Origin of the sequence: Cohnella sp. GCM10020058, assembly GCF_042683485.1 — a bacterium.
Taxonomy (GTDB): Bacteria; Bacillota; Bacilli; order Paenibacillales; family Paenibacillaceae; genus Cohnella.
This window is the reverse complement of sequence record NZ_JBHUJV010000014.1, coordinates 57,672-115,342: the sequence shown is the minus strand read 5'-3', so window position 1 is coordinate 115,342 and position 57,671 is coordinate 57,672. Positions and strand designations below refer to the sequence as shown.

Genomic DNA, 57,671 nt, shown 5'->3' with positions numbered 1-57,671 from the left:
TGATCATGTCCGTCTGTACGGTCTCAAGCTCCGCCGGATCGAAATCGACGATATAACGTGGTATCATGGCCCTCTGCGACTCCCCGCCTGAAGTTATTGGTCTCTCTCGATTACTTGACGAGCAGCATGCGCTCGAGCGACAGGCGCGCCTTGTCGGCGACGTCTTGCGGCACGTGGATCTGCGGCTGCATCGTTTCGAGCGCTTTGACGACTTTCTTCAGGTTGTTGACCTTCATATTCGGACAGACGAGGAACTTGCTCGCAAAATGGAATGTCTTGTCCGGGCTGTCCACCCGCAGCTGGTACCCCGTACCGTCCTCGGTGCCGACGATAAACTCCTTGTGGCTCGATTCGCGGCAATACTTCAGGATGCCTGTCGTGCTGCCGACGAAGTCGGCCAGCTCGACGACTTCGGGGCGGCATTCCGGGTGTACGACGAACTGTGCGTTCGGATACTTCGCCCGCATCTCGTATACGTCTTTGACCGTCAGCATGTCGTGCGTGTTGCAGTAGCCTTCCCAGATGATCATCTTCTTGTCCGTGTGCTGCTGCACGTAGTGGCCCAGGTTTTTGTCCGGGCACCAGATGACCTCGTCGCCTTCGACCGAATTGACGACATTGACCGCGTTCGCCGACGTGCAGCAGATGTCTGTCTCGGCCTTCACGTCCGCGGACGAGTTGATATAGGTCACGACCGTGGCGTTGGGGTGCTTGGCCTTCAGCTCTCGCAGGCCGATCGGATTGACCATATCCGCCATCGGGCAGCCCGCGCGTTCGTCGGGGACGAGCACGGTCTTGTGCGGCGCGAGAATCTTCGCGCTTTCGCCCATAAAGTGCACGCCGCAAAACACGATGACGTCCGCGTCGGTCTGCGCAGCCTTCTGGGCGAGCAGGAACGAGTCTCCGCGGAAGTCGGCCACCTCTTGAATCTCGTCGCGCTGGTAATAGTGCGCCAGAATAATGGCATTGCGTTCCTTTTTCAACTGCGCCAGGCGCTCGCGCAGCTCGCGGTTCTGCTCCGCTTTGCGTTCAAGGGCTAAAGCTTCCATGGTGAGTCTCCTCCTGCGGCGTTCACGCCTGGGTATGATGAATTGTGAAAATAAGCACAAATTAGGCCGCTTAACAAAAACGGGTTGCCAAATTTCGCAACCGACGTCAGTGAGTCAACAATAAATTTACACTTGCCAGGGGGCACTGTCAATGAATGTTCACAGATTTCCGCAAGAAGTTTTCCGCGTAATTATCGGCTTTCCCGGGCGCGGGAAACAAGCGGGAACACGCGTTCCTCCGTGCCTTCCAGCGATCGGTCGCAAATCATCCGACGCCCTACGCAGCATTTGCTATGCAACCGCATTCATTTATCGATGCGCACAATTGGATTCCTTTTTTTGTCTGGAACGGAACCTATTGGCCCGTCACGGTGTCTAATCGATGGAGGTGTTGCGAACTTGGAAGAAACCCACTGGTCCTATGCTGAGAATATGGATTCCGGCGGGCTTCGCGAGCTGATGCGGTTATACGGTTCAGAGGTTTGGAACCTGGCCTTCGTTCTGACCAAGCGCAGGGATCTGGCAGACGATGTATCCCAGGACGTATTCTTCGCCGCCTACCGGAAGATCGATACGTTCCGCGGCGCTTCCTCCGTTCGCACCTGGCTGCTGTCAATCACGCGAAACACGGCGCTCAACCGCCTGCGCTCGGCCTTTTTGCGTCGAGTTACGCTCATGGATCGCGTGCACGACCGTGCGCATGAATCCGGTCCGTCTGCTGAATCCGAAGCCTGCGGCGATCATTATCCAATGAAATATGGGAAGAAGTCATGCAGCTTCCTCTTAAACTTCGCGAAGTGCTAGTGCTTCAGGCGCGATATGAGCTCCCCGTCAGGGAAATAGCGCTGCTTCTGAACTTATCTGAGGGTACCGTCAAATCCAGGCTGTCGCGTGCAAGGCTACGCATGATTCGTCGTAGAGAGGAGGCTTCCGATCATGAATGAGGATCGCCTGCCGTCGTGGTACGAGAAATTAAAGGTAGATGCGTCTCGTGCGCCAGGCTTTACGGAAAACCATATGTCTGCAATCGAGCGGATGGCGCTCAGCGGCAAGCGTGAAGACCATCTTTTACAGTCGCACCGAAGCCGCCGCCCCCTTTTCGCAGCAACAATAGTCGGTCTATCCGTAGCGACGGTCGCTGGAGCCATTTTGTTAGGCCCTAAAGGAGGCGAGCTCGTCCGGGACCTGCGCCCGGTAACCTTTACTTCACCTTTAACGGCTCCCGCACAGAATGCAGCTCCACAGCCCATTCGGATTCAGCGCTTGTCGGGCTTGCTGAGTGATCAGCTGCCGTTTAAACTGCAGGACGTGACCGGTATTCGCGTGGAAGACAGCGAACATCGACTGCAGCCCTTCGAGGTGCCGACAGATCGGCTATTCGTTATTTTGCAAAATCTGAACGCTCTGGATATTGCCGCTGCATCGATCAGTCCGGAGCCGGAGATTTCTTGGGTACGCAATGCCTTTACAATGACATTCGAAACAGCTGAAGGCGCCTTTATCATGGCTTACGATCCGAGCAGCAATACGTACGGGACCTCGGATACGCTCTTGTTGGCTGACGATCAGGTGTGGATGCTCATGCAGAGGTATATCAATCCAGGCGGCGAATGGGCAGCGTACGACAGGCTTAGCGGACAAGCAAGTACTGAGCAAGCGATTGTGCAAGCGGATCAGATCACGGATCGGATATACGAGAAAAGCCGCTTTACCATCGACGGTCTTGACTATCTCGGCTGGGTGCGGAAATTTCTCTTCCTGTCCTCCGGTACGCTTTTCTATGACGGCGTTCTTGGAACGAAAGGATTCCTACAGTCTTTGTCACCACAGTCTTTAACAGGGTCCGGTTACCAGTACGCATATCCGAATGTAATAAAGCTATCCGCTGCGATTCTGTTTACAACGGACGATCGAGCTTACGTTACACCCGATGGAGTTAAAGTGGGTCTGTCGCAAGACGAAGTCATCGCCAATCTCGGTCTGCCCAACGCCCGCACAAATACGGCCTGGAGTTATCGAATTAGCGATGGCCCTTATTTTCACCTGCTGTTCGAAGACGGCAAGGTACGCTTCATCTCGCTGACCAAGCCTGACTAGAGACCTTTATGGTGAGCGCGGGCAGTCCGCCCTACGCAAAAGCAAAAACCCGCGATCCAGCTGCATGGGCAGCGAAATCGCGGGTTTTATTCGTATGACAGTTACTTCGGCTCGTTGTCCTCGTCATTCCGTTGATCCGGATTCGGAGGCGTCTGATTGGCATTTGTCTCTTCGTCGCGCGGGGTGATGCGGACGCGGACATTGCCGCCGAGCGTGTCGATGGTCGGCTCAACGCCGGTCGGCTCGCTGCCCGAATCGCCGCCGTCGCCATCGTTCGCGGCGTTGATGTCGCCCTTCTCGATGAGCGCTTTGATCTGCTCCAACTCGAGCGTCTCTTGCGAGAGCAGCGTATTGGCAAGCAGGTGAACCTCTGCGCTCTTCTCGGTGAGCAGCTTCTTGGCGCGGTCGTAGCAAGACTGGATGATCGTCTGCATCTCTTGGTCGATCTCGTACGCAATTGCATCCGAGTAGTTCTGCTCGTGACCGATATCCCGGCCAAGGAACACTTGGCCCTGGGTCGCGCCGAACTGCATCGGCCCGAGCTTGTCGCTCATGCCGTATTCCATGATCATGCTGCGCACGATGCCCGTCGCTTGCTTGAAGTCACTGTAAGCGCCGGTGCCAATCTCGCCGATGAACAATTCTTCGGCGACGCGGCCCGCGAGCAAGCCGGTGACCTTATCCAGCAGCTCTTGCTTGGTGACCAGCATGCGGTCTTCCTTCGGCAGCATGATGACGTAGCCGCCCGCACGTCCGCGCGGAATGATCGTCACCTTGTGCACCATGTCGGCGTGCTCCAGGAAGAAGCCGACAATCGTGTGACCGGACTCGTGATAAGCGACGATGCGCTTCTCGCGCTCGCTGATGACACGGCTCTTTTTCTCCGTGCCGACGATAACGCGGTCGATCGCTTCGTCGACTTCTTGCATCGCGATGTCCTTCTTGTTCTTGCGCGCCGCGAGCAGCGCCGCTTCGTTGAGCAGATTCTCCAGGTCGGCGCCGGTGAAGCCGGTCGTCCGCTTGGCGATCGTGCCCAGCCTTACGTCCTTGTTCAGCGGCTTGTTGCGCGCGTGAACCTTGAGTACCGCCTCGCGGCCCTTGACGTCCGGACGGTCGACCGTAATCTGACGGTCGAAGCGGCCCGGGCGCAGCAGCGCGGGGTCGAGAATGTCGGGTCGGTTGGTCGCTGCGACGATGATGATGCCTTCGTTCGCGCCGAAGCCGTCCATTTCCACGAGCAACTGGTTAAGGGTCTGCTCGCGCTCGTCGTGTCCGCCGCCGAGGCCTGCGCCACGCTGACGGCCGACGGCGTCGATCTCGTCGATAAAGATGATACAAGGCGCGTTTTTCTTCGCATTTTCGAACAGGTCGCGGACGCGGGATGCGCCGACGCCGACGAACATTTCGACGAAGTCCGAGCCCGAGATGCTGAAGAATGGCACGCCGGCTTCGCCTGCTACAGCGCGAGCCAGCAACGTCTTACCGGTACCCGGAGGGCCGACGAGCAGTACGCCCTTCGGAATTCGAGCGCCAAGCGCCGCGAACTTGCGGGGATCCTTCAGGAATTCGACGACCTCGACGAGCTCCTGCTTCTCTTCGTCCGCACCCGCTACGTCCTCGAACGTCACGCGCTTTTTCTCTTCATTATAGAGACGGGCCTTGCTCTTGCCGAAATTCATCACCTTGCCGCCGCCGCCCTGCGCCTGATTAATCAGGAAGAAGAACAGGATGAACATAATGACGAACGGTATGATGGAGGTGAGGAACGTCAGCCAGAAGCTCTCGCCCTGCATCGCCTTGTTCTTGAGATCGAAGCCCTGCTCCACAGCAGCGTCGCTAATCGCATTGGCGTCTCGCTCGGTCTGAATCCGGGTCGAGAATGCATCGCTCTTGTGGCCTTCAGGCGCCATGTCCTTCTTGAAATGGCCGGTCAGCAGATAGGTACCGCGGTTGACCTGCATCTCGAGGTCCTGAATGGTCTTCGACTGGATCGCAGTCATGAGCTGGTTGTAGGTGAGCGGCTCGGTCGTCGTATTCTTGCCTATAAAGAACTGAACGATGCCGACGGTCACCAAAAATATAAGCAAATAAAATCCCGTATTCCGGATAAACCGATTCATCCCTGACCTCCTCCCGACACGCTTTCATCATTTTACCATAGCCTGTCTTGGTATCTCAATAAAACGCGCGGCTGCGCGGAAAAACCATCGGAAGGCTGCAGTACTCAGCGGTTCGAGTAAATTTCTTCTTTTAGAATACCTACGTATGGGAGATTACGGTAATGCTCGGCATAGTCAAGACCGTAACCGACGACAAAAGCATCGGGAATGCTGAATCCGGTATAATCGGCGTTCAGGTCGACGGTGCGGCGGCCTGGCTTGTCGAAAAGCGCGACGACACGGACTGACTTGGCATTGCGCCGCTCGAGCACGTCGATCAGATAGCTGAGCGTGAGGCCGCTGTCGATGATGTCCTCGACGATCAGGATATCGCGTCCTTCGACCGAATTGTCCAGATCCTTGACGATGCGGACTTCACCGCTGGAGCGCGTCGAGTTGCCGTAGCTCGATACGGCCATGAAGTCCAGCTCGATCGGAATCGTAATGTTCTTCGACAGATCGGCCATAAAAATAAAGGCGCCCTTCAACACGCAGATTACCAGTGGGTTGCGCCCCTCGTAATCGCGGCTGACGGCGGCTCCCAGTTCCCGTACCTTCGATTGGATCTGCTCTTCCGAGTAAAGTACTTCTTGAATGTCATTCTGCAACGATGGGACCTCCCGGGCCGATGTTAAACGGTATGATGGCTTGACTCCGAACATGTCACGCGGATGGCCGCTCCTGCTCCCGAGTTCGGTACGGCGTGTCGCGAGCGCCTGAGACCAGGCATCCAAAGGATACGGCCGGCGCCGTCGACGAGCAGCGGCTTCAGGTGACGCAGGCTGCGGGGAACCTTGGCGTCGACGAGTATATCTTGCACCTTCTTGGAGCCGTTTAGTCCCAATGGCTCCATCCGGTCTCCCGGCCTCCGGCTGCGCATCGCAAGCGGCATTGCAAGCTCCGCCTCGTCAAAAAAGGCCTCCCAGCGGGAGCCCGGCGAAGGGTCGCAGATCCCGGCTTCCCGGCTTATCCGGAATACAAGGCCGCACTCGGGCACCGCTACCTCGAGCCGTTCGGAACGCGCGGGGAGCTCCGCGACGGTATAGGCATAACCGGCTTGCTCATCCGGCATGGGTCCTATGTACGCATAGCCATACTCCCGAAGCAGCACAAGTCCGCCCCCGATGGCGAAGCGGGCGACGTCCGGCCGCTCGGCCGTCAGTATCGCCACGATCTCTTCCACCTGCTCGAATCGAGCCTGGGCATGCGGTCCTGCAAGACCATTTAATATTAGTTTAATCATTCTGCGTTGTAAAGCAAGGTGAAGCCCCCGAACAAAGCCTGCGTCGAGCCGCCATCCCCCGTCCGATCGTCTGGCCCCCGCGGCCATCGCGCGTCGGACTTCGGCTTCCATATATTCGTCGTCCGCCGATGCAAGCTCGGCGAGACGAGCCAACCCGGCGCGCAGGTCCGGATTGTACTGTTCGAGATAGGGAAGCGCTTCGAGCCTAATTGCGTTCCGGACATATTGCGTCTTGCCGTTGCTGCTGTCCGTCGCAAACGGCACGCCGTGCCGCTCGTTGTACGCAAGCAGCTCGCTTTTGGTTATACGCAGCAGGGGGCGTATGAGTTCCAACTCTTGCTCGGGACGCCGGGTGGGAATTCCCGCCAGCCCGGTCACGCCGCTCCCCCGCAGCATTCGCATGAGTACCGTCTCCGCCTGGTCGTCCGCGTGATGGGCGACGGCGATCGTCCTGGCGCCATGCCGGCGCGCGGCGTCGCGTAAGAACGCATACCGCCGCTCCCGGGAGGCGGCCTGCGAATTCATGCCCGTCTCTTCGATATAAGCGGGCATATCGATCTCGGCAATCTCGAACGGAATCCCCCAAGCGGCAGCGGTCTCGCGCACGAGGGCGGCCTCGGCATCGGATTCCGTCCCGCGGAACCCATGATTGACATGCGCCGCGACGACGAACCAGCCGTCCCGGACAGCCGAGGTTTGCAGCAAATGGAGCATCGCCATCGAGTCCGGTCCGCCGGAGACGCCCGCGAGGACGCGGGCGCCGGGGCCGATGCCGAACGTATCTCTCAGCAACCGCGCGATCCGTAGGGCTAACTCGTCTTGCGCCTCCACTCGTACTTCCCCCAATTCCCGTTCTATTGAAGCAGCCAGAATGCGGCGGCGGATACGCAGAGCAGCAAAGAGGCGGCAAACAACCCCGCCATCCATCCCGGCACCTTGCCGCGACTCATACGGACGGCCTCTTCCGCTGCGGCGCGCATGCGATTCCGCCAATGCTCGGATGCCTCGCGGGCATCCTTGAACTTGCCGTACAGCGCCAATTCCATCCAGCTCTCCATTTTCTTGAGCTCGGCATGGCTGCGGACCAGCGCCATCAGCTCGCGCGGATGCCGATTCTGCGGCAGCAGCATCTTGGTCATATGCAGCAGGCGCTTGCCGTCGAGTGCATGTATCCATAGCACGGCCACGGAAAAGACGTCATAGGACGGATCCGCCGTCCGGCTGCCCGCCGACCAATAGCCCCGGTCGTAGACTTCCGTGAATTGGCGTACCGAACGTCCCATCGCGGTCATGCCGCCGTAATCGACGAGCGACACCCGCCCGTAATCGGTAACGAGGATATTGTCGCTTTTCACATCGCCGAACGCCCAGCCCGCCGCGTGCAGCTCCGAGAGCCGGTTCAGCAGACGGTAACCGACGACGCCGTACCAGGCGCCGCCATGCTCGGCCAGGTAGGTCTTCACGGGCACGCCCGGCACGTATTGCATGACATAAAACGGCAGGACTCGGCCCTGCCACTCCGCATCGTCCACGTCCAGCAGAAAAGGCGGACGCTTCCGCTCCCGCTGGTCCAGCGAGGCGAGCACGTTCGCTTCTGCTTGGAGGTCCTCGAGCTGCATGCCAATCTTCAGCGCGTAAGTCCGCAGTCCGCTAATTGCCATATAAACTTGCCCGTTCGCTCCGATCCCGAGCATGCGCTCCAGCCGGTATGAACGTCCGTTCCACTTCCCGCGCAGTACCGTTCCGGCCGGTACGCGCGCGTCAGACGACGTAGTCACTCCGCATCCCGTCCGTATCGTCGCGCCTCGCAGGCGCGGTGTGCTGCGGTTCTGTTTCCAGTTTACCACAAGTTTCCCGGAAAAACTCCACAACGCGCAAAAGCGCGGGACCCGTCGGCGTCGTCCCTTTCATGCTGATGCGCCCGAAAATTTGGCCGATGCGGTCGGCGCGATCCGTCCAATCCAAGTCCAGCAGGCAAGCCTCATGCGAGCGCTCTCCGGGAAAATGGAACACCGCGACCGCGCTCTCGCCGCGTCTGGCCTGCAGGCTCAGCGCCAGATCCCGCACGGCTTCCTCGACAGCCCTCATTTTCGGCTTCATGCTCGCGCTGGCGTCGATCAGGAGCGCGACGCGCAGCTCCGCCGTTTCGCCCAGATCCTCCATGACGCGCACGATGTCCGCCCGCTTGTCGGGGGGCAGCTCCGCCGCGGACTCGACGCCGAAGATCTGCCGCAGCTCCCGGTTGACCTCGCCGCGAATCGTGCCTTGCACCGTCTGCCGCGTCATCATCTGCACCGTGCGGGACAGCAGCGCCGGCGACACGATTCGGCTCATGCCGCCTCCCGCGCGCGCAATCTCCGCAATCTCGAGCGCCCCCTGCTCGCCGATGCCTCCCTCGTCCACGATGCCGACGACATTAACGGAGATGCCCTCCGCCTGCGCGACCGACGCCGCGATGGCCGGGCTGTCCCCGACATTCGAGCAGCCGTCCGTGATCAGCAGGATTTGTCTCATGCGCCTCACTCCTTCTCTCGCTATCATTCTAGCTACAGTGTCGCCAGATAACACGAGATTTAACCCAGGTGCAGTACTTGCTGCCTTACCTGCCGGAGGTACTTGGGTACGCTCGGCCTTAAGGAACCTTTGCGCCGCTATTGCTAACACGTGCTAATGGAATAGCGATGCGGCAAATCCTTATGTCGTCGCAAATCGGTTATTGCGATGATATAAAGATGCGACAGATTCTTATTTGGCCTGAAATATTTCCATTGAGCGAAATAACGATACGACACATTTCTATTTGACCCGTAATCGGCTGCTTCGGCCGAATAGCGACCTGCCACGTTCTTATTGTCAAAGCAATTCCAAAAGCTATGCATAATCGCGAACAAAAAAGAGAGACCCTTAAAAGGATCTCTCTCTGTAAAAATCGCGGCCAGCCCCGCAAAACTCCCGCCTGCCGAATCCCAAGGGTCTCGTCCCTAACTTAAAAGCCCTGCTCTGCCGCGTACTTGCCCCAATGCGGGCGACGGCCGTCCACATCTACGATGCCGTACTCGTCGGACAAGCCCCAGGACGTAAAGACCCCGCCGGTCTTGGCGTGCATCTGCGGATCCCCAACCAGCGCCGCAATGCCTCGCGCCGCGTAGTAAGGCGTCTCCGATTGCAGGAAATGCGGCTCCTGCGCCGCGCCGTCGCGCCAGTTAGCCTCCGTGACGCCAAAGTGATCGAGCATTTCCTCCGAGCGGAGGAAGCCGGGCGTGACCGCCAGCGCCGTGACGCCGTGGGGCTTGAGGTCGACGGCCATTCCCTGCGCAAGATGGATGGCGGAGATCTTGGTCAGGCTGTAATAAAGGCTGCCGCGGTACCGGTAATCCCAGCCGTCGGTAATCTCCATCATGACGCCCCGCTTCCCTGCGACTAGCAGCGGAGCGGCGTAGCGCGCGGTGATCAGATGCGACCAGACCGCTCTTTTTTGCATGGCCAATCCCTTCTCCAGATCGTGCTCCCAGAAAGGGACGCCCCACTGCGTGAGCGACTCCCCGCCCCAGATGTCGTTGACCGCGATATCGAGCCTGCCGCCCTGCTCGTCCGCGATTCGCTCGAAGAGCGCGCGAACCTGCGTCTCCTCCGTATGATCGGCCTGTACCGCGATACCGCGGCCACCGGCACCGCTCACCATTTCCGCCGTCTCGTCGACGGTCTCCTTCCGCCCGATGTCGGACAAGCTGCCGCGTACGCTGCGCCCCGTGCATTAGACGGTCGCTCCCTCCGCGCCCAGCGTTACCGCAATGGCTCTCCCCAATCCACGCGTCGCGCCCGCCACCACTGCGATCTGTCCTTCCAGCCTCTTCTCGTTCATCCGGATCAGCCTCCTATTCGCTCACGTTCGCTTACATTGTAGCGGGGAATTCAAGACATCCTTTGTCATATATAACTGTTAAAATGACAAAGAACCCTCTCGCGAAGGAGAAGATGACGATGAGAGCCGACCGGCTGCTTTATATTCTGCAATGCCTTCAGACGCAGCGTCTCGTGAGCGCGCGCGAGCTGGCTGCGAAGCTTGAGATATCCGAACGCACCGTCCATCGGGATATGGAGGCGCTCGCCCAGGCGGGATTTCCCGTCTATGCGGAGCGCGGGCCGCGCGGGGGCTGGATGCTGCCGGAAGGCTACCGGACGCGGTTGACGGGCCTGACGACGGACGAGATCGCGGGGCTGACGGTGCTTCAATCGTCGAGCGCGGTCAGCGACTTGAACCTGTCGGCGCCGACGGAAAACGCAATCGCGAAACTGGCCGCGGCGCTGGCCGGGCCGGCGCGCGACGAGGCGGCGTATGTACGCAAGCATCTGCACGTGGACGGCGCGGGGTGGCATGACGCCAGAGAACCCGCGCCTTATCTGGGACTCGTGCAGCAGGCGGTGTGGGAGAGACGCAAAATGCGCATTCGTTATCCGTCCGGGGAACAAGCGGACGGCGCCGTAAGCGTGGTGATGCCGTGGGGGCTCGTCGCCAAACGGCATACCTGGTACTTCGCGGCGGTCAAAGATCGTCGTGAGCCGGAGGGGAAACCGGCTGCGGGGAGGGATGCTGCAATAAGTGACGTTTTAAAAAACGATGTTGCGGCAGCCGAAGCTGCCGACACCGATACGACAGGGACGGACGCAGTGAACGAAGTTATGCACCGCCACCCTGACGATCGCGCAGCGTCTGCGCTGCCCGAGCTCCGTACTTACCGCGTCTCCAGGCTCGCTGCAGTCGAGCTGCTGGAGGAGCGGTTCGAAGTGCCGGACGGGTTCGATCTGGCGCTATGGTGGGAGCGGTCGATGGCGCAGTTTCGCCGCGAGCTGCCCGTCTATCCTGTGCGTTTACGCGTCCGCGAGGAGGCCTGGGCCCGATTCTCGCGGGAAATCTATGTGCGTGTCAAAACATGCGCCGATGCCGCGGACGGGTGGAAAACGGCCGATGCCGATTTTCACACGCTCGACTCCGCCCTCGGCATTCTCCTCGGGTACGGTGCTTCGATCCGGGTGCTGTCGCCCCGGGCGCTCGCCCGCTCGGTCTTCTCCGAAGCAAAAGCTCTCCTGGCGCTGTACGAAGGGCCGGACTCGGCTCCCCAGGACCAGGGCCATATATAAGTCATCTGACGCGGCGCAAGGCCGCTGCTGTTCATCATCACCGATTGCTTGTTCTTGTTATCGTAGAGCCAGAAAACTTGACTCACCTCCGTGCGCTAACGCCGGCATGGCATGCGCTGATTCGTATATTTATAGGAACCCCCAGCGGGGACAAGGTAAAATGCGCAGCGGGCGATGATCGGTTGTACTGCCCGCGGATGATTGCTGCATCGTCACGTCAGATGGCTCGCCGTCTCAATGATTCCTGCCTCTGGCGGTCCCGTCGTGCTAACTTCCGCCTCCTGCCGATCCACGTCCCTGCAGCGGCGGTCCGAAAGTAGTCGTCCCTGCGTGGCTGCCGCCTTCAATCGCGCGAGCTGGCGGGTATCCGGCATTTTGCGCAGGCGGAGATCCTTCATGCGGTGATTATCCATCGGATAGGAGAGATCTCGCTTCGCCTTCCTGGGCTCGACCCGCGCCTGATCGTCTTCCGCAACGTTCGGCGTTTCCGCCCCTCGATCCGCCGCCTGCCCGGTCGTCTCCTGGGTCGGCCTGACCAGATGCAGGCCTGCCCGCTGCTGGCGGTCGACCAGGCTGCGCTTGGGCTGCATCGGCAGCGCTTGTCCGGCTATCGAAGGAGATAGACCCGGCGATGGCCGCACCGCCGCGGCCTCCAGCCGCCGCACGGCCAGATAGACTTGCTCCGCGATCGCCTCGATCCGTTCGTCTGTCAGCGAGCGGGTATCTCTGCCGAGCATCGTCCCGTCTCCGAGCCTCACCTTATTACCCCCGCCAAGCTTGCTCTGAATCCGCAGCACCATTCGAATCGCTCCCTCTTTTATTTTTGAAAGTATCATCGCCTTAGCTCACCGTCCTTGGCCGCTCGAACCTGGATGCGCCCGTCCAGCGGAAGGACGCCCACTCGGGCTGATGCTTGCTGATGCGGGTGACGACGACCGTCATATCATCCTTCACGCCGCCGCCCGGATGCTGCCTGAGAGCGATGTCGAGCAGCTCGTCGGCGATCTCCTGCGGATCCTCCGTCTCGATCTCCTGGAGCACCCGCTTCATCCATAACTCCTTGTTCATCGCATGCACGGCGTGCCCCGGCGAATCGAGGATGCCGTCCGTCATCATGACCAGCGTGTCGCCCGGCTGCAGCTGGACCCGCAGCACGTCGATCTCGATGTCCTGCAAGATCCCGATCGGCAGATTGCCCGCGGCGATGGGGATGACCTCCCGGCCGCGCTTGATGAAGCTCGGCGTGGAGCCGATCTTCAGCATCGTCGCGCCGGCGCTGTACAGATCGATGAGGGCCAGGTCCACGGTCGCGAACGACTCGTCGGGCGAACGCAGCATGAGCACCGAGTTGACGGACTTGATCGCAAGCCGCTCGTCGATCCCCGACTGAAGCAGCTGCTCGAGCATCGACAGCGCCGTGCTGCTCTCCATGCGTGCCCTTGCGCCATTGCCCATGCCGTCGCTCAGCGCGACGGCATACTTGCCGCTGCCAAGCTCAATTGCGCTGAAGCTGTCGCCCGAGAGCACGTCGCCGTCCTTGGCCGCGCCAGCCATGGCCGTCTCCACCTCATAAGCCTTCGCCGAGGCGAAGCACACGGTCGTGAGCCGGTCCGGTCGGTCGGAGGTCCGCTCGTTACGGACGGACACGGTCTCTCCGAGGATGTCCGACAGGAGCGGGGCGATCACCTTGCGGCCCTCGTCGAAGCCGGGCTTGAACGCATGCACGATCTCAATCTCGATCTGCCCTTCCTCGAGGCTCACGATATCGATGTGCTGGATCGCGAGGCCGAGCTTGTCCAGCTCTTCGCGGATCTGCTCCTCCTGATGGCTCTGCTCCCTCGCCTCTCGCCGGATTTCCCTCACCAGGTCGTCCATGACCTGGGAGACGCCAGACAGCTGCTCGGCGACGAGCATTCGGCTGTCCTGCAGCTGCGTCCGCCAATGCAGGTCGTGACGGTACAGCTCATATTGACGCTTGAGCACGTCGAGGACTTGCGGAACTTTGACGCACTGCTTGTGCAGCGGCTTCGGAATGTCGGCCGGCGAGAGATGGGGCCGTTCCTCTACCGCGGACATGAGATCGGTCATGAGCTTGTAGGTCTGGAAAAATTGCTCGTCCCAGCAAGCGCCGCGCTTGTGGCAGGTCGCGCAGTTGTGCTCGTGGACAGCGTTGATGAAATGTTCGAAGTCCTGGTTCTGCCTGGCCGTCTCACCCGCCTGCGTCATCTGCGTGAAGCTGCGGGACAGCTGGCGGAACACCTCGGAGAAGCGCTCGACCCGTGCGGCCGTGAGGTCGCGAACTTTTTGCGCGTATTCTTGCTGATTGCGTGCATAATTCGAGGTGCCGGGCACATATTGTGCTATAGAGTCCGTCCAAGACTTTGGCGTGAAGGCGATCAGGACGGAAGCCGCCAGCGAAGCCCAGATCGAGGCCATCGTTTCGGCGGAGCCGCCGGTGTAGAGCGCGAGCACCGTCGTGCCGAGCAGGAGACCGAACACGGCCGCCGCCTTGCCGCCTTCGCGGAGAAGGCCGGCCAGCAAGCCGCCGAAGGCGAGCAGGCTGATCTGCGGCACGGATGCGAGGTCGGACAGGCTGAGGATGATGCCCGCGACGACGCCGGCGGACGTTCCGAGCGCCGGGCCCGCCGACAGCGCGAACAGCAGGACAATATATCGCGTGAACACGGCGCACAAAGCGACGCCGTAGATCGTCCAGCCCGTGAGTCCCGTCATGACCGAGGCAAGCAGGATCATGAGGCCGATCCACTCTTCGTGCCGCAATCTGGCCGCCTTCGAGGTTTTGGCCAGCAGCGGCATGGCATGCACGAAGAGCAGCGTGAGCACGAGGGACAATCCGGCCTCTACGCCCGTCAGCAGGTACGGCAGCCAGCCTCTGTCGTCTTGCATGACGGTGCCGAACAGTCCGACCAGCAGGCAGGAAGCGAGGACGACGATCGGCGCGTGGGACAGGTCGGCGCGTTCATACGCCTCCAAGCCGCGATACAATAGATAGATAACGCCGATCTGCGCAGCGATGGCAGCCGGCTCCGGGGCCTGCGCCCAGAAGCTCCCCGCGATCAGCCCAATCGCAGCCCACCAGGCATGCTCCCTGCGCATATAGAGCGTGACGCCGTAGTAAGCCGCCGCAAAAGGCGCAATCCCTTCCAGCATAGAGGCGCGGCCGAGCAGAAATCCGAGAAGGGCGACCGCCAGCAGCCATAAGCCCTTTTTCCTTTCCAGCGACGTACCCCATATCCTTCGCTCCTTCACGGCGCCCGAGTGGCCGACCGCGGCCAATGCGCCTCCTCCCGTCATTGCCGGTCCTTCCTTTCTGCCGAACCACTGCTTGCCTTTGCTCTTCCCGCTTGCCTTGCGCTTGTTCGATGCCGCCGCGCCCGTGTCTTGCCCGGACCGGGGAACGAACGGAATGACGGATGGCTTGTCCATGTCTGGCACCTGCTTTCCTATGTTCGATCGCGTGAATGTTTTTAATTATAGAAGGGCGCAATCAGGAAGTTTGTCAGACCGCGTTGGCGAACGAAAAGTTTTTTCCGACAGATCCCACGTCCGAAAAAGGCGCTTGGCGCGGTTCCGATTTATGGCGGTGCGATGCGGTTTATGCTGTCTTTCTCCGCTCCGGGTCTTCTGCAAAACGTTTAAAACCGCCGCTATCCGACGGCATATAGGAGCCGCAATGCTGACGGCATTCGAGGACGGTTTGACGTACGAACGCGAATCGCGGACGACCTGCGGCGACATGGAATTACTTTCGGGCGATATGCTATGATACGGGGGTGAAAACAGGACAAGGGGGCTTATGAAGAATGAATACGAATAGAATGCGAGCCGTCGGCGTACTGCTGCTGCTCGCTGTCGTGCTGCTGCTCATTGCGGGCTGCGGGAAACGCAATAATCAGAACGAATCGGGGGGCGCACCCGCATCCGAATCGGCGGCGCCTTCATTCGATCCATCCTCGGACAACGACCCGGTCGTCACGATCGAAATGGACAGCGGAGACAAGATCGTCATCGAGCTGTATCCCAAAGTCGCACCGAATACCGTCAACAGCTTCATCTCTTTGGTCAAAAAAGGCTACTACGACGGCACCGTCTTCCATCGCGTCATCCCCGGCTTCATGATTCAGGGCGGCGACCCGGAAGGCACGGGCTCGGGCGGACCCGGCTATACCATTAAAGGCGAGTTCTCGGCAAACAACGTAGACAACCAGCTGCTGCATACGCGCGGCGTTCTCTCCATGGCGCGCAGAAGCGACAGCAACGACAGCGCGGGCTCGCAGTTCTTTATTATGGCGGCCGATTACCCGTCCCTGGACGGTCAATACGCCGCTTTCGGCAAGGTCTTAACCGGCCTGGATACGGTGGACAAGATCGTCGCGCTGCCGACCGGGGAGCAAGACCGCCCCGTCGAGCCGCCCGTCATGAAGAAAGTCACGGTCGATACGAAGGGCGTAGATTATCCGGAGCCGGAGAAGATGGCTGAATAACGGCGTGCAGGCCAGACGCAAGAAGACCGTCGGGAGAAATCTCCCGACGGTCTTCTTGTTTGCTTTCGCCCCTCAAGCTAAGCTCCGGGGTTTCGTTTGACGCTATTTGACGATGCTAACGAGAAACAAGACGGCGCCGATCCCTCCAATTCGCTTGCGAATAGGATGTCCTCCGTCGGCCAATGACGTCCAACCTGGTCATAAGAAACAAATAAGCCGGACTCGCGAGTCCGGCTGCATATCTATATCGCGCAACACGATCCAATTCCCAGAGGGGCTCCGATCAGGAACGACGGCCGCCTCTTCCGCCACGCTTGGATTCTGTGCTCTTCTTCAGGTTGGAGATGCGTTCTTCGCTATCCTTCAGGAAGCGGGATACTTTGTCCTCGAAAGTGGCGCGGACCGGTCCTCCGGGTCTGAAGTTCCTGCCTCCGCGATCGCCTCCGCCGCCGCGAGGTCCGCGCGGGGGGTATTGCTGCTGTTGTTGCTGCTGCTGTTCGGGCGGTTTGTCGACCGCTTGCCGGATGGACAGCCCGATCTTCCCGTCTTTGTCCACGTTGATGACTTTGACGGTGACGGCATCGCCGACCTTTAGATGGTCCTTGACGTCCTTAACGTAGCTGTCTGCAATCTCGGAGATGTGCACGAGGCCCGTAACGCCGCCGGACAAGTCCACAAACGCTCCGAAATGCGTGATACCGGTAACTTTACCCTCTAATTTGGAGCCCACTTCGATGGCCATAAAAACCGAATTTCCTCCCTGACGAAAGTGTGCCGAGATCCTAGCGGCTTCAAACGATAAGTCCGGCTGTGCTGATTATAACCGATCTAGAAAAGTAAGGTCAACCGACGTCCGCCCTTGCGGGGCTTGGCCTCGCAGATTTCTCAAGGGGTCTTCGGCTTAACGATGATAGATTGCTGACCTGGACGGGTCATTCCCTGCTGTATGGCGATCTGACCAATATACTCATCGTCATGCAGTCGGACGATCTCCTTCTTCAATGTCTCGTTCTTCAGCTGGACCTCGGATAGCTTGGTCTTCACGTCGTGCAATTGCGAGGAACGCACGGACGTATGCTGCTGCTGTACGACCAAGGTGTAGATCGCCCAGCTCATGAACAGAATGACGAAAAGAAGCAAAAGTTTGAGACGTCTCTTGAGTCCGACCGAAGCCGGGGTGTTCGCTGTAGTGCTGGTTGGCATTCGGTCGCTCCTCCTAGCAGTCCCTTGCGCTATAAATGGTGTACTAATTATAGCATAATCCCGAGAATTCGAAATATCCTTCTATCGTCATGCTTTACGGACGGATTGTGTCGATTAATCGTCGGGATCCGGCTTATCCGAAGGATCGTCCGGCCCTTTCAAAACGCGCCATACTTCCTTTACCCGCGCCCCCATCCGCTGAAACACCTGCTTCGCGCGGTTGAATTGGTTTCGAACCGGCAGCAGCCTGTCCCACAGCCAACGGCCCGGCGGACCGAGCGGGCGTAGCAGCAGTTTGACCAACCAGAGCAGCAGCGCCGCCGTCACGACGAAGATCGCGTCAAGCAGGCTTGCAAGCATACGCACGATCCACATCAAAGGGACGACAAGCAAAATCCGTACGGTGCGCCAGAGCAGCAGCCCGAGCTTGCGCAGCGTCTCGAAGATCCAGCCTGCGGCCCGCAGCACATGCGAGCTGAACAAACCGAAATACGCGCAAACACCGATGCCGATGCCTAAAAACACGTAGAGACGCACTTCGCCGTAATTGACGCCGAGCAGGATGCGGAACACGATCAGCGTAGCGGCGACCCAGTACAGAAGATCTAGCAGCGGGAGCAGCCAGCGGCGGAAATGAAGACGAGCGGCGGCGGCCCGATAGATATCGAATACGGTGCCCATGCCGAGCCCGCACAATATCATCGCGCCGATCGTCGACCAGTGGACGGCCGCGTTCACCGGAAGAGCTTTCCGAGCAGGCCCTTCGACTTGGAGGCGGCTTTGCCGTCCAGGTAGACGAACGCGTCGATCGTGCCCTCGATGGTCACGAGTCCCTGCTCCAGGCTTAAGTTTTTCATATGAAGGTTATGTCCGCGAACCGCGAGCGGCCCGCAGGACGTGTCCAGCAGAAACTCCTCGCTGTCGAAGCTCTCGACCTGGCTCACGCCCGTGATATCCATCAATTTGCGGTTCTGCAGACGAACATCCTGCACCTTGCCGCTCTTTCCCTGGTCCATGGCGCGTCCCTCCTTTGGATGAGACTAGCATATGGGCCTGTACAGAGAATTAGAACGGACACGCCGGAGAATGCGCGCGGGCATAAAAAAATCCCTTATCTCCGGGCTGGAGATAAAGGATCTTCAGAGAAAAAATTCGTCGCTCTCGCGCTTGCGCACTTCTTCTTTGACGATCGAATAGAGGCCTTCCGCATCTTCCTTTTTGGTCGATTCGAGCAGCTTCTCCACGCGGATCGTCAGAATGCGCTGGCCATACTGGATCTCAAGCTCGTCGCCGATCTTCACGTCGGCGCTCGGCTTGGCCTCGCGCCCATTGAGAAGGACGCGTCCCTGGTCGGACACGTCCTTCGCGACGGTGCGCCGCTTGATCAGCCGCGACACCTTCAAAAATTTATCGAGGCGCATCGATTACTTGACTGCGTCCTTCAGCTTGTTGCCGGCTTTGAAGGCAGGAACCTTGGAAGCGGCGATCTCGATCGTCTTGCCCGTTTGCGGGTTGCGGCCTACGCGGCCGGAGCGGCTGCGGGTCTCGAACGTGCCGAAGCCGATCAGTTGAACCTTGTCGCCGGACGCCAGTGCGTCGGATACTTCGCCCAGGAAGCTGTTCAGTACGTTTTCTACGTCTTTCTTCGTCAGGCCGCTTTTTTCGGAGATGTTGTTGATCAGGTCCGTCTTGTTCATGGTTAATATTCCTCCCGTAATTGGAAATCTTAAATTGGGTTGGCGCCGTCCGCCATAGAATCTTGTTGTTGACGCAAAAGCACGAAGGTTACTATTCTTCGCCTGCCGATAAAATCCTGCAAATTCCGCGAAAAATAATTCGAAAAAAAGCGGAAAAGCGCGGTCTTGAGCGAAAAATAGAGCCTTCGAACTAGTCGGCGGCGTGCTTGGCTTCTTGCCACCAACCTTCCATCTCTAGTAAATCAGTTTCGTCAAACTTGCGGCCGCTTATACTTAGCCGCTCTTCGATATAACGAAACCGCGCGGCGAACTTGCGATTCGTGCCCGCAAGCGCCTCCTCCGGATCCGCATGGATGAAGCGGGACGCGTTCACGACCGCGAACAGGAGATCTCCGAATTCCTCTTGCTGGCGCTCTTGCGATTCGTCCCGCACCGCCGCCTTGAGCTCGCCCAGCTCCTCGGCGATCTTGTCCCACACGCCTTCGAGATCCGGCCAGTCGAAGCCGACGCCGGACGCCTTCTTCTGAATCTTGTGCGCGCGCGGCAGCGCCGGCAGGTCCTTGGGAATGCCGTCGAGCAGCGACACGCGCTCCGGGCGTCCCTTCAGCCGCTTCTCCTCGGCCTTCATGGCTTCCCAGTTCCGCAGCGCCTCCTCGGCGTCGCCCGCGTTCTCCGTGCCGAATACGTGCGGATGGCGGAAGATCAGCTTGTAGTTCAACTCCGCGAGCACATCGAACACGTCGAACGCGCCGGTCTCCTCTTCCATCTGACTATGCAGCAGAATCTGCAGCAGCACGTCGCCGAACTCTTCCTTCATGCCGTCGGGATCGTCGAGATCGAGCGCTTCGATCGCCTCGTACGTCTCTTCGATAAAATTGCGGCGGATCGACTGATGCGTCTGCTCGCGATCCCAAGGGCAGCCCTCGGGACTGCGCAATATCGCTACGATCTCGTGCAGCCGCTCGAACGAACGCCGCTGCAGCCTGGCATCGTCGCTTGCGGGAACGTAAACCAGCGTCAAATTGCCGTAGCTCTCCTGGCGGTCCAGATCGTGGAGCGGAATGCGTGCGATGCGCTCCTCTCCCGCGATACCGAGCGCCTGCCCGAGCACGATCTCCTGATCGTCCGGGTAGACGCCCATCAACGTGAGCTTGACGTCCGAAGCGGTGTAAGCGTCATACACCTGGCCGACAACGGTATGCAGCGACGGACGAAGATGCTCGCGCTTCAGGCTTGAGGCGTCCAGCAGCTGGAAGCCCTCGATCGGATCGAAGCCCAGCCGTACGAATGCCTGGTCGAGAAAGCTCTCTCCGCCCAGGATGCGAAGCGAGATGCCGCGCGCTTCCGATTGCTGGCGCAACAGCTGGACGGTGCGCTCCGCGACCATCGGATGGCCGGGCACGGCGTAAACGACCGTCTGCTCCGGATTCGAGGCCGCCTGGATAAGCAGCGTCTCAGCGATATCTTCGTACACCTGCTCGAAGCTGTCGCTGCGCTCGTACAAAGCGTCAAACGGCTCCAGCGCGATGCCGCGCTTCGCGAGATCCGCCACGGCCGGGTGGTCCGCGGTGCGGCAGTAGCGGATGCCGGCGGACTCCAGCGACTTCAGAATGCCGAGCGTCAATTGGTCCTCCCCGCCGGAGCCAAGCCCGACGACGATGATGGATGGGGGCATACGGTACTCATCCTTTCCGGTGCTCGAAGGTCGATAAGCCAGTATAGGTTTAAAATGGGGGCGAAGTCAAAAATGCGGACTGCCAGTTGGCGAGGAAAAGCGTGGTAGTGGCGGAAACGTGGCGCATGGAGCGAGAGGGTTCTGCTTGTGAATTTGGCTGAAAATTGCGGGTAGATATGGCGGTGCGGAGTTGACGGTTCTTTATGTTTGATTCGTTTTAATGATATCCCTTTGGATCAGGAAGGTCGGGAAACAGGGCGATGGGCTCCGTCGCCTGCTATAGGGAAGACGATGGCCTGGTTCGCGAGTCGGCGGACTCCATCGCCTGCTATAGGGAAGGCGATGGCCTGGTTCGCGGGTCGGAAGGCTCCATCGCCTGCTCTAGGGAAGGCGATGGCCTGGTTCGCGGGTCGGTGGGCTCCATCGCCTGCTCTAGAGAAGGCGATGGCCTGGTTCGCGAGTCGGTGGGCTCCATCGACTGCTATAGGGAAGGCGATGGCCTGGTTCGCGGGTGGGTGTGCTCCATCGACTGCTATAGGGAAGGCGATGGCCTGGTTCGCGGGTCGGAAGGCTCCATCGACTGCTATAGGGAAGGCGATGGCACGGTTCGTGGTCGGCGGGCTACATCGACTGCTATAGGGAAGGCGATGGCCTGGTTCGCGAGTCGGTGGGCTCCATCGACTGCTATAGGGAAGGCGATGGCCTGGTTCGCGGGTCGGAAGGCTCCATCGACTGCTATAGGGAAGGCGATGGCCTGGTTCGCGGGTCGGAAGGCTCCATCGACTGCTATAGGGAAGGCGATGGCACGGTTCGCGGTCGGCGTGCTACATCGCCTGCTCTAGGGAAGGCTATTTTCCGCCAAGGATGGCAGAGCAAACCTGAATGAAGGGGATATCGTTAAAACGCCGTGCAGAACGATTCGTAGCGGGAGCATGATTGTTAAAACGTGAGAAGCTCGGGACGTGTCGGTGTATATGCAGTCCGTGTTAGAGCACGTGTATCGATCGTACTGGTGCGGTCAGCGAGCCATATTCCTGCGTTACGGCGTTACGGCGCGGGTGGCGTGCTACCGGGGTCGGCTGCAGTCTCGCGCGACTGGCGCGAAGCGGGCTGCAGCCGGTGCAGCCAATGCTCGGCTCGCGAGCCTGCGACGCCAGGAAGCGCGCGCCATTCGCGCGGGCCGAGCGCGCCGGTGGCGGCTAGCGCTGCCGCGAAGGCGAATGCGCCGAGCGCAATGCACGGCAGCGCCGTGAGCAGCGCCCCGACGCGCGGGTCGAGCCCGCGCGTGAGCGCGGACAGCGCGAGCGAACCGCCGCCGGCGGACGCGGCCAGCACCGCCAGCGCAAGCGCGGAGCGGCCTGCTGCGGCGAAACGCGGGACTGGCAGCGCGCCCAGGCGATGCAGCGCGCCCAGGTTGAGGGCCGCCGCGGCGCCATATGCGCAGGCGGCGGCTGCCGCAGCGCCCGTGATGCCGAAAGCCGGCACGAGCGCTGCGTTAAGCGCCGCCTTGATGAGGGCGGCAAAGGCCAAATGGAAGGCCGGCGCACGAAGGTCGCCGAGCCCCTGAAGCACGGCGGCGCTGACGGCCTGCAGCGCTGCGCCGAGGGCGGCGGCGCCCAGCACGGCCATTGCGGCGGTACCGTGCGCGTCTGCGAACAACGCAATGTTAATAGGCCGCGCAAGGATGGCCAAACCGATGGCGGCAGCGCCGCCGAACCACCAGGCAAGACGCATGGCGAAAGCCGCCTGCGCGCTGCTCTCGGCATCGATGCCTGGGCCGGAACGTGCCATCGTCAAGCTCGGCACGAGGGCGGCGGCAGCGCCACCGGTGGCCATGGACACCAGCTGCAGCAACGCGACGCCGCGGTTGTACTCGCCGAAAGCGGACATAGCGCCCGCAGCGGTATCGCCAGCGCTCTGAAGGAACCGCGGCAGCGTAAATGCGTCGATCAACCCAAACAACGGTGCGACGACCGATCCGGCGGCGACAGGCAGCGCTACCCGGACGATCCTGCGGAGCAGGATGCGGCCAGGTTCTTTTGGCGCGAGCGTGATCGCAGCTGCAGCGGATGCTTGGTGCTCGGCGCGATCGCGGGCCTGGCTGCGCCGGCCGACGATCAGCATCACGGCCAGGCCGGCAGCAGCGCCGGCCGCCAGCCCGCCATGGACGGCGGCGGCCGTCGAGGCCGCCGACCAATCCCGCCGGAGCGCCCAACCGAGGGCGCACAGCATGAAGGCAACGCGTGCGCACTGCTCCGCAAGCTGCGACAGCGCAGGGCGGCCCATCTCGAGCCGCCCCTGGGAATAGCCGCGCAGCGCGGCCGTGATCGGCGCGGCGAGCAGCGCCAGCGAGGAGGCGCGGATCGCGGCCGTCGCCTCGGGCGCACCCATCCAGGCGGCCAGCGTATCCGCCGCATACCAGAGCAGGACGAACGCGGCCAGGCCGCTCGCCGAGAGCAGGGCGGCGGCATAGCGAAGCAGCCGCCGCGCCCCGCGCTCGTCGCCGGCGGCGATTCGCTCGGCGACGAGCGCCGATACCGCGACGGGGATGCCTGCCGCCGCCAGCGTCATCCACATGACCGCCAACGCGTAGACAGCGCTATAAAGGCCGAAGACGCGGTCTCCAGCCAGGTTCTGCAGCGGGATCTTTTGCAGCGTGCCGATGAGCTTGGACAGCAGCGCGGCGCCCCCGAGCAGGGCGGCGCCGCGCATGAGTTGCGATGGTTGGCTTTTCAAGACGCTTGGCCGGCCGCGACATGCCGCGATCGACGCTCCTCCGTTCGTGCGATTAAAGTGAGACCATTATAGCACAAGCGGAGGGAAGGCTAAGTTGGCTGTCGTTTACAGCTAGAAGAGCGCCGCTCCGTCCGCCTCGCGGGCAGCGCGACACGTCTCTGACAACCAGCCGCACGCACGCTTTTCCGTCGCCGCTCGTAGTACCCTCTATTCTCCGCCTTCCACTTTTCGCAAGACAAACAGTCCCGACTGCTCCTCCGCGTAATCCGCGAACAACAAGCCCGCGGCCATCAGCTCCACGCCGGTCAACCGCCTGACAGGCCCGCCGTCCAGGTCTTCCAGCTCGTATGTCGCATCCCCCTCCAGCGCCCGCAGCATGATGTGCCGCCGCGTCTCGTCGCCGTCCAGGCGGAAGACGAACAGCAAGTGCTCGCCGCCCCCTTCCAGCGCATACTGGAATGCAGCCCATCGCGAGCCTCTGCCTTCGCGCAGCGGCTGCTCGGTCAGCCGGTACAGATCTCCGCTCCGTACGAAACGGCGGACGGTCGTCCGGTACTGTTCCGCATGTCGGGCCAGCCGCTCGCTCAAGGCCGCAGGCAAGTCAGGCAAACGCTGGGAGACGCCGAACGCGCCAAGCATCCCGATTCGCGTGTAGTAATCAAACTGCGCGAGCGTGAGCGTGGGGCTGTGCGGGTCGAAGCGCTGGCGCGGATGCTCGCAGATCCAATCGGAGTAGCTCCAGTGCAGCGCCCGGTCGGCCGCGAGGAACGTGGATACGCCCCAGAAAATCTGCAGGCTGTGCTCGGGCCAGTCGGGATCGCTGAGAAAGGAAGCGTGCGAATGGCGCGCCATGCCCAGATCGAGCCGCAGGCCGCCGGAGGAACAATTCTCTAGCAGCACGTCCGGATGCGCCTCGCGCAGCCGATCCAATACGTCGTACAAGCCCCGGATATGCTCGTACAGACCGTCACCGGGGCCGTGTCCGTGATCGCAGCGGTCGCAGCCGCCTTTGGGATCCACGTTAAAGTCCAGCTTGATCCACTCGCAGCGGTAGGCCCGGATCAGCCGGTCCAGCTCTGCGTACGCCCACTCCCGCGCCTCCGGGTTGCCCAGGCACACGTAACCGAGCGGCTCGCCTTCGCGGATCGCGGGAAAAGAAGGACTGCGTTTGGCCAGCGATGCTTGCGGACCCAAGCCCTCGATCTCGCACCAAAACCCGAAACGCATGCCAAGGCCGCGCACATATTTCGATATCTCTCCGATGCCGCTGGGAAAGCGGGCGGCGTTTACCTTGTCCCAGTCACCCCGAATGTCGTGCCAATGCAAGCTGCCTTCGGCATCGCCAAACCACCCTGCGTCCAAGGTGCAGGCCTCGAAACCAAGCTTCGCCGCCTCGGCAGCGTTGGCCCTGAACGTATCCTCATCGATCAGTTGGTCTTCGTAGCTGAACCAATGGTTCCATTCGACCGGCAGCTCGTCGGACACCGCGCTCCGGGGATACCAGTGCCGCCTGCCGATGCGCGCAAGCGGAATCGACACGGTGTGCAGGTCTCCCTTGCTGCCCAGCGCCACCGCAACGTGGGGGCTTTCCATCGTCTCGCCCGGCGCCAGCTCCTTGAAGAACGCCCAGTCATTGAGCCCTGCTGCGACCGCTACACCGCCATCCTCCCGGCGCTCGCAGCGAACCTTCCAGTTGCCGGACCACATCGGGCTGACATGGAGCAGCGCCCCGTCGTCCCGTACGAGCGAGACCCAGGGATGCATGCCTTTGGAGGATCGGCCCCATCGCGTTTCGGCGACAAAGGACTCGCCAAGCGACGCCTCCTCCGGCTCAAACTCGGCTCCCCAATCGCTGCGGTAGGACAGCACCCGCCAATCGCCCTCGGAGAGCTCGAGCTGGAGCGGATTGATCCGTTCCACGTGGAACGAAGCTTCGCCCGCATTGCGGACCGTTATCCAACGCTCGAAGACCGGCTCTTCTTCGTAGATGATCGTGTGACTGTCAACTTCGAAGAAGAGCTTGTCGCAGCGCAGCCTGACAGTATGATGCCGTATGCCGGGCGCTGGCGAGGAAACGGTTGCTTCAATACGCCTGAGACTGGCGGAGCGGCCTCCGAATCGCACGCCTCCGAGCTGCAAGACGAAATCGCTGCCGGCTCTGATGTTATGGCTAAGCGTCGGCCCGTCGGGAAGGCCGAGGCGGCTTAGTCCCGCACTCACCTCGCTAGCCTGCACATACTGCATCCTAGCGGTCGACCAGTCTGCATCAGCCGGGACTTGACGGTCCCCGCTTTGGCTCCATCCCTTGAGCGGTTCTAGTCCATCCAGTCGTTCTGGTCTTTCCGATGCTCCCGGTTCCTTGGGCCCTGCATTTGATTCAAGTCCGCCGTTACGTCGCTCGTCCGTCATCGTCTCCCCCCTTCCACGGTTATTATGGCTGTTTCCAAATGTGCCCGACTCTCTTTTAACCATTGGTAAGATCTTAGCGCTATGGGGCGTCATGTACGTCTAAAGAGCCTGACGCATTGGGTACGCGTATCTGGCACGCATCTGGTACGCGCATTTGGTACATCTCGGCACACCTTCGCCGCCGCCTGCACGATTACCGTTCCACCCGCACCTCGAACATGCCGTTACCCGCAATCTCGAAACGCGCCTCGCCGTCCGGACCATCCTCCCGGCTCTCGACCAGGCTGCCGTTCACGTAGATGCGCGCGCCTTCGGCTTTCGGCAGATCCAGGCGAATCGTCCACCCTTCTCCGCCGAGCTTCACCTTGTACACGTCAGCGCCTTCGCCAAGCGCGATCTCAAGGTCTAGTGAGGCCGCGCATGCGCCTTCACCGATCGCGACCCGCCGGATCGCCGCTTCTCGCCATGCGGACGGCAGCCGCGGTCGCAGCGTCAGCGTCTTTCGATGCGCCTTAGGCGCGATGCCAAACATGAACCGCACGATCGGCCAGTGAATTCCGTAGTTCGTCCAAGCCTGGACAAAGCAGCCGTAATCCGGCGACATCTCGCTGATCGAGCCCGGCAGACGCCTGCCGAAGGTGGAGGCGATCAGCTTCACCAGGCGCAGCGACTCGTTCATCCGGTCGTAACGCGCTTCCGCTACCGCCTGCACGCCCGTCGAGATCGTCATCATCTGCGTCCGGTACATGCCGGACAAATACGTGCCGGCATCGCCCGTAAATTCCTCCGTGCCCATACGCGCGAGCGCCCGCACTGCCTTGTCGCGCGGCGCCAGTCCCGTTTCCATCGGCGTATTGATGACCCAATTCTTGAACAGCCAGGGACGCTCCTCGTCCGACGGCAGGTCCGCGATCTCCGCTTGCATGGCCTGCATCTCCCGAACTGCGCGATCCGCGCCCATTCCTTCGGCTCGCTCGATATATACCGGCATCCGCTGGCGTACGGCCTCGACGCGCGCCATGGCGTCCGCGTACAAGCCTTCTTTTTCCAGCCACAGATCCTTGTTAATCTTGTCCGCCAGCCGTCCCGCCGTCTCGCGCCAGCCTTCGGCAGCTTCCGCGTCCCCGAGCAGCTCCGCCATCTCCGCCCCTGCGAGTAAAGCCGACCACGTATAGACGGCCGTATCGATCAGTTCGACGTTCAGCCCTTCAATCTCCGTGATACCGTAGCCTTCGGGAAGCAGGTCGCCGTCCGGATCCATCTCGCCGAGCAGCCACGCCAGTCCCTGGCGCACGGTCGGATAAGCTCGCTTCAGGTAATCCAAATCGCCCGTCCAGTCGAAAATCTCGCGCACGCTCTGAATATAGTGCGGCGTCTCCTGCGTGTTGCCCGGATTTGCGACGAGCCCCCAGGTCGTCAACTCGTGAATAATGCGGCCGTTGCCGTTGGTCCGCTCCGACGTCTCGCGGATCAGGTCGGACGTCTCCACGGCAAGCGCCTGCCGGCCGACGGCGAGCAGACCAAGCAGGGCGTAGCTGTTGTCGCATCCGAACCACCAGGGGTACTCGGGAATGCCGGCCGTCAAGCCTCTGCCGACGCCGGGCACATCCAGAACCAGCCACTCGCTGTGAATCTTCACCCAATCGAATACGCGGGCGAGATCTTCATCCGGAATCTCCAGCTCTGTCCGGGCCAACAGCGATTCATAGCGCAGGCGCTTGGCTCTGCGCATGTCGGCGTGACCGTCGCGGATGCGGGTGTACGTCCCTATCGCTTCGGCTTCCGACTGGACGGAGCCGGCGATGAAAAATCGCAGCTCCGCAGTACCGTTGGCAGGCAGCGAGATTCGCATGCGCAGGCTGCCCGTCACGCCGTTGCCCGCGGTAGGGGCGCGTGAAGGTGTCGTCGACTCACTGTCGACGTACGACTCGCACCCCGGCGCGTCGCTGCCGAAGACGACAAACCAGGGATGATCCCGGTCCTTCGCGACGATCGCGGATAGCTCGGCATCCGCGCGCGCTTCGTCCGGCGCGTCCTGAATGCCGGCCTCTTCGGAGAACCATACCGGGCGCAGCTCGGTCCGCCCCTGGAAAACAGCCGTCAGCTCGCGGCTCCTGCCGCTCGTATCGCGCAAACGGTATTCGACGACGAAGCCGGGATGCTCGTCCGGACAGAACTGGCTGCGAACAGCTTGCAGGCTCAGAGCCGGGACCCCGTAGTCGTGTTCGTTGTAAAACGCGAAGTTGTGAAAGGTTTCCGCCTTTTCCAGCCACGCGCCCTCCGAAGAATCTACCGCCTCGGCCAAGTGCAGCCAAAAGCCGTCCATGAGCTTGATCGGATGCGTCCACAAACCGCCCATCTCATCCGGAATATGATGGCCGAAGTCCGGAAATCCGCCGTCCTGTCCCCCAATCATCGAACTGCGGTGTCCCGCGCAGACGAACAAATCCATCTCGTCCGTCTTTTGCGTCTCCCGTCCCGCCGTCATATTGGCAAGGCGAATGGCCGCCTCCATTTGCGAACGGTTGTCTCCCCATTGTTGGGCCATGGTGCAATTCTCTCCTTCCGAGATGTCGAATTCGTAGATATGAGCCGAGCCGCATCTAATGGTCTGCGTAAAGACGAAATGCAGCTATTTACAAGGAAATAGCTGCATAAATGAAATAAATGCAATTAAACTCCTCCGCTACGCGTTGCTCAGGCGCTGCCGCTCCTCGTCGGCGGCCGCATGCTGCCGGAGTGCAGACATCGCCGCGACCAGCGCGTAGCAGACGATCGCCGCCGCAAGCGCCCAGCGCAGTCCCGCAGCCAGCGCGAGAGCCGCGCCGAGCCAGGAGCCCCATACGCCCGCGATGCCGTTCACCGCGAACAGCAAAGGCGAGCTGCCCCGCTGTCCGCGCTCCGCGGCTTCCATGCGAAGCGGCAGCGGGACGCCCATGAGCAGCCCCAGCGCGGCGGCTGCAATACCCAGCACGGCCAGCCGCGCGCCCAGCGCCAGCTCGTACAAGCCGCCGCCCCACAGCGCTTCGGCCGCGGCCAGCAGCACGATCAGCAGCGCGGCGCCGCCTGCGCCTGCAGCTTCGGACAGCCGGCGACGGCCGGCAAGCCGGCTGCCGAGGCTTCCGCCGACCAGCATAGCCAGCAGCACGATGGCTGTCGCGGCGGCCGGACTGCCGGCGTATTTCATCGCCTTCTGGATGAAGGCCGCTTGCAGGCACATGTAGCCGACGCCTACGAACAGGCTGACGAGCAAGGCCTTGCCGCCCGGACCGGTACGCTGCAGGCCGGACGCCTGCTTCGGCGGCGCGACTTCGCGCCACCACACCCAGGCCGCGAACAGCGCCGTCAGGCCGGCGATAACGCCCAGCCAGGTCTTCAGCGATCCCGGCATGCCGGGCGTGAGCTTGTAGAAAAACGGCTTGTCGTCGGTCGTGGGGTAGACGCTGAAGTCGCTATCCCTTACAAACGCGTTAAACGACTGCTTGCCTTCGATCAGCGGCTGCAGAAACTGCTCGTTGGTCTCCGGCAGGAACAACGTCTGCAAAGCTAGCGCATTCGCGCCGGCACGCAGCATGTCGAGCTGGGACGCAGCGAGCGGGGTTCGCTGGATGACGGTCAAAGTGAGACCCGGCCCCGCCGATTGGTCGGAAGCCATGAGCAAGGCGGCATGCTTCACTGCCGTCTCTGGCTTCGCTCCCGTCACGTCCATAAGCGCCCCAAGGCCGGTGTAGAAGGCACGCACGCCCTCAATCCCTTGGTGCGAGATCACAATGAGACGCCCGCCGTCGTTCAACCGATCCAGGTATGCGCGGAACGCCTCCTGGGTAAAAGCATAGTTCTCCGTCAGCGCATGCCCGTTGACGCCCCCGACCTGCGAGTAAACAAGGTCGAGCGCGATCAGGTCGTAGCGCTCGCTGCTGCGCTCGAGCACCGTGCGGCCGTCGCCGACGACCGCCTTCACGCCGGAGCGGTCGAGCAGCCCGCCGTTGTAGGAAGCGTCCTCGCGCATGGCTCGCACGATGCCGTCGCTGAGCTCGACGGCGGTCACGTTCTTCGCGCCGGCGAGCAGCGCGTACAAAATGTCCCGGCCGCCGCCGGCGCCGACGATCGCCGTCTTGTCGGCCGGACCGGCCGCGAACGGCAGAAACTCGATGTCCTTGGCCAGCCCCGACACCGAGGCCAGGTCGCCGTTGAACTTGTACATGTAGCTGCCCGCGCCGCCGTCGATGAACACGGTCTTGCGCGCGGGATCGCTGCCGGAGACGACGTCAGCCCGGGCGAACGCGTCCCATTCCGTTCGCTCCAGCGCCGCGCCGGGCTGACGCAGCGCGTTTACGATCGTCTTGTCGGGCGCAGCGCCGCGCATGCCGGCGTAGTCGATATTCCACCAGCCGGCGCCGGATGCCAGACTGGCGACGACGGCAGCAAGCGGCAGCAGCGGCGCGAAGCGCAGCCAGCCGCGTCCCGCCGGGCCCGCCGTCGTCGGAGAAGGCAACAATAGCAGCACGGCGGCTGCAAATGCGGGGATGGACAGCGCGAACATCGCCTGCAGCCCGCCCCAGATCTGAATCAAGCCGTAGGCCGCGGCCACGCCGAGTCCCGCGCCGAGCAGGTCTGCGGCGTAAAGCGAGCGCGTGCGGACGCCGCTCGCCAGCGCGAGTCCCATGCACCAGCCGAACAGAACGAACGGCAGCGCGCCGAGCAGCGCGTATACCGCCAACTGGTCGACATAAGGGAATTGGGCGAGGAAAAGGCTGAGCAAGGCGATGAACAAGCCGAGCCCCAGGGCCGCGAGACCCGCGGACCGGCTGGAGGATGCCCGGGAGGCGCCCGGCTCGCCCGGCTCGCTTGCCGAAGCCGAAGCCGTCATCGAGCGCCCCGCCGTGCCCGCTTGCCTGCGCGCCGCGTAGCTGCCCGCGCCGATGCCGAATACGGCCAGCGACACGACGAGCGACACGTAGTGATACTGCAGCAGCACCCCGAATACGTTGGTCAGCGCCATCTCGAGGCCGAGCGCGGACGCCGACAGGCAGCCCAGGCCCAGCATCCAGCGGAGCGCGCCGCTTTTTCCACCCGCTACAGCCATCCGTCCGTCACCCCTTCATGCCGGTCAGTGTGATGCTCTCGACGAAATATTTTTGACCGATAAAGTAAAACAGCAGCGAAGGCAGCATCGTCACCATGGAGGCCGCCATCAGGTAGTTCCACTGCACGTTGTTCTGGCTCTTGAAAAAGTTGATGCCGAGCGTCAGCGTGTACAGCTCCGGCTTGCTCAGATACAGAATCGGCTGCATGAAATCTTTCCAGCTGTCGTTGAACTGGAAAATCGTGATCGTCACGATCGCCGGTACGGTCAGCGGGAGGATGACCCGCATCAGAATGCCGAAAGTGGAGGCGCCGTCGATTTTGGCCGCTTCCTCGAGATCGGCCGGGATGGACATGAAAAACTGCCTGAGCAGGAAGATGAAGTAGGCTTTCCCGAAGAACAGCGGCACGATAAGCGGATAAAAGGTGTTAATCCAGCCGAACTTCGTAAACATGTAGAACTTCGGAATCATGGTCACGGTATCCGGCAGCATCATGGTGGCTAGCGTCAGAATAAACAGGAACGACCGGCCTCTCGCTTTAAACCGGGCAAAGCCGTAGGACACGATGACGCAAGATACCACCGCGCCGATGATGGAGAGAACCGTGATGATGATCGTGTTGTTAAACCATTGCCCGAAGGGCAGGCTGGTAAAGGCGGTTTTGTAGTTGCTCCACTTAATGGGGTCGGGGACCCACTTGGGCGGCCAGGTGAATACCTGGTACGATTCCTTGAGAGACGTGGACAGCATCCAGGCGAAGGGCACGAGCATGACGAGGGAGCCGATCGCCAGCAGGACGTAGATAAGCGAATTTTTGAGCAGCAGTCTGCCGCGGTTCGTAGTGGTCATGTGGCCTCAGTTCCTTTCCCCTTCGTAGTAGACCCAAGCCGCCGAAGACTTGACGACGAGCGCCGTGAGCGCCAGGATCAGGATGAAGAGCACCCAGGCCAGCGCGGAGGCGTAGCCCATTCTGAAGTTCTGGAAGGCATGATCGAACAGGTAGAAGTTGAAAAACAGCGTGGAGTTCATCGGTCCGCCCTTGGTCATGACATAGGCTTCGCCGAACGTCTGCATCGCGCCGATCACGCCCATGACGAGGTTGAAAAAGATCGTCGGGGTCAGCATCGGGATCGTGACGTTCTTGAACTTCTGCCAGCCGCCGGCGCCGTCCAGCTCTGCGGCCTCGTAAAGCGAAGGCGGAATGCCCTTGAGTCCGGCGAGCCAGATGATGACGCTGCCGCCGACCGTCGACCAGAGGCTCATGATGACCATGGAGGGCAGCGCCCAATGCGGATCGAAGATCCAGCCGGGGCCGGCGATGCCGAAGTAGCCCAGAATCGTGTTGAGCAGGCCGATCTGCGGGTTGAAGATCCACATCCACAGCACCATGACGGACACGCCGCTGACGACGGCCGGCAGGTAGAAGATGGTGCGGAACAGCCGCATGCCCCGGACCGCCTGGTTAAGCAGCAGGGACAGAAGCAGCGACGCGATGAGGCCGAGCGGCACGGAAAATATGGCGTACAGCGCCGTTACCTTAAGCGACTGCCAGAACAGCGGATCGTGATTGATCGCCGTATTGTAGTTTTTCAGGCCGACGAACTTCGCAGGGGTTAGCATATCCCATTGATTCAGGCTGATCCAGAGAGAGGCGACCATCGGTACCGCGAAAAATAGGAGCAGTCCGATCAGCCACGGCCCGGTCAGCAAGTAGAAAGTACGCTCCTCCTTGCGTTCCGCTTTGGACAGGCGGCGTTTCGTCTTGACGGGCGTGTATTCGGATGCGGTCGCTGCCTTTTCCATGATCAAACACCTCTTTCTTTTTTGAAAATGCCGCAAAGGCGGCGGATAGCTGCAAAAATGCAGTTAAGTCTGGTCAAAAATCGAGGGTCTCATTCGTTTGCTGAGCCGTTTTTGAGCCGCTAGGATGAGCCGTTGGGATGAATTAAGTGCATTTTTACAGCTATCGAATTCGATTGTCCGTTTGCAATTGCACGATGAACGGCGAGTCAGCGGTTCGCTCCGTCATACCGGCTCAGACGCCGGAGAAGCCGGCGGGAAGCGAGCTCCCCGCCGACGTTCCGACTGTCTTGCGCATGCCGTGAATAAGTCGTTTCTTTTACTGGTTTTTAGCCGATGCGAGGTCCGTCGTCGCTTGCTTGGCCGCGGCGTCGAGCTCTTTTTTCACGTCGATCGGCTTGCCCAGCATCATCTTGTCTAGCACGGTTTGCATCGCCTTGGCGCCGGAAGCGCCGAAGAACTCGCTCGTCTTTTCAGGGAACTCCTTGATGTTCGGAATGTCGTCGAGGAACGGCTTCAGATGCTCATCCGTTGCTTGACCCAGCTTCTCCGTCGTGGACTTGACCGCCGTAAAGGCGTATTGCGCCATGATCTCTTGGCCTTGCGGGCCGGTCAGGTACTTCAGATAATCCCAAGCTGCGTCCTTGTTGGCGGACTTGGAGTAGAGGCCGTAGCCGGAGTAGCAGATTGTGTTGGCCGCGCCGCTCGGGCCGACCGGCATTTGGGCGACGCCGAAGCTGAGGTCCGGGTTCTTCTCGTAATCGGCGACCGGCCAGCGGCCCGTCATGGACATTGCGACCTTGCCTGCCGCGAACAGATCGACGCCCTGGAGCGCTGCGGAATCCGCGCTGGACGGGCTGATCTTATCCTTGAGATACATGTCTTGGTACAGTTCGAGCGCCTTGACGGTGCCGTCGCTATTCATGTAACCGTCAAAAGATTGGCCGTCAGGGCTGATAACGCTGCCGCCGTAGCTGTTGATGAGCGGCAGAATGGCGCGCAGCCAGCCGCCCGGCAGGTTGACGCCCCATTGCGTCGTCTTGCCGCCCTTTTGCACGGTCAATTTCTTGGCCGTTTCGTAGAATTGATCCCACGTCCATCCCGTCTGCGGATAAGCGACGCCCGCGTCGTCGAATAGCTTCTTGTTGTAGTAGACCCCGATGTCGGAGTAGTCCTTGGGCAGCGTGTAGTACTTGTCGTCCAGCTTGCCGACGTCCAGAACGCTCGTATAGTAGTCGTTCAGGTCGATGCCGGAGGCGCCCTGGATATATGGAGTCAGATCTTCAAGCGCGCCCTTCTGCATGAACATCTTGACGTCGCCGTCGCCGATCTGGAAGATGTCCGGCGCTTGGCCCGCCGCCACTTGCGTAAGCAGCTTCGTGCCGTATTGGTCCGGCACCGACTCGATGTTGATTTTAACGTTCGGGTGTTCCTTGGTGTAATTGTCCGCGATCTGCTGCTGCTGCTTCAGGCCGTCTCCGCCGTCCCATGTTCCGACGCGCAGCGTGACGTTCTTCGCTTCCGCGGAAGCGGAAGGACTGGCCGAGCTGGAAGCGCTTGCGGATTGCGTCGCGTCATTCGTCGCCGCAGCCGAGGAAGAGGCCGCGTTATTATTGTTGTTTCCTCCGCATGCCGTCACCGCCATTGCAGAAGCCAAACCGAGTGCAAGTAATGCCGTTCCCCTTTGTCTCATGCACGAACACTCCTTTGGTTAGGTGTTGAAAATATGTTTAAGGGAATCCGCCGCCGCGCCGGGCGCGCGGCGGAGCCTCAAAAACCGATATTAGACGTTTACTCCGGCCGGCTATCTAAGCGTTCGCTCCGGCCGGCCGCCGTTCGTCGACTTGAGCGGCAAACCCGCTCGTATTGCCGACGACGCTGACTCGATAGCCGCCATCGCGATCCCGTTCTACGTCGACATCGAGCGTACCGGCGCCAAGCTTGATCCGTCGCGCCTGAAGCCTGTTTATGCTTGGCGGCAGCGCGGGCGCGACGCGGACGATACCGCTTGCGCCGTCGATGGCCAAGCCGAGCATGGCCGTCAGCATGACGAGCGGCGTGCCGGCTGCCCAGGCTTGCGGCGAGCAGGCCACCGGATAGCGGACCGGTCGTCCGCGCTCCTTGGCATAACCGCAATACAGCTCGGGCAGCCGGGCGTTCTCGAAGTGCGCGGCGGCGGCCAGCAAGCCTTCGATGACGGTGCCGCTTTGCTCCGAGAAGCCGCCGGCCGCAAGTCCTATCAGGCACATCGAATTGTCGTGAGGCCAGACGCTGCCGTCGTGGTAGCTCATCGGGTTGTAGCCCGTCTGGCCCTCGGCCATCGTGCGGATGCCGTAGCCGCCGAACAGATCCGGCGCCGTCAGACGCTTCGCCACGGCAGCCGCCCGCTCCGGCGCGAACAGCCCGGAGGCTAGCGCGTGTCCCGGATTGGAGGTGACCGACCGGACCTGGCGGCCGTCGCGGTCCAACGCGATGGCGTAGTAGCCTTCGTCCGCCATCCAGAACGCCGCTTCAAACCGTTCCCGGAGCGCCTCCGCCTCCTCGGCAAGCCGAGCGGCCAATTCGCGCCAGTCGCGGCCCGGCTCCTCCGGCAAGCGTGGAAGCTGCTCGGACAGCAGCCGTTTCGCCTGGTACACATAGCCTTGCACCTCGACCAGCGCGATCGGCGTCCGTGCGTATTCGCCGTCCCGGTGCACGATGGAGTCGGCCGAGTCCTTCCACCCTTGGTTCGCGATGCCTTTGGCCGACTCGCTGTGATAGGTGACGAACCCGCCGGCAGCTTCGGCGTTGCGGTCGATCCAGCCGAGCGCAGCCTCGGCGTTCGGCAGCAGCTCGCGCAGGGCGGACAGGTCGCCGGTCCACTTGACGTACTCGGCCAGCAGGACCAGGAAGAGCGGCGTCGCGTCGACCGTGCCGTAGTAAGGCGTGAACGGCACCTGGTTCGTGTTGGCCAGCTCCCCGCGGCGCATCTCGTGCATGATCTTGCCGGGCTGTTCGTCTCGCCAGGCGTCGTCGCACTCGCCTTGATAACGCGCCATCGTGCGGAGCGTGGCGAGCGCGACCTCCGGCCTGACGGGCAGCATCTGCAGCGCGGTGATCAGGCTGTCACGGCCGAAGAGCACCGCGTACCAAGGGAGTCCCGCGACGGGGAAGCGCCCGTGCCCTTCGTCGTTCAGCAGCACGCGCAGATCCAACAAGCCTCGCGCGTACAGAGCGTCGAGCTGCGGATCGTCCGTCTCAAGCGATGCGGACGTCGATACCCATCGTTCATAGTCGGCTTCGAGATGCGCGAGCGCCTCTTCCCTTGGCGCAGCAGCCGGTTCGACATCCCCGATCGACGGTATGAGCAGCAGCTCAAGCGACCGGGCAGCTCCCGGCGCCAGTGTGACTGCCATGCGCAACGTGCCGTCCCCGCCGGCGACGGCTTCCGGGTCGTCCCAGCGGATCCGCAGCGCGCGCCGGATACCGTCCGCACCCGCATAGCCGAAGCGCAGCGCACCGGCTGATGCTTCCGGCGTTTCAGTCGTGCCTAGTTTGCCCCCCATGAACCCTCTAATCACAAACATGTCCGTGAAATCCGCTTCGAACCGAAGCGATATGTCGAAGGACAGCTGCCCCGGGCTGAAGTTGGTCATCGTCAACTTGTCGTAAAGCACGTCGCCGTAGATAAACCGCGTCCTGCGCAGCTCCACGGACTCCCGCCATAGGATCAGGTTGCCGCCCTCCTCCATATGCGGGTTCGTCAGCACGGTCTCGGAGAGATAATTCTGGTCCGCTTCAGAGGACAGGACGATCGGCTTGCGGCCGTTGATCAGCAGCTCCATCCGGCTCAGGAACCGGGTATCGCTGCAGTACAGTCCGTAGCCCGCTTGCTGCCCTTCGCCCGCGTCGGCGGGCGGCGGAACGACGTCGCCGGACAGGTCGGTCAGAAGGAAAAGGTCGTTGTCTTTAATCACCCGGTAGTCCATGCGGCATTTCTCCTTCTTGCTGTTGGTCGGCGACGAGCGGATATCCGTTGAACCGCTTTCATGTCACCGCCAATGCTTTCCAAAACGTTTCGGTTTTTGCGGAAATAAAAACGCCTCTCAGTCATCATGGCGTGAAGCCAAGCGATTACACGGAAAAAGGCGCGGTGCTCTGACGGACGATCAATTCGGATTGAAGCGTGATCTTGCGGCCGATGTCCCGGTTCTCCAGCATATCCACCAAGAGCTGCGCGGCTTGGTAGCCCATCTCGTAGCGGTCCTGGCGAATCGTGGTCAGCGGCGGCGAGCAATGCGCGGCGATGGCGATATCGTCGTAGCCGACGATCGACATGCGCTCCGGCGCCCGTTGTCCGAGCCGCTCCAACGCCCTCAAGGCGCCGAGAACCATCAGGTCGCTCGCCGAGAAAACGGCGGTCGCATCGGGATGCTGGTACAAGATGCCGTACATGGCCTCGAAGCCGCCTTCTTCCTTAAAGCCCCCGTTGTAGATCAGCTTGGGGTCGAAAGGAATGCCTGCTGCCGCAAGCGCCAACCGATAACCTTCCAGCCGGTCTTGGCTGACGGCCGCTTCGTCGTGACCGTTGATCATGGCAATCCGACGGTGGCCCAGCCCGATCAGGTGATTGACGGCCGCGGAAGCACCGCGTACGTTGTCTGTCGTGACGTGCCCCACGTTGCGGCTCTCCGCGGGAATATCGATGAGCACGCACGGGAAGTTCGTCTTGTGCACGACCTCCTCGAGGTATGGATCATGCAACCGTAGGCCCGACAGAATAGCGCCGTCGACATTGCGTTCCTTGCACAGATCGGCATACGATTTGGACAGCTGCTTCTTCGGGTTAGTGCTGAAAAGCAGAATGTCGTAGTCCAGCTCGACCGCACGGTCGTTGATGCCGCAGAGCGTCTCGAAGGCTAGCGAGTCCTTGGCGCCTTCGCGGTTAATCTCGGACAGGATGACGCCGATGGTGCGCGTCTTCTTGGTAACCAGACTCCTTGCTACGGCATTCGGTCGGTAACCCATCTCATCGGCGATCGTCTGTATGCGTTTGCGTGTCTTCTCGTTCACGTCGCTGTAACCGTTGAGCGCCCGGGAGATGGTCGTAATGGATACGCCGGCGGCCTTGGCCAGGTCTTTGATTGTCGTCAACGTATCCACTCCTTTTCCAAAACGTTTCGGAAGCTCGTGTAGTCATTATAAATCCAGATGTAAGCCTTTGCAACGATTAATTTTAGAATGCAAAAACAAAAAAAGCTTCCGGTTCCGGATCTCTCCGTTCGCGAAGCTTGATTTGTATCTGAGTGGAGATCGCGGCTGTCTTGCTTTATTGCTCCATCTGCTTGGCCAAGAATCCGGCCGCCGTTTCGACCATCTTGCTTTCCATTTCGCCCATTTTCACGCCTTCTTCACGGCTGAGCAGCACGACTGTGCCGATAGGGTCGCCCCCCGCCACGATCGGCGCGGCTACAAACGAGCTCAGGTTCTCGCTGTTGTCTCGCAGCAGGTCGAATTGACCGGCGCTTGCTTCGAGCGTGATCTTGCGGTTTTCCATGCAATTCTCGAGCGTCTGCCCGATGGCCTTGTCCAAATATTCCTTCTTGGATGCGCCAGCCACGGCGATGACGGCATCCCGGTCCGAGATCAGGCAAATATGGCCCGTGCTCTCGGAAAGCGACTCGGCATACTCCTTGGCGAAGTCGCCCAGTTCGCCGATCGGCGAATACTTTTTAAGAATGACTTCCCCGTCGCGGTCCACGAAGATCTCAAGCGGATCGCCTTCACGGATGCGGAGCGTCCTGCGGATTTCCTTCGGGATGACTACCCGGCCCAGATCGTCGATGCGGCGTACTATTCCGGTTGCTTTCATGGTTTCGAGATGCCCCACTTTCCTTGGATGTTTTGGACCATGGCCCGAAGCCGCATCAGGTACGACATACGGCATGTATGACGAACGCGGTAGCTCAGGGATAAGGATTGATCTTTTACCATGGGAGTAGTATTTAACCCCTCCCAATTTCTTATGCGCTCACCCACAGGCGGGCATAGCGACCAGTCCTCGTTTTCCAGTTATTACCCTTCGTCATCCGCGTGTGAATCATTGAATATGTCGGCGGAAAATGGAAAAGGCCCGTCACGGTCTCCGAGGAGACCTGGTGATCGAGCCTTTTTTGCCTTTTGCTTAATGAACGTTGTCGTCGATGCTTTTCACGTAAATCTCGCTGCCGTCCGCAGCTCGCGTGGATTCATGCGATCTCGTGGCCTCTTCGACCTGGCCGAACGACCAGCTTGTCGCCGGCACATCCGGGAAGGAAGCCTCTACGCCGCCAAGCGGACCGCGGTATAGGAGCCGGTTAATCATCGTGACCGCCTCTTGGCGGATGATCGGAGCGCCCGGCTTGAAGGTACCGTCCTCGTAGCCCGTCGTCAGCGCGTTGCGGAACAGCGCTTCGATGGCGGCCGAAGACCAGCGGCCCTGCGCGTCCGCGAATTTAGGATCGAGCGGCTGCGCGACCTTTAATTTCAGGTATCGGACCATGACCGCTGCGAGTTCTTCGCGGGTGACGGGGCTGTCCGGATGGAAGCTGCCGTCCGCATAGCCCGTAAAGATGCCGTTATCCGATGCGATACGGATGTATCCGCTCGCCCAATGCCCTTCGCGGACGTCGCTGTACTGCGCTTTAAGCGTCGTGCTGCCGCCGTCGATCAGGCGCGCGATGATCGCGGCCAGCTCAGCCCGGGTCAAAGTCCGATTCGGCAGGAACTTTTTGTCCGGATAGCCAAGAATGTATCGGATATGCGAAACATTGCCATAGCGGTTGGAGAAAATAAGCAGCTTGGCCGACGACTCCGCGTTGGCTGCACCTTCAGTAGACAGATTCGCTGCCGATGCTTTGGCGTCCACCTCGGCCATCCGTTCCGATGCGTCGATTTGCGGCCACTTGAGCTTGACCACAAACTGTCCGCCTGCAGCCGTCTCCACCGTACCCGGTTTCCAGACGATCTTGCCGTTCGCTGCCGTACCGCCGGCAGCGTCCAGCACTTCTGCGCCTTCGGGAATCGCAAGCGTGATTTGCGCGTCCTTCGCCGCAGCGTCACCGTTGTTTTTGTATTTGACCGTTACGGTGGCTGTGCTGCTCTCTTCATAAGTGCTGCGATCGATCGCCACGTTGACGATCAGATCCGGCGCGCCCTTCGGATCCGGATCGGCCGGCGTCGACGGCACGACCGGGGACGGCGAGCCGGACTGAGGCGTCAGCGGCACGTCGTGACGCACAATTGCAAACTCGACCGGAATCGTCGGGCTGACATACGTCTCATACCCTGCAGCCGTCACGACCAGGTAGTAATCAGTCGTCGGATACACCATGTAGGCGTATTTGCCGCCCCCCTTGCTCGTCTGCGGGTTCGCGTTATCGTTCGGCGCGAAGCCTGCGATGGCAGGCAGTAAAACTGCCGTACCCGGCGTAATGCCCGCAGCTCTGTTGCGCGGCGTATCGGCATAGTAGAGGACGACGTGCGCACCGTCGACAGCCGTGCCTGCGACTTTATCCGTAATATCGCCGTAAGGGTCGATCAGCTCGTCGAGAATGTTGAGCTCGCCGTCCGCGGACAGCTCGAACTTCGGCAGCGTGCCGTCGTTGTCGATCGCATTCATGATGATTTCCTTAGCCGCGCCGTTATTCTGGGCGTCGGGAAGGCTGTACACGATCGCGAGACCGTATTTCTTGCCTTTGACCAGGCCCGGAATGCTGAACACGCCGCTCGGATCGAGCGCGAACGCGTCTTGTCCGTTCACCATGATGAATGCGCCGGTGTCCGGGTCCTGGATCTTGATCTTAATTTGCGCCGCCATATCGCGGTCTGCCGCATCTTGGTCGTTCAGCAGCTTCTGCGAACCGTCGGGCTTCGCCAGAACGATGATGCCCGTCGCGACCTTGTCGGAGTCGAAGTATTCTTCGCCGTTGCCCGTAATTTGGCCGACCTTCGCCGTCTGCTTAAACGATACCTGCTTGGTCTCGCCGCCGACAGTGACCGGCTTGATGATCTCGATGCTGTAGACGAGATCGCCTTCAGGGACCGGAATTGCATATTGTCCCAGCTCGTCCGTCGTGATATCGGCGGAGAAGCCGATTGCCTCGTTCGTGATGCGTACCGTAACGCCTTTTTCGACGATGCGCTGGCCGTTTACCGTCGCAGCCACGACGCCGCGGATCGCGGCGGGCTGGAACGTTACGTTGAGCTGCTTCTTGCTGTAAATGCCCCTATCGGTATCGTACACCTCCGCCGTCACCGGGATGACCTGGGCGGTTGTGCTTGAGATTTTGGACGTCTTATATGGGATAACCGCCTGACCGAAAATATTCGTCACGGCTTCGTCCCCATCAGGGAAGGTGCCGGACGGCGCGCTGAATTTGACCTTGACGCCTGCGACAGGCTGCGCTTCGCTATCCAGCAGGGTCGCCGTCAATTGCGATGTAGAGACGCCGTCGCCAATGAGCGTGTCCGGATTCGCCACAAGGCGGATGACATACGTGCCTGGCTCCGCGATCGCGATCGTCACCTTGGCTGGCGCGGACTTGGCTTCATGGTTGTCGGTGACCGAAAAGGTGAAGCTGTCTTCACCGCCGTAACCCGGGTTCGGCTTGTAGGTATAAGTGCCGTCCTCGTTTACTGTCACAATACCGTGCGATGGATCGCTCTCCTTAGCAAAATTCAGCGTGTCGCCCGGGTCGAGATCGCTGCCTTGCAGCATACCGTCGTATACCGCGCCGTTTACGCTAATGATAACGTCTTGCGCGAATGCGGTCGGCGTGCGGTTCGCGATCGTAATCTTCACCGTAGCCACGTTGGAATATGCCTTGCCGTCGGTTGCCTTAAAGGTGAAGGTATCCGTGCCCACATAGCCGGCAGCAGGCGTGTAGGTGTAGCTGCCGTTCGGATTCACCGTGACCGTGCCGTGCGAACCGTTTGTGTCTAGTGCGTATGTCACCGTGTCGCTCGTATCGGCATCCGTGGCGGAGAGCGTGCCGGTTACCGCCGTATTCGGATACGTGGACTTCGAGCCGTCGTGCGCGACAGGCGCGACGTTCGCAGGAACGATCGGGCCGTAGCCTGCGCTCGTGGCAGGAGAGCCTGTGAGGACGCCTGCCGTCGCCTTTGGCGTGACTTCGAAGAAGATGTATTTGCCTGCATCGTCAGTTGTCAGCGTGTAACTGCTCGTGGTCGCGCCGTTGATCTCTACCTTGTTCGTACCGCTTGCCTGGCTGTCGCGGTACCATTTGTACGTCGGCGTTCCTGTCGGGTCACCGTCTACGTCGCCATACGTGTAGGTACCCGTCAGCGTCTCGCCGACAATCTTTTCGCCGGCGATATTCACGTTTGTCGCCGTCGGCGGCGCGTTCACCGTAATCGTTACCGTCGCGGTGTTCGAGTCCGCCTTACCGTCGTTAGCCTTAAACGTGAAGCTATCCGTGCCGGTATAGCCCGTCGTCGGCGTGTACGTGTACGAACCGTCGGCGTTCACCGTCACCGTACCGTGCGACGGGTTGCTGACTTTGCTGAACGTCAGCGTATCGCCCGTATTCGCATCCGTCGCCGGAAGGGTATCGGTTAGCGCCGTGTTCATGTTCGTCGTCTTCGTGTCGTCGGTCGCTACCGGCGCTACATTCGCAGGCACGATTGGACCGTAGCCTGTGCTCACAACAGGCGTGCCTGTAAGCGTGCCCGTTGCCGCTTTCGGCGTGACTTCGAAAAAGAGGTACTTGCCGGCATCGCCTGCCGTCAGCACGTAGCTGCCGGAAGTCGCACCGTTGATCTCTACCTTGCTCGCACCAGTCGCCTGGCTGTCGCGATACCATTTGTAAACAGGCGTTCCTGTCGGGTCACCGTCTACGTCGCCATACGTGTAGGTACCCGTCAGCGTCTCGCCGACAATCTTTTCGCCGGCGATATTCACGTTTGTCGCCGTCGGCGGCGCGTTCACCGTAATCGTTACCGTCGCGGTGTTCGAGTCCGCCTTACCGTCGTTAGCCTTAAACGTGAAGCTATCCGTGCCGGTATAGCCCGTCGTCGGCGTGTACGTGTACGAACCGTCGGCGTTCACCGTCACCGTACCGTGCGACGGGTTGCTGACTTTGCTGAACGTCAGCGTATCGCCCGTATTCGCATCCGTCGCCGGAAGCGTGTCGGTTAGTGCCGTGTCCATGTTCGTCGTCTTCGTGTCGTCGGTCGCTACCGGCGCTACATTCGCAGGCACGATTGGACCGTAGCCTGTGCTCACAACAGGCGTTCCTGTAAGCGTGCCCGTTGCCGCTTTCGGCGTGACTTCGAAAAAGAGGTACTTGCCGGCATCGCCTGCCGTCAGCACGTAGCTGCCGGAAGTCGCACCGTTGATCTCTACCTTGCTCGCACCAGTCGCCTGGCTGTCGCGATACCATTTGTAAACAGGCGTTCCTGTCGGATCGCTGTCCGCATCGCCATACGTATAGGTACCCGTCAGCGTCTCGCCGACAACCTTTTCGCCGGCGATATTTACGTTCGTCGCCGTCGGCGGCGCGTTCACCGTAATTGTCACCGTTGCGGTATTCGAGTCGGCCTTGCCGTCGTTGGCCTTGAACGTAAAGCTGTCCGTGCCGGTGTAGCCCGTCGTCGGCGTGTACGTGTACAAGCCGTTGGCGTTCACTGTTACCGTGCCGTGCGACGGGTTGCTGACTGTGCTGAACGTCAGTGTATCGCCCGTATTCGCGTCCGTTGCCGGAAGCGTGTCGGTCAGCGCCGTGTTCATGTTCGTCTTCTTGGTGTCGTCCGTGGCTACCGGCGCTACGTTCGCAGAAACGATCGGACCGTAGCCTGTGCTCGTAGCAGGCGAACCCGTCAGGACGCCCGTCGTTGCCTTCGGCGTGACTTCAAAGAAGATATACTTGCCCACATCGCCAGCCGTCAGCACGTAGCTGCCGGAGGTAGCGCCGGTAATCTCGACTTTGCTCGTACCGCTCGCCTGGCTATCGCGGTACCATTTGTACGTCGGCGTTCCTGTCGGATCTCCGTCCGCATCACCGTAATTGTAGGTGCCCGTCAGCGTCTCGCCGACAGCCTTGTCGCCGGTGATACTGACACCGGTAGCCGTTGGTGCGGCATTTATAATCTCCGACGTGTCGGTCACCGGAGAAGATGGATTTCCGTTCCCATTCACTACACTTGCTGTGACTTTGATAGTCCCCATCGCCAGCGTAGACAAATCTACGGTTTTCGAATAGTCTCCTCCGCTTACGACTGTTGTTGTAAAGGTCAGGATCGTCCCTGCTGAATCTTCTACGGTTAACGTGACTGTATCATTGACTGACGCCTTGGTCGTTGTTCCCTGGAGAACAACGCTGGATTTCTCAGCACCGGATAACTTGCCGTCGCCCCCGTCTTCTACATTTAATGTAATCGTAGGAGAGTCGGCATTGGGATATACCTTTGGATCGTCAAAAGCATTACTTACGGCGCCAAAGTTAAGCGAGAATTGTCTGCCAAGGTTTGTACCGTTGCTTAACGTGTTCGTATTGCCGATGACGACGCTGATGCTTTGAACAGGCGCCGCATAATGTGCGATGAACGAAGCCGTATTGTCGAATTGAACGCCATTCAGCGAGGAATTTATGCCCGAAAATCTAGTACGGCCAGCTGCAGGACGGTTAGCGACCGCTGAATTCGAGTCATAAATGGTTAGCTTAGATCGATTGGCAATTGTTCCGGAGCTCGGGTTGCCGATCTCATAGCTGGAAAATCCCGCTACCTCGGCATACTCTTGCGCGGATGCGCTGCCGTCCAGATCGATAGCCGTGAGATGGAAACCGACCAAATAAACGGGTTCGCTTGTCCCGTTTTTGACGAAACTGATCTCAAACAGGACCCCGCCGGCCCCTCCGCTTGTCGTGACTGTGGGATTAAACCGTCTCACGATTGCAGCGCTCGTATCCGTTGTATCGTCATCCAACAGGTTGAGCGTTGCCTTGGAATCAACGCTTACAATTTTGACCAGCGCGTCTACCGTGACGCCGTTTTTAGTCAATACCTTCGCATAACGGTAGACGTTGCCAGCGATATAACTTGATGTACTGCCTGATTCGACCGAAGGATTTTTCGTCGGTGTTGACTTGGATGTAAAGTCTAAGTAGTCATTGCTAGATAGAGAGACTAATAGAGGCTCCGACGCCGCGCTCGCCTTCAGAGGAGAAAAAGAAATGGATGAGGCGAGCAGCGTAAAAATCATCAAGCGGATGAGGATCATTCTAGTAAATTTAATTTTGATATTTCTATAAGCTCGCATACGGTTTGAGTTCCTCTCTCAGTTATATTCCACAATTCGACAAATATTTTTCCAAAAACCTCCTATAGTCTATTGCTTTTACTCCTTCGCAGGTCTTTTTTACTATTATTAACGATGGTTCTGAACATCTACTGAACAATTTGTTAAATTCTTCTCTTCTTGACTGCAAATAAAAAAATCCTCCCGAAGGAGGACGTTCGCGCCCGCTACGGAAGGATTAAAATGAATTATTTCAGCTTGCTCGGCAAAATCTTGCGAATGTCATTCGTATCGATAACGAGATGAATGTTGTCCATTGTGCGAAGCGAGCCGGATATGGTACCTACCAAACGACCCGCATCGTCGAGCAAAGGACCGCCGGACATCCCGCTGACGATCTGCGAGGAGGTCAAAATGCGATCGCGGCCGTTGATTTTCGCCGCAGGATTGTTAATAATGCCTTGCGTGATAATCGGCGTGTTTTTCAGCGGATAACCGATCGCATAGACCGTCTCGCCAAACTTCAACGACTCAGATCTAACGGTCAGGTACGGATAGGCGCCGCTTGTCAGCTTGGCCGTCTTCGGATCGGGCAGCTCGAGCACCGCGGCATCCGTCAGCTCGTCATAGCTTACCACTTTGACCGGGCTAAGCACCCGGCCGTCGCTCAACTGCGCTTCAACGCGGGCAGCGCCCTTCACGACATGATAGGCGGTAAGTGCGGAGCCTCCGGCCGAGATGATCGCGCCAGAGCCCGTCGCTTGCAGCGTACCCTCGCTGTCCAAAACTCGCAAATACAACGTAGCGGTGATGGCCATATCGTAGCTCTGTACGGCATCGATGCTATCCGTCTTGGCCGCGCTTCCCGTGCCTGCGGCCATAATCAGCGTCGCCAGGAGCGCCAGCACCATTCCGGCAAACCTTATTTGTGCTCTCACCATTGTCCCTCCTGTCTAAGGTGTAAAATGGCGGGGCATGAGCCCCGCCATTCGGACGACTGTTATTGCACGGCAGACATGATGTCTTGATAAGCCCAGTGCGTGGCAGGAAGATCGCTGAACCGGACGGGCAGTGCTTCTGTATTAATCCCGATGATCCGGTTGATCAGCACGACCGCCTCTGCCCGCGTGATCTTGCTCTCCGGACGGAAGGTGCCATCCGGGAAGCCCTTAATATAACCTGCCTTGGTCAAGGCTCCGATGTAGCTCTCGGCCCAGTGACCTTTCACGTCGCTCTGCTTGGCCGTGCCACCGGATGCCGGATCCAGATGCAGTACACGCGTCAGAACCGCGGCGAACTCCGCTCTGGTCAATCCCCGGTCTCCTGCGAATCCGCCGCTCGGATAACCTTCGATGATGCCGGCTGCGTTGAAGAAGGCAACCGCATCTGCGGCATCCGATTTGACGTCATCGAACAGGTTGGCGACGCTGACTTCCTCTTTGTCAAGCAGCGGCGACAAGGCGTCGACGAGTTCGTAACGCGTAATCGCCTGGCTCGGCTTAAAGGTGTTATCGGTATACGCCTTCATGTAGTTGACATCTTTCGCGTCTTCTTTCAGGCTGTAGCTTGCATTTTCCACCTTGTAATCGATGGAGACGACTTTGTTGTCCTTGTCGGTGATGAACTTGACCGTCATGGTGGAGCGAAGAACGATCGGCCCCGTGTAACGCGTGCTCTTCGTCGTCGGATCCGTGCCGTCCGTCGTGTAGTAGATCACTTGTCCGGTCGGCGCGTTCAGCTCCAGCTTGCTGTTCTTGGCGACAACGACAGGCGCCGTGCCCGTCGTATCCTGCGTCTTGCTGCCGATGGAAGCCGTTACGGGCTCTGTCGGCGTTACCGGGGCGGATCCGCCGCCACCGCCGGCAGGCGCTGCCTCAGCAATCCAACGATCGCTGAATATATCGCTGTCTTCTTTGCCATCTACTATGGCAAATGCTTTTAACGTCGTTGTGCTGTTCAGCAGGATTGGACTCGTATACAAGGTCGACGTCAGCTGATTTGGCATTGAGCCGTCCAACGTGTAATAGATCGATGCGTTTGAGTCTGCTGCACGAAGCACAACCTGAGTAGATCCTTTGAAGGAGCGACTCTCTGACTCTGGCTGTGGCTTGATCGCTTTCTCAGCGAACACGAATGCCGAAGGCCCCACAACAATCTTGCGTGAAATACCGCTATAGGTAACCTTTAGCGTAGCAATCTCACCAGTTGGCAGACTGCCGCTTAACTTGTCTTTATCCCGGCTCAAGATCACATCAGTCGTGTTAGCTGTCCAGGTTGGAGAAGCCTCGCTAGTCTGGGACAAGCTGAACTTATCGGTCAGCTTGTTCAATGTGTCCTGCGCGCTTGGAATCACGGCAGCCGAAGCCAAGAAGCCTTCGACCGTCTCAACCCATTCGGAGAGAATCGGATAGAATCCATCCCGGACCGCCCACACGTCTGCATTGAGGCCTTCCGGCAGCTTGCCGTCCGTCAGGCTTGCTGCGGACTTGCCGGTTGCACCAGAGACATTGCCAGCAACAGGGTTCCCTGACGCATCATAGTAAGGCGTGTTACGCTTGATTGCCTGAGCATTGTAATACGAACCGGCTACTACGGTGCCTTCTTTCGTTTGGCCAGCGATTCCGCCGAAGTAGGATTGCCCCGGCAAGATCGTACCGCCGATGCCTGCCCCGACTTCGCCGGAATTCAGCGTACGCAGAATCGAACCGCCTTCGGCCAGACCGACGATGCCGCCGGACCAGGCTTGCGCATTACCCTTGGCCACGATCCGACCTGCGGAGTAACCGTCCTCGATAGTCCCTGCGCTGTTGCCGGCGATACCGCCGGACAGAGCTTCCTTGGCTTCAACCGAGACATCCGCCATTGAGAACGACTTCAGTACCCGGCCATCCGCCGTATTGACGGCAGCGATGCCGCCTGCGATAGCGCGGCCTTCCGGTGATGTGCTCTGAATCGCGCCCGAGCTGTAAGAATTTTCGATTAAGCCGCGGTTAACCGAAGCGATACCCCCGGCACGATTCGCGGCTGTCACTGCAGCGTCGCGTACGGCAACGCCCCGAATGATGGCCCCGGTATCGTTGACGCCGGCGACGACCGCAGCATCATTCGTCGATGAGACAATCGGCCGATCGAACACGATGCCAGCGATCTCTCCGCCATTCACCGATGCGAAGCTGGACGATCCGCTGCTGACGGGCTGAAGCGAAGTAAGCTTGTGCTGCCCGCCGTCGAAAGTGCCCGTGAACGTCTCATACGGCACAAAGCGAATGCCTTCGAGGTTTAAATCTGCCGTCAGCGTCAGCTTAGGCAAGTTTGGCGCCTCATTTGCCGACCGGTTAAAGAGCTTAAAGTAAGCTGCGCCAGTCGAGTTCTTCAGCAGCACCGTGCCTTGAAGACGCGGAACCGTAGCCATTTCTACGCTGCCGACATTCGGTTCGTTCAGGAAGACGGTATCGACGTCGATGGTCCATTCGCCCTTGGCATAGATATCGATTTTCTCTGCCTTCGTCGCCTGTCCCGAAGTGCCGCCGTGCCCGACCGGATTCGTCTCGCCCGTATAAACGGCATTCGAGAGCGCGCCTCCCGTCAGGAGATTGCCAACAATGGAACCCGTGTAAATGCCGCTGCCGGTCGTCGGTGCGCTCACTTCCTTAATGTCGGTAGAAACACCCTCCAGGGTGCCGGCGTTTGCGCCGGCGATGCCGCCGGTATGCGCGCGAGTGACAGCCTTGGCAGAGGAAGCCGCTACTTTTTGCTGCAGTGCAAAGGAATCAACGATAGAACCCGTTGCTTCCACGGATCCGGCCAAACCACCGGTTCGCAGATCCAAACCGCTGTGCTGGACGTTACCTGAAGCGTATGCGTGCTCGATTCGATAATGATCCACCGAGCCGGCCAAACCGCCCGCATAAGAAGTCGACTTCGCTGTAACGGTGACTGCGCCCTTGGCCCAAACGTCTCGAATCAGAGCCGTATCGGGACCCGTTCCCGTGAGCTGTCCCGCAAATCCGCCGACCATCGGCGTATTAAACGAATTGGCTTCCGTCAACGTCACCGGCAGGTCCGTCGATGCGTTCTGAATCGACGTGCCCGATGCCTTACCGACTAGACCGCCGGCATGGGTGTATGGCGTTTCGTTTACCGCAGAGATCGCGCTTGCGACGACCAACTGCTTGCCGCCTGAAGACAGTACTTGCGTATAGTAGATCCCGCCGCCGGCGGCTTGACCTACCGCGCCGCCTGCTTCGTAAGCCGTTCCGTTCGCTACCCGAACGCCGCTGTTCGTCTTCGAAGCTGCGATAACGCCGTCGCTATAACCGGCAAGACCGCCTGCCACGATTGTGTCGCCGCCGTTCACGGACAGATCGGTTTGCGAGTCCGCGTAGTAGATGGAAGCATTGCTGTTCTTGCCGACGATGCCACCGGCATACAGCTTGCCTTGGAAGTTCAAACTGCCTGCCGTTTGCGAGCCGCCCTTCATTTCCGCCTGATACAGCCCCGGGTACAATGGGGTCATCAGGCCAAAATCGAACGCCCGATCCCGATCGGTTGCGGACAGCTCGCCGACGATGCCGCCTACGACGGTATCGCCGCTGCGCGTCGTAGCGCTGATGTCGCCCGCCATCTTCGTCTTATAGAGAACCGAATCCTTGGCGGAGCCGACAATACCGCCAGCTGTTACGGTTACGCCTGCGCCGCGTACGGTAGCTGACGAGTCGATATGACTGATAGCCGTATTTACCGTCTTGCCTGCCAGACCGCCGACAAGCGCGCTCAGGCTGTCGCCCGAGGAGGCGACATTGATATCGCCGATCGTGACGTTGCGAATCTCGAACGAATTGTTGCCTGCGCCTACTTTGTCGCCGACGACGCCGCCGACGATACCTTTGCCCAGCACGTGAATGCCGGGAACTTCGGCGCTGACGTCGATATCGGACAGGATCGTACCGGCCGCTGCGCGACCGACGACGCCACCGATGACCGATTCTGGCCCTCCCGCTTCTAGAGCAGCCCCTTCAAACACCAGCTTCACGTTGCTGGCTTCGCCGGAAACGTAGCTGCCTATCGCACCGCCAACAATATTGCGGTCAGCGTTGGAAAGAATCCGAAAGTCCGGAGAAATCGATAGTTCGAATCCGTGGATGTCCCCGGATTGCCGGCCGACAATACCGCCGACGATGGCATCCTCGGTGTAGCTTACGATCGAACCTGCGGTCGACGTGAGCGACAGTTGTCCGTCAATCGGAAACGTATTGTCGCCGACGATGCTGCCGACGATCGAGCTATTGTACGCGGCCTCGACGCCGCCGTCGTTCATAATCAGGCTTAAATGGCCCAGTGTACCGGTGTTGCTGCCTATAATGCCGCCAACGATGCGTCCGCTAACCTTGGCTCCGCCAAGCAGTCGGACTTCAATTCCGTCTACGGTTCCTTCGTTGGAGCCTGCCAACGCACCGGTGTAATCAAGACCGGCTACGGCCAGCGGCTCCAGCTTGATTTTCTCTACCTTGCCCTCCGGAGCGATGACGCCGAAGAGACCGGAATACGCATGGGCCGGTTGCAGGCTGAGACCATCGATCAGATAATCTCCGCCGTCCAGATGCCCGCGGAATGGATTCTCCAGCTTGTCGCCGATCGGCGTCCATTGCCTGGACTGGATGTGAATCGGTCCGACGATCTGAATGTTGCGATCCTTGAAGTCGAAGCGGTCGACGCCGGCGATGCTGCCGTTGACGATACCCGCCAGACCGGCCAGCTCCGCTTCGGTGGAGATCTGGAAGTTGATCGCGCCCTTATCGTTCATGTACCAGTTAATGTTGGCATTAACGCCGCCGCTGGTATCGTCGCCCGTATTCGCAATCCGGTTCACTTCCGGATACTTGTACTGCGCGTCGAGCGAGCCGTAGCGCCAAGCCTGGACAAAGTCCCATCCGGATTGGCTTGGGAATACCGTCCGATCCCGCAGCGTACTGACGTTCACGGTATCCAGTCGCAGCGGCTCGTCCAGTGTCGAGACGGTGCCTGCGCCAAAATCGGACAATCCGACGTTCAGGTTGTTGGATGCATCTTTGACGACATAGTTCTTGTACAGGAGCTCCAGATCGAAACTGTCATAGCGACCGGCGTAGGCACCGGCTATCGCGCCACCCGATGCTTGCACATCTGCAGCGGAATACGTATACGACAGCTTGCCGCTTGCTATACGGCCGGACAGGCCGCCGACATATGAATGATCCTGCGTCGCGATGACCTTCCCTGCGGCATAAGCATTCTTAATGGTACCCGCGGCCTGGTCGCCGACCAGGCCGCCGACCACGCTGTAGCTGCCGCTAGCCGTAGCGATACCCGAGAAGTAGGACAGTTCGATGCTGCCGCTGTTGCGTCCGACCAAACCGCCAAGATACACAGGAGCGGAAGAGGTGCCGGTTGCTCTGCCTGAGACAGCGATATCTACGTAGGAACTCTTGACGGCGCCGTCATTTTGTCCGACCAGGCCGCCAACCAGCGTATTCTCGCCTTCCACGTTCAAATTCGCGTTAGAATACGTGTAATACAACGTGCCTGTCGCCCGGTTAATGCCTGCCAGTCCGCCCACGGTGGCGTCACGGCCGCGCGAAATTACCGGAACCTTGTCGGCCACGTTGTTATTCGCGATCAGGCTGCCGTTGTCGCCGACCATGCCGCCAACCAAAGCCGACGGAGCGGTAACGTTCACGCTGCCGATCGCCCGGCTGTTGCGGAGCGTACTGACGGCGCTGCCCGGATTGATAACCGGATCGCCTGCGCGAGCGGCATTGACGCCGACCAGACCGCCGACCGTCGTGCCCGTAGCCGATGCGTTAACCTTCAAGCTGAGGCCTTCCGTCGAGCTGTCCGCGATAAATGTGCCTGTCGCTTGATAGTAGCCGACCATGCCGCCGACCACGGTGGACGGATTGTTGACGTTCAAATTAATGCCCGCCGACATGATTTTCTCGATGCGGGTCGCTTCCGCATAACCGGCGATACCACCGATGACCGGATTGGTCGACGCCGAGACCGTGCCGATCAGAAGATCGTCCACGTTGACAGCTGTTGCATCGCCGACGATGCTGCCGTCGATGATGCGGCCGGCGATGCCGCCCGCTGCCGAGCCTGCTGCCTGAAGAGCCAGATTCACGTAGTTCGGCGCATCCGCCATTGCCTGCGGATTGACGATGTCGGTGCTCTTGGCGTATCCGACGATACCGCCTGCGTTAATGTTCGGTGCCAGCACGCTGACTGTCGGGTTCTCTCCGCCGATCAGCTTAACGCTGTTCAGGCCGGCTCGCCCGCCGTCCGGTCCTTCGGAGCGGCCGACAATGCCGCCTGCCGACGAATCGGCGCCCGAAGCTTTAATCTCGATCGCTTCCGCTGTCGAGTTGCTGACGGAGCCGCGGTTGAGGCCGGCGACGCCGCCGATCGAACCGCGCGCGCCCGAGGCCGTAATGACAGTGCCGTTTACTTTGCTGCCTGCAACTGCACCATGATTCTCGCCGAATACGCCACCCAAGCGGATGTCTTCGCCGGTAGATTTCAACTGCACGCGCTTAACCTCGACGACCATGACCGGTGCCCGATTGACCCCGACTGCGCCGCCGAAACTGCTGTCCGTCGCGCCCGCATCAATCAGGAAGTCTTGCACGATTACCGGCGCTTCCGTCGTACCTACGCTGGCTTCGGCTGTCAGACTACCTGCGATACCGCCTGCCGTGTAGAGACTTTTACCGCTGCCTGCGGCAATGCCGACCCGGGTGACCTTGCTGCCCGTAATGGTCAGCGGCTTCTCGTTGAGACCGGCGATACCGCCGACTGTCCAGCTATCGGCGCCGCTGGACAAGCCGGTGACGGCTTCCAGCTTGACGCTGTCATAACCGCTATAATCCGCTGCACCTACCTCTGCACCATAGACGCTGCCCTGCATGCTGCCGCCCACGCCGCCGACGGCGCTGCCGACCGTATGCGTTTTAATGGAGATATACTTGACGGACACCCGGTTGACTGCGCCCTCAATATAGCCCCCGATACCGCCGATCGTACCGTCGGCATCGAGCGTCGCATACTTGCTCGCGCTGCCGCCAACCGCGACTTGGGTGTAATGGCCGCTGCCATCCCCGTTTGCGTCGCCGACGCCGCCTCCCTTGGCGTAGCCGACGATGCCGCCGGTATAGGCATTGGCTCCGTTAGCGACAATGTCGGCATTAAACGATACGTTCATGATCGTACCGCCTACGGAATAGCCGGCGAAGCCGCCGGTATATACCTTGTCCGTGCCAATCGCTTGAATGTTGACCTTGTTCAGGAACGATCCCGACCAGCTGTAGTTGTCTCCGAAATAACCGGCTACGCCGCCGGTATAAACGCCGGTGCCGCCGCTGTTGTGGATCACACCTTTGTTTTCGAAGCTGCCGCGAAGCACGGACCGGTCCGTTGCAGGCGCTTCTGCGGCACCGACAAAGCCGCCGGCATAAGAACCCGTTCCTCCGGGGGTATCCACGGTAATGGTTCCTTCGTTCTTCGTCAGGCTGGAGATCGAGATCCGCCCGCCGACCCGGCCGGCGATCCCGCCGGCGTAGCTGACCGTCGCGCCGGTCGCGCTGACGTTGCCCTTGTTGACGATCGGCGTATCCTGATCCTCAAGCTCGAGCAAGCCCTCAACGTAGCCGACGATACCGCCCACGCCGACTTTTCCGCCCTTGCCGTTTACCGTTATATCCTTTTGGTTCTCGGCTTGCTTGATCCTTAATCCGTGAGCGCCGCCGTAGCCGGCGATGCCGCCGGCGTACGAGGTGCCGTTCGTTGTGACCGTTTTGGTATTTACAACGTTGGCGATGGTACCTTCGCCCATGCCCACGATACCGCCGGCATACACGTTGTATGTCGCGTCGGTCACGCTGATCTCGATATTGTTGGTGATGTTGTAGACAAGGCTGCTGCCCGTCATCTTGCCGACCGCAGACCCCGCGTACACTTCATACGCGGAATCGGCGACGCTGATCCGGCCGTTGTCGGCGAAGGTGAAGCCGCCAAGCGTGCCGGCCTCCATATAACCGATCAAGCCCCGGTAACTGAGATTATCCGGAATTTTCATCCCCGAGATCGTGAATCTGGCGCCGTTTTGCGCGATCATCGTTCCCTTGAAAGGATGTTCTTTGTTGCCGATCGGCAGCCACTCGTAGCTAGAGAGGTCCATATCGCCGGCGACTTCAAGAATCTTGTCCTTAAAGCCGTTCACCTTGCCGTTCGGATCCTCGCTGACCAACTTCGCAACACCGGCCAGCATTGCGGGCGTATTGATATTAAACGTTGAATAAATGGGATTATACCAATTCGTCTCTGCCACGGAATCCCAAGTCTGCGGATCCGCCATAGCCTTTGGCCCGAAGGACAGAGCCAGGCTCCCCGTCAGCACCGTCGCCAGGATCGTCCCGACGACGGATTTAAGCTTAAATGCCATCTTCACACCGCCTTAAGGAATCTGTCTTATTCGCCGGCGATCAACCGGTCCAGTCTCATTGCAATCGCTGCAGCCTGTGACCGGGTCAATGCATCTTCAGGACGGATATACAGATTCTCCCCCTGGATAATACCGTATTTGATGCTGAGCGCTACTTGCTCTCTCGCCCATGCCGGTATAGAAGCACGGTCTTTAAAGCCTGCGAGCAGATTATCGATCTCTGTAGCGCTTAGCGGCTCCACATTGCCCGTGAGCGTGAGCAGACGGCCCGCCATTGTCATCGCTTGAACGCGCGATAAGGTTTCTTGCGGTTTGAATACGCCGCCAGCGAGTCCGTTCGCCAAGCCAAGCTTGGACGCGATCGCCACACTGCGCGCGTACCAGCTCTCCGCCGATACGTCGCTAAAGCTGGAAGAGGCGTTCTGATTCATTAGTCCAGCTACGCGGAGGAGCAGCGTCGGATATTCAGCCCGGGTGATCTTGCTCTCCGGATCGAATTGCTGATCGCTCTTGCCCTGGACGAACATCTTGGCTGCGGCCTCTTGAATCGATTGACGGCCCCAATAGCTGTCCTTTACATCTGCAAAGCTCTTCGCGCTGCTGATGAGGAACAAGCTGCCCTCTCCGGTCAATTTGATCCGGAAGCCGTCCTTCGTCTTGCTCCATGGAACGGTGGTCCAATTGCCGTTCGCATCCTTCAGTACGATAGCGGTCACTTCGTCCGCCTTTACGCCGTCCGGTACGTTCAGTTCGGTAATGACGCCGTTCATCCAGCCGCTCTCAGCCAGATTGGCCTTAAACGTAAGGCCGGAACCGGTACCGAGCATCGTAACCTTTTGTCCGGCTGCAATCGTCCGCATGGCCGCGATATCGCCTTCGGCGTTAGCCGCTGCCGTGAGGGTAAGATCGCCCTTGACGCCGGAAAGTTGATCCTTGGTCAGTGTCAGCTTGCCGGTAGGCAGCTGTACGATCAGCTTCTTGCCGGCATCCGCGAGCTGACGGACTGCGGCAGAGGCGATATGGAATTCATAGCCCAACGCACTGCCTTCCTTCAGCCCCAAGGTCAAATCGCCTTCGCCCGCCGCGGCAGTATCTTCTGCCGTCAGTGTGATTCTAGCAATGCCGTCTGTACCCAGTTCGCTCTTGGCTTCCTTGCCGTTAAGCGTGAAGGTCGGCGCTTCTCCCGAAGGCTGAATGGCCGTTCCGCCGCCACCTCCTCCGCCACCGCTTGACGAGGATGTGCTATATTGCAGCAATCGGCTAGTAGCCGTGGCCAGTTTGCCTGCGGAAGTCCGTTTCGCAACCACTACAATATCGCGTGACTTGGCATTAATGATTCCGTCAGTAGGGAAGGTGCTCCAATCTGACAGATTTTGTTTAAATGTCGGCAGTGTAGCGCCCGCACCATCTGGAAATACCTTGTATGCGAGTTGCTGGCCGGTCATTTCGCCGACATTCTCAATTAATACCTGAGCCAATGATGTTTTTTCATTAGCCGACCGGATACTAGCCGACAGACTCCCCAACGCCGTCGGCTCCGGAATCTTAACCTGAGCGGCAACCATGGCTGTCAGCGAAACGTCGTCGGAGACTTTGTAAGTCGCTTCGATCAAACCGGCGCCTTCGGTCAGGCCGGTAACAGTTCCCTTGGCCGGGCTGTTCGCGTCCACGGTGAGGTCGACGGCATCGCCCATCAGCAGCGTGTAGCTAAGCTTGGCTTTGATATCTTCGGCAGAGATCGGCACCTCTTTGAAGGTCACCTTGCCCTGCCCGTCTTTTCCGTCAACGACCTTCAGGTACGCTTGGATCGTCTTGCTCTCCCCAGGTGTCAACGCCGGCAGTTCCTTCAGCACCAGCGCGGCCGGTGCCTCAAAGCTGTCGTTCGTGATGCTGACCGTCGCCGAGTTCTCGTTGCCGGCTGCGTCCGTAGCGATCAGCTTCAGGTCCACGGTTGGGTCGCTGCCCGGAATCGCCACATCGCCCTCGAACTTGCCGTCGTCCGCTACAGGAATAACGGTACCGCCTGCAGTCAGCTTCGTGCCTACGCTCGTCGTGCCTGCGACATGAATCAAGTTCGCAGACTTGCCCGCGATCTGGCCCATTTGCGTTCTGGCGCCAGTCGTCGGCTCATCGATATAGAGCGTCGGAGCGATCGTATCGACGGTCAGATACAGCATCGTGATCGAGACGTCCTTCGTCTTCGTGTTCGTCGCCGTCAGCTCGATCGCATAAGGGCCGTCAACCGTAAAGTTGCTCAGCTTCAGCGTGCCGTTGCTGCCCGAGGTACCGTTAGTCAAGGAAACTTGACCCACTGTTTCTCCGGCATACTTGGCTTCGACTTTTACGTTTTGTTGGTTGGACACGAGCTTGATGCTCTGCGTCGTCTCGTTCGTGATCAAATTAGGCGCCGTTCCCGTGTCTGGCGTCGTGCTTACGGTGCCTTGATCCGACGAGACAGTCAGCCCCGGCTTCACAGGGACCGGCAGCAGCGTCAGGCTGCTGTCGACGCGGTCGGCATAATGATAGTTCTCGTTCTTGTCCAGCGTCGCGGCAGGCTTGTTGGCGGCAGATACGCTGATGACGTATTTCTTGCCGACCTGCAAGCCAATGTACTTCTCGCCCGCCGCGTCAGTCGTCGTCGAACCTTGCAGGCTGTCCTGATCGACAGCATCGGAAGTCGTGCCCGCCGTCCATCCGCCGACCGGAATGCCTTCATAGCGACCGGTCGATGCGTTCCAATACGGCTTCAGCTCCTCTTCCGTCATCAGCACTTCGCCGTAGTTGTCGTAATTCTTCAGGCTGCCGGTCTGGTCGCTCTGCGCATCGATGACGTAGTTGCGCGGGATGTTCTCCTGACCCGGCTTGACGGCGCCCGGTTTGAACGACAAGGAGAAGTATCCGTTGCCCGCCGTTTCGATCTTCACGTCGCTGACCTTCTGCGGCGCCAGCGGATCGACGATCGTGAACTTCTGGGCCGACGTCTTCGTGCCGAAGGCCGCGGAAGCCTTCAGCTCTGCGCGCAGATAGTAATCGCCCTGGCGCAGCAAGCCCCGTATGTCCTCGGTGCCGCCTACCAGCGACACCTTGGTGACGTCGATGGTTGCGGTGCCTGCGGTAGCC

The 57,671-nt window shown here is 60.0% G+C and carries 35 protein-coding genes and 1 pseudogene (2 of these 36 cut by a window edge); 5 read left to right on the top strand and 31 right to left on the bottom strand.

Translation table 11 applies throughout. The features are described 5' to 3' along the window. Both nadB and nadA read right to left on the bottom strand, forming a co-directional pair. On the bottom strand, positions 1-67 hold the start of the coding sequence (gene nadB / locus ACFSR7_RS24825; RefSeq protein WP_378166249.1) for an L-aspartate oxidase. 1,547 nt of this gene lie to the left of the window's left edge; the window shows 67 of its 1,614 coding nt (coding positions 1-67); it begins with the start codon at positions 65-67; its stop codon lies beyond the left edge, outside the window. A gap of 43 nt (positions 68-110) precedes the next feature. Beyond that, positions 111-1,049, bottom strand: a complete 939-nt coding sequence (gene nadA / locus ACFSR7_RS24820) for a quinolinate synthase NadA (RefSeq protein WP_378121864.1) — start codon at positions 1,047-1,049, stop codon at positions 111-113. A 399-nt stretch (positions 1,050-1,448) separates the two neighbouring features. Between nadA and ACFSR7_RS24815 the strand changes: the two genes are divergently transcribed. Genes ACFSR7_RS24815 through ACFSR7_RS24805 form a run of 3 tightly spaced genes read left to right on the top strand, consistent with a single transcriptional unit; the run spans position 1,449 to position 3,146 of the window. Further along, a complete protein-coding gene (locus tag ACFSR7_RS24815; RefSeq protein WP_378166248.1) occupies positions 1,449-1,853 on the top strand; it encodes an RNA polymerase sigma factor in 405 nt (134 codons plus the stop codon). Beyond that, positions 1,820-1,993, top strand: a complete 174-nt coding sequence (locus ACFSR7_RS24810) for a sigma factor-like helix-turn-helix DNA-binding protein (RefSeq protein WP_378166246.1) — start codon at positions 1,820-1,822, stop codon at positions 1,991-1,993. Before ACFSR7_RS24815 ends, ACFSR7_RS24810 begins: the two co-directional genes overlap by 34 nt. Beyond that, positions 1,986-3,146, top strand: coding sequence for a hypothetical protein (locus tag ACFSR7_RS24805; protein WP_378166244.1), 1,161 nt, complete (start codon positions 1,986-1,988; stop codon positions 3,144-3,146). The genes ACFSR7_RS24810 and ACFSR7_RS24805 overlap by 8 nt, the downstream gene beginning before the upstream one ends. 101 nt (positions 3,147-3,247) lie before the next feature. Here ACFSR7_RS24805 and ftsH read toward each other — a convergent pair whose 3' ends face one another. The 6 genes and pseudogenes from ftsH to ACFSR7_RS24775 all read right to left on the bottom strand — a co-directional run bounded on the left by ftsH (position 3,248) and on the right by ACFSR7_RS24775 (position 10,410). After that, positions 3,248-5,266, bottom strand: a complete 2,019-nt coding sequence (ftsH, locus tag ACFSR7_RS24800) for an ATP-dependent zinc metalloprotease FtsH (protein WP_378166243.1) — start codon at positions 5,264-5,266, stop codon at positions 3,248-3,250. A 104-nt stretch (positions 5,267-5,370) separates the two neighbouring features. Next, positions 5,371-5,913: a hypoxanthine phosphoribosyltransferase gene (gene hpt / locus ACFSR7_RS24795; RefSeq protein WP_378121860.1), complete on the bottom strand. Its 543-nt coding sequence runs from the start codon at positions 5,911-5,913 to the stop codon at positions 5,371-5,373. Positions 5,914-5,936: 23 nt separating this feature from the next. Then, positions 5,937-7,379: a tRNA lysidine(34) synthetase TilS gene (tilS, locus tag ACFSR7_RS24790; protein WP_378166241.1), complete on the bottom strand. Its 1,443-nt coding sequence runs from the start codon at positions 7,377-7,379 to the stop codon at positions 5,937-5,939. Between the two features lie 23 nt (positions 7,380-7,402). Next, positions 7,403-8,326, bottom strand: a complete 924-nt coding sequence (locus tag ACFSR7_RS24785; RefSeq protein ID WP_378166239.1) for a protein kinase domain-containing protein — start codon at positions 8,324-8,326, stop codon at positions 7,403-7,405. After that, positions 8,310-9,062 carry a vWA domain-containing protein gene (locus ACFSR7_RS24780; RefSeq protein WP_378166237.1) on the bottom strand — a complete coding sequence of 251 codons (753 nt, stop codon included), beginning with the start codon at positions 9,060-9,062 and terminating at the stop codon, positions 8,310-8,312. The genes ACFSR7_RS24785 and ACFSR7_RS24780 overlap by 17 nt, the downstream gene beginning before the upstream one ends. Positions 9,063-9,534: 472 nt before the next feature. Then, a pseudogene (locus tag ACFSR7_RS24775) lies at positions 9,535-10,410 on the bottom strand (SDR family oxidoreductase). 119 nt (positions 10,411-10,529) lie between these two features. Between ACFSR7_RS24775 and ACFSR7_RS24770 the strand changes: the two are divergent. Beyond that, the gene (locus ACFSR7_RS24770; protein WP_378166235.1) at positions 10,530-11,687 is read left to right on the top strand and encodes a helix-turn-helix transcriptional regulator; all 1,158 of its coding nucleotides are present in this window, start codon (positions 10,530-10,532) and stop codon (positions 11,685-11,687) included. Positions 11,688-11,899: 212 nt separating this feature from the next. On the opposite strand, the gene ACFSR7_RS24765 is transcribed toward ACFSR7_RS24770, so the two are convergent. Next, a complete protein-coding gene (locus tag ACFSR7_RS24765; protein WP_378166233.1) occupies positions 11,900-12,487 on the bottom strand; it encodes a hypothetical protein in 588 nt (195 codons plus the stop codon). A 40-nt stretch (positions 12,488-12,527) separates the two neighbouring features. Further along, the gene (gene spoIIE, locus ACFSR7_RS24760; protein ID WP_378166231.1) at positions 12,528-15,134 is read right to left on the bottom strand and encodes a stage II sporulation protein E; all 2,607 of its coding nucleotides are present in this window, start codon (positions 15,132-15,134) and stop codon (positions 12,528-12,530) included. A 377-nt stretch (positions 15,135-15,511) separates the two neighbouring features. On the opposite strand from spoIIE, the gene ACFSR7_RS24755 reads away from it, so the two are divergent. Further along, positions 15,512-16,192 (top strand): peptidylprolyl isomerase, encoded by a 681-nt coding sequence (locus ACFSR7_RS24755; RefSeq protein WP_378166229.1) that lies wholly within the window; start codon positions 15,512-15,514, stop codon positions 16,190-16,192. Positions 16,193-16,475: 283 nt separating this feature from the next. Here ACFSR7_RS24755 and ACFSR7_RS24750 read toward each other — a convergent pair whose 3' ends face one another. The 21 genes from ACFSR7_RS24750 to ACFSR7_RS24650 form a co-directional block, all read right to left on the bottom strand. Further along, entirely contained in the window at positions 16,476-16,934 is a 459-nt protein-coding gene (locus ACFSR7_RS24750) for a S1 domain-containing RNA-binding protein (protein ID WP_090117826.1), read from the bottom strand. 143 nt (positions 16,935-17,077) lie between these two features. After that, entirely contained in the window at positions 17,078-17,395 is a 318-nt protein-coding gene (locus tag ACFSR7_RS24745; RefSeq protein ID WP_378166227.1) for a septum formation initiator family protein, read from the bottom strand. A gap of 114 nt (positions 17,396-17,509) precedes the next feature. Then, positions 17,510-18,133: a spore cortex biosynthesis protein YabQ gene (yabQ, locus tag ACFSR7_RS24740; RefSeq protein WP_378166225.1), complete on the bottom strand. Its 624-nt coding sequence runs from the start codon at positions 18,131-18,133 to the stop codon at positions 17,510-17,512. Next, complete coding sequence (gene yabP / locus ACFSR7_RS24735; RefSeq protein ID WP_378121846.1) at positions 18,130-18,411, bottom strand: sporulation protein YabP; 282 nt, start codon at positions 18,409-18,411, stop codon at positions 18,130-18,132. Before yabP ends, yabQ begins: the two co-directional genes overlap by 4 nt. Before the next feature lie 123 nt (positions 18,412-18,534). Next, complete coding sequence (locus tag ACFSR7_RS24730; protein ID WP_378166223.1) at positions 18,535-18,816, bottom strand: RNA-binding S4 domain-containing protein; 282 nt, start codon at positions 18,814-18,816, stop codon at positions 18,535-18,537. Between the two features lie 3 nt (positions 18,817-18,819). After that, the gene (locus ACFSR7_RS24725; RefSeq protein WP_090117831.1) at positions 18,820-19,092 is read right to left on the bottom strand and encodes an HU family DNA-binding protein; all 273 of its coding nucleotides are present in this window, start codon (positions 19,090-19,092) and stop codon (positions 18,820-18,822) included. 190 nt (positions 19,093-19,282) lie between these two features. Further along, positions 19,283-20,767 (bottom strand): bifunctional methyltransferase/pyrophosphohydrolase YabN, encoded by a 1,485-nt coding sequence (gene yabN / locus ACFSR7_RS24720; protein ID WP_378166221.1) that lies wholly within the window; start codon positions 20,765-20,767, stop codon positions 19,283-19,285. Between the two features lie 1,047 nt (positions 20,768-21,814). Then, positions 21,815-23,503 carry a polysaccharide biosynthesis protein gene (locus ACFSR7_RS24715; RefSeq protein ID WP_378166220.1) on the bottom strand — a complete coding sequence of 563 codons (1,689 nt, stop codon included), beginning with the start codon at positions 23,501-23,503 and terminating at the stop codon, positions 21,815-21,817. Positions 23,504-23,710: 207 nt separating this feature from the next. Next, positions 23,711-25,723 carry an alpha-galactosidase gene (locus tag ACFSR7_RS24710; protein ID WP_378166218.1) on the bottom strand — a complete coding sequence of 671 codons (2,013 nt, stop codon included), beginning with the start codon at positions 25,721-25,723 and terminating at the stop codon, positions 23,711-23,713. A gap of 382 nt (positions 25,724-26,105) precedes the next feature. After that, positions 26,106-28,460, bottom strand: coding sequence for an alpha-L-rhamnosidase-related protein (locus ACFSR7_RS24705; RefSeq protein WP_378166216.1), 2,355 nt, complete (start codon positions 28,458-28,460; stop codon positions 26,106-26,108). Between the two features lie 138 nt (positions 28,461-28,598). Further along, entirely contained in the window at positions 28,599-30,998 is a 2,400-nt protein-coding gene (locus ACFSR7_RS24700) for a spermidine synthase family protein (RefSeq protein WP_378166214.1), read from the bottom strand. Between the two features lie 7 nt (positions 30,999-31,005). Then, positions 31,006-31,848: a carbohydrate ABC transporter permease gene (locus tag ACFSR7_RS24695; RefSeq protein WP_378166212.1), complete on the bottom strand. Its 843-nt coding sequence runs from the start codon at positions 31,846-31,848 to the stop codon at positions 31,006-31,008. A gap of 6 nt (positions 31,849-31,854) precedes the next feature. After that, positions 31,855-32,802: a carbohydrate ABC transporter permease gene (locus ACFSR7_RS24690; protein ID WP_378166210.1), complete on the bottom strand. Its 948-nt coding sequence runs from the start codon at positions 32,800-32,802 to the stop codon at positions 31,855-31,857. 316 nt (positions 32,803-33,118) lie between these two features. Next, positions 33,119-34,492, bottom strand: coding sequence for an ABC transporter substrate-binding protein (locus ACFSR7_RS24685; protein WP_378166208.1), 1,374 nt, complete (start codon positions 34,490-34,492; stop codon positions 33,119-33,121). Positions 34,493-34,607: 115 nt separating this feature from the next. Then, positions 34,608-36,767 carry an amylo-alpha-1,6-glucosidase gene (locus tag ACFSR7_RS24680; protein ID WP_378166206.1) on the bottom strand — a complete coding sequence of 720 codons (2,160 nt, stop codon included), beginning with the start codon at positions 36,765-36,767 and terminating at the stop codon, positions 34,608-34,610. A gap of 145 nt (positions 36,768-36,912) precedes the next feature. Then, positions 36,913-37,932 carry a LacI family DNA-binding transcriptional regulator gene (locus ACFSR7_RS24675; RefSeq protein ID WP_378166204.1) on the bottom strand — a complete coding sequence of 340 codons (1,020 nt, stop codon included), beginning with the start codon at positions 37,930-37,932 and terminating at the stop codon, positions 36,913-36,915. 175 nt (positions 37,933-38,107) lie between these two features. Continuing rightward, on the bottom strand, positions 38,108-38,650 hold the full coding sequence (gene spoVT / locus ACFSR7_RS24670; protein WP_378166202.1) for a stage V sporulation protein T: 543 nt from the start codon (positions 38,648-38,650) through the stop codon (positions 38,108-38,110). Positions 38,651-38,962: 312 nt separating this feature from the next. Next, positions 38,963-44,839: an Ig-like domain-containing protein gene (locus ACFSR7_RS24665; protein WP_378166200.1), complete on the bottom strand. Its 5,877-nt coding sequence runs from the start codon at positions 44,837-44,839 to the stop codon at positions 38,963-38,965. Between the two features lie 485 nt (positions 44,840-45,324). Beyond that, complete coding sequence (locus ACFSR7_RS24660; protein WP_378166198.1) at positions 45,325-46,014, bottom strand: S1C family serine protease; 690 nt, start codon at positions 46,012-46,014, stop codon at positions 45,325-45,327. 62 nt (positions 46,015-46,076) lie between these two features. Beyond that, positions 46,077-54,551: a chitobiase/beta-hexosaminidase C-terminal domain-containing protein gene (locus ACFSR7_RS24655; RefSeq protein WP_378166196.1), complete on the bottom strand. Its 8,475-nt coding sequence runs from the start codon at positions 54,549-54,551 to the stop codon at positions 46,077-46,079. 26 nt (positions 54,552-54,577) lie between these two features. After that, positions 54,578-57,671: the end of an S-layer homology domain-containing protein gene (locus tag ACFSR7_RS24650; RefSeq protein WP_378166194.1), read on the bottom strand. 4,535 nt of this gene lie beyond the right edge of the window; the window shows 3,094 of its 7,629 coding nt (coding positions 4,536-7,629); the start codon falls outside the window, past its right edge; the stop codon is at positions 54,578-54,580.

Excerpts from the sequence above, each read along its gene's own strand:
- ACFSR7_RS24705 (WP_378166216.1), bottom strand. The coding sequence starts at position 28,460 with ATGGCCCAACAATGGGGAGACAACCGTTCGCAAATGGAGGCGGCCATT.
- ACFSR7_RS24690 (WP_378166210.1), bottom strand. The coding sequence starts at position 32,802 with ATGGAAAAGGCAGCGACCGCATCCGAATACACGCCCGTCAAGACGAAA.
- spoVT (WP_378166202.1), bottom strand. The coding sequence starts at position 38,650 with ATGAAAGCAACCGGAATAGTACGCCGCATCGACGATCTGGGCCGGGTA.
- ACFSR7_RS24755 (WP_378166229.1), top strand. The coding sequence starts at position 15,512 with ATGAATACGAATAGAATGCGAGCCGTCGGCGTACTGCTGCTGCTCGCT.
- ACFSR7_RS24700 (WP_378166214.1), bottom strand. The coding sequence starts at position 30,998 with ATGGCTGTAGCGGGTGGAAAAAGCGGCGCGCTCCGCTGGATGCTGGGC.
- ACFSR7_RS24810 (WP_378166246.1), top strand. The coding sequence starts at position 1,820 with ATGCAGCTTCCTCTTAAACTTCGCGAAGTGCTAGTGCTTCAGGCGCGA.
- ftsH (WP_378166243.1), bottom strand. The coding sequence starts at position 5,266 with ATGAATCGGTTTATCCGGAATACGGGATTTTATTTGCTTATATTTTTG.
- yabP (WP_378121846.1), bottom strand. The coding sequence starts at position 18,411 with ATGGACCAGGGAAAGAGCGGCAAGGTGCAGGATGTTCGTCTGCAGAAC.
- ACFSR7_RS24655 (WP_378166196.1), bottom strand. The coding sequence starts at position 54,551 with ATGGCATTTAAGCTTAAATCCGTCGTCGGGACGATCCTGGCGACGGTG.
- ACFSR7_RS24745 (WP_378166227.1), bottom strand. The coding sequence starts at position 17,395 with ATGCCAACCAGCACTACAGCGAACACCCCGGCTTCGGTCGGACTCAAG.
- ACFSR7_RS24750 (WP_090117826.1), bottom strand. The coding sequence starts at position 16,934 with ATGGCCATCGAAGTGGGCTCCAAATTAGAGGGTAAAGTTACCGGTATC.
- ACFSR7_RS24805 (WP_378166244.1), top strand. The coding sequence starts at position 1,986 with ATGAATGAGGATCGCCTGCCGTCGTGGTACGAGAAATTAAAGGTAGAT.
- nadA (WP_378121864.1), bottom strand. The coding sequence starts at position 1,049 with ATGGAAGCTTTAGCCCTTGAACGCAAAGCGGAGCAGAACCGCGAGCTG.
- ACFSR7_RS24730 (WP_378166223.1), bottom strand. The coding sequence starts at position 18,816 with ATGCGCCTCGATAAATTTTTGAAGGTGTCGCGGCTGATCAAGCGGCGC.
- ACFSR7_RS24770 (WP_378166235.1), top strand. The coding sequence starts at position 10,530 with ATGAGAGCCGACCGGCTGCTTTATATTCTGCAATGCCTTCAGACGCAG.
- ACFSR7_RS24680 (WP_378166206.1), bottom strand. The coding sequence starts at position 36,767 with ATGGACTACCGGGTGATTAAAGACAACGACCTTTTCCTTCTGACCGAC.
- ACFSR7_RS24765 (WP_378166233.1), bottom strand. The coding sequence starts at position 12,487 with ATGGTGCTGCGGATTCAGAGCAAGCTTGGCGGGGGTAATAAGGTGAGG.
- ACFSR7_RS24685 (WP_378166208.1), bottom strand. The coding sequence starts at position 34,492 with ATGAGACAAAGGGGAACGGCATTACTTGCACTCGGTTTGGCTTCTGCA.
- yabN (WP_378166221.1), bottom strand. The coding sequence starts at position 20,767 with ATGCCCCCATCCATCATCGTCGTCGGGCTTGGCTCCGGCGGGGAGGAC.
- ACFSR7_RS24725 (WP_090117831.1), bottom strand. The coding sequence starts at position 19,092 with ATGAACAAGACGGACCTGATCAACAACATCTCCGAAAAAAGCGGCCTG.
- spoIIE (WP_378166231.1), bottom strand. The coding sequence starts at position 15,134 with ATGGACAAGCCATCCGTCATTCCGTTCGTTCCCCGGTCCGGGCAAGAC.
- ACFSR7_RS24780 (WP_378166237.1), bottom strand. The coding sequence starts at position 9,062 with ATGAGACAAATCCTGCTGATCACGGACGGCTGCTCGAATGTCGGGGAC.
- ACFSR7_RS24695 (WP_378166212.1), bottom strand. The coding sequence starts at position 31,848 with ATGACCACTACGAACCGCGGCAGACTGCTGCTCAAAAATTCGCTTATC.